Source organism: Spartinivicinus ruber (assembly GCF_011009015.1).
Taxonomy (GTDB): domain Bacteria; phylum Pseudomonadota; class Gammaproteobacteria; order Pseudomonadales; family Zooshikellaceae; genus Spartinivicinus; species Spartinivicinus ruber.
In genome coordinates this window covers 5,962,695-6,020,365 of sequence record NZ_CP048878.1, presented here as the reverse complement: position 1 = coordinate 6,020,365, position 57,671 = coordinate 5,962,695, and the positions used below count along the sequence as shown (strand labels likewise).

Genomic DNA, 57,671 nt, shown 5'->3' with positions numbered 1-57,671 from the left:
TGTTGTCTGTGTTATTAATAATTAGCCCTAAATTGATTATTAATATTTATTATGCCTCACGTTTTGAGATAGCTCGATGAAGATAAGAAGATAACACGACAACTACGTTGACAAACACCGAGAAGGCTTAATCAAGATGTTGCATGGCTTGGACTCATCATCGTCAGATGCTCAAAAATTAACGGCATCATTGCAACTGCAGCCTGCTAAGTCAGCAGAAAACGAAAGCTTCGTGCGTTCATGGAATAGTAGCCGATTTACTGATCCGAAAAGCATCCATCAAGAAATGGGAGTTCGCGGTCACCAGTCAAAAACGGATTTTCAATTCATTGTGCACACAGCTCCGCTTAACCATTTGATCGAAGGGAAGGGCATATTCAGTAGAGATGCTGAAAGTGCAATGGCATCTTGGGATGTTGCTTGTACTAGTATTGTTAATCAGAAAAAAACCTATACCTATGGCTCTGTTGGTGTGATATTAAAAGTTCCACAACAAAATGTTCTTGCGGCCAGCCCAGAAGATTTAATGTCTGAAACAAATGTTGGCTTAATTGATAGAGCCAATAAACTTGTGAATGAATTCGACAGAAGTGATGTTAAATCTCGTTACGAACGGATGCCAGATTATCAACGCAATGGTCTGCTGAAAAAGGAGATAGCGAGCCATCAGAGGCATACCAATACCCCAGAGCAAGTACTTGAAAACACATACAGGGCGAGAAATGAAATTCTTATTTGTACTGCTGAAGGTGTCAATATTCATCAGGGCGAAAAAACAACAGGCAAAGTAGAAATTGCGGGAATATTCCTCAATGATAGCGCCCCAAATTTTAACCATAAACATATTGCAGATTGGAAAGGTGAAACTTTGCTCTCCCAAGATGACAGGTATGAATTATTCCAACAATACGCCGAGCCACTAGCTCAAGAGCTAGGTTTGCCTATCATTTACTTAAATGGTTCAGTGGATATTGCAGAAATGGAGTCTGACGTATTCAGCTTTGAAGAAACGAAGTCTGGCATATAACCAGCAAGCGTTATCGTCAGTTACTGGCTGGCTTTGGTATTCGATCTAGCATGGGTGATGTAGGCGCGTGCTGGGACAATGCGGTTGTTGAACGGTTCTTTGGTAGCCTCAAACACGATTGGCTGCTGAGAGTACCACAACTGACGTGTGAGTGTATTAAAAATGATGTCATTGCTTATATGCGATATTACAACGTAGACAGGCTGCATACTGCTAATAATGATATGTCACCAGTCGAATATGAAAATTCCTTTATAAAAGTGTCCGGTTTTAGTTGAGCAGAACACTATCATGTGGGGTAAAAGTTTGCAACAGAACCCACCGGGGCACAATACACTAAACTATATATGGTTAAGAATAACCTACATATTACGTAGGTTATTCTTATTTCTTAGAAAAGTAAGCTTTGAAGTTTTTTTACTCAGATCTAAGCTGTTTAGAAATAGCTAGTGCATCCTCGAATCTTAAGTTTGCTATCTGATCAGCTTCAGGTGATGCAACACCATACCCATTACTGAACTGTGCAGCAAAGTGTATCTGCAAGCCCCACCATGATACTGGTTCTTCCTCAAAATCCTTAGCATAATATTGAAGGTAGTTTATAGCCTCCTCAACTGTGTTTACCTCACTAAGAGGTTTACGTTGATACTGCTCTTCTTCTTGAGGGTTAATTGTTAAAGCAGCTGTTTCAACAGTATGCCATGTGTAGATATCTACTCCACCTGTATTTTGTTGGATATTTCCTGGTACTTTTACTTCTGTCGAGCCAGAAAAGTGAGTATCAATAGCTGCAAGTTGGGCATTAGGTTGAGAAGCGAACCCTTTACTTAATACAAAGCTGACATATTTTTTTAACTCAATCAAACTGCCTTTAAAGGCTTTAACATTAGCATAATCTTTTGGAGTCACGATGTCTTTGATTAAATCTTTTGAAATCCATACATCCCCCAAAAGGTCAGAAACTTCTTGGGTTATTTTGATTTCAGCAAAATGAGTTTTATTGGCTAAAAAACCTCGTCTAGGGGCTGTTTCATCTATAGTCAAAAGAAAGAAGTTGAACTGAGTGTTGCCCATAAGCGCAACATCTTTCGCATTTGTATTAGTGTTTCCTCTTTCTATAAAATCATCTCGAGAAAAAATCTCACCTTGGGCTTTATTTCTAAACTTTAGTTCAAAGCTTGTTGCTAACTCAGAAAAGGGCTCCTGACCCTCTGGTACTGTGGTGTAATGACGAAGAGAAATAGTATTGATAGCTTCATTATATTTATTTCTTGCTAATCCTTTTAATTTAGCTATTTTTTCGTCTAATTTGAGGCTCTCTGATGTTTCAAAGTTAAGTTGGTTAACGTTGTTTCTATCTGTTGTGACTTTGTTTAGCATTTCATAAGGACGTTCTCTATCGTACTTGTCAAACCCTTCTTTAAATTCATTGTATAAATCTGCTGCTTTTTCAGGATATAAGCCATCACGGTTACCACCAGCACCAACAGGATATTCGGGTTCAATACTAGTAATACTGCCTGTTTCAGGGTCAATTCTGACTTCATAGGTAATACCACCTTCTTCCCAGGCATCAGTAATTTTAGCATCATATATTATATATGTGATTTCTCCACTATCTACATATGTATTTTCATAGGCGGCGAAGCTGTTACCATCTTGCACGATGATATGGGTTGGTCCATTACTTCCACCATTATATTGGTAAACTCCATCAGGTAGTTCACCAATTGAAGCAATTTCATCTTCTGCAAGTTCTTGCTCCAATAGTGGGTTATTTTCGATTAAATTAATATTAGGTTCGAACTTTACCGACTCAGGAATTTTTGAGAGTGGTGTAAATTGTGAATCAGGAGAGTTGGCTACTGTAACAATTGTTTCAGCTACCTCATCTGCTAAACCAGCTAATGCTTTGTCTTGAACCCTAGTAGGCTTTTGATTTGTTGTAAAAGACGTGGTTTGCTCTGGTAAAAGAGGCTCTTGGTCTTCTCTAGGGGGGGTAATTGGGCGTGGTTTTGTACTAGGCTTCGGCTGAAGTACTGTGCCAACGGGTTTAGGATTTCGAACAGTAGTGAGTATTTTGTTACCAATATTACTTGGTTTAAATGAACTGATAGAAGGAATCGATGGTTTTATCACTGGGCTTCTTAGAAATAGTGCTTGAAAAATCATACCCAACCAATCAACTTTGTCTCCTGGAATCGAAAATAGTGCGTCGGTATCACTAGGGCCACCTAAATTGAATGTATATCTTGGTCGACTTTCTAGTTGAATAGGGTAAATTTGATCTGATAGAAGAGGGTCAATTGAAACGCCAGTATCAATAAATGTTTGGTCATAAGCCTCTAAGTATCGTTTGGTATTGTCTTTTACTATTTGCTCAATATTATTGCCGTCTTGGTCTAGAGGAGTGATAACATGGTAAGCTTCGTGGGTAAGTATTTGTAATAATGAGCGAGAATCTATTTTAAACAATCTCTTATTAATAGTCACAATATTATTAGTACTATCATATTCAGCCTTTGTTAGTTGATCGGGACTATCGGCAATATCTCCAACAGTAAATTTAAGCGCTTTAATCCTATGAACCACTTCGTCCGCTTTTTCTGAAGAGTTATTAACTTCACTCTCATCAAAATTACTAATTACATAGTCTGTAGCTTGGCTAAGTTGAGTGTTAATAGACTCTATTGAGCGTGTGGCTTGATTAACAAAATTGCCATTTATAGTAATTGTATTGGTTTGAACATCATAAATGGCAAGGGAACCTTCGTAGGAAGGTAAATTAATTGTACCTACATGAAACTTTACATTAAAGAGTTGGGTGAAAAGTTGTGGCTTGCTTGGAGTGTTTTTTTCTTTGATAAAAGCTTGATTTAATGCTTGTGCGACAAGTTTTGCTTCTTTGGAAAACCCTTTATCACTGGATATTGAAATGCCATTATTTCTAAGGTCAATACTTAATAATGCGGCTTGATGGTAACTGAGTAATACTTCATTAATAGTTGACAGTGGCGAGGTTCCGTTATTATATGTTGGGTTGTTACTTTCTTTTGCATATATTAGGGCGGCCTGTATAACTAATGGATTATTCGTGCTTAAACTTACTCCTTCAAAGCTGTGCCCATATCCGATAGCAAATAACTCATGTGCGGATAGTTGTGTGGGATCAACTTGTTTAGATATTATATAGTTAGAGAAAGCTTTTATTGTAGCACTTATTGTAGGTGGTTTTGGAAATATAATACTATCTTGGCACATAAGTGCGGAAGTAATTGTGGGATTATTCAAAATTGTTTGTATTGCATTATTTGGGTCAACTGCTTGTGAAGGTTGTATTTTAACGCGATTAAGCCACTCATTCCAGTATGATAAAGCTAAATATTCAAATGTTTGAATATCTGCAATTTTTTGTATTTTTGAGTTTGGAATCGTTTTACCTGATAGTTTGGTCTTTCTGTTGATTACTCCATCTATTGAGTTGCTTTTGACATAGTTTTGTATTCTTTCTAAGTTTATTAAAGATGGCTGAATGAATTTCCCATTACTCAATAATGTACCTAAAATTGGATTGACAACTAAAGGGTATGGCGAGGTTTCTCCACTAGAGGGTGTAGCCTTTTTATTTGCCACAAGAAATTCTTCTAATAGAATTTTGTTGTCACTACTTAAGCTTGCTGAGAGGCTGGTTTCTTTGCCATAGTATGTGCCTTGATTGGAGCAACTTGTATTAGCGTAGGTGAGAGATGTATTTGCTGAAATTGCAAGTATAAGAGGAATGAATTTAAATTTGTTCATGGTTTAAGTTCAGTATACTAAAATCAGTTTAAGTTAAATAAAATAATTATGGCTGTTGTCAAACAGTCTAAAACCATAATTCAAATGCTTGTTTTAATAAAGTCTTCTTATTTAATTTTTTTTAATTTAGTTGTTTTTAATAGTTGTTTACATAAATCCACTAAGGGCAAACGAACAAATAAGTTAATATTTCATAAAGCCAGCATATGGGTTTTGTCGCATAAATTTTTCAGTTTCTAATATGCCTGCTCCCTGGACACAATTATCCTGCTAATGCACAGAACTGTTCAAATATTGTCTTGTTATTAGCTGTTGAATCAGCATGCTGACCCTTTCTAAGCATATGCACCAACTCAATACCAGTTAGTGTAGATCGGGCACTATTGAATGATTTAAAGCCTAACATGGGTCGAGTGATGCGCTTAATAAACCGATGATCCTGCTCAACCCTGTTATTGAGGTACTTCACTTGCCTTATAACTTCTCTGGCACGCCATTCGCACGAATGGCCTTCTTGAAAAAACGTTTGGCAGCCTTAGTGTCCCGGTGTTTGGTAAATAAAAAGTCAATGGTCCGTCCTTGTTTGTCGATGGCCCGATACAGATTGTACCAGTCTGTCTTTACCTGGATATAGGTTTCATCCATGTGCCAGCTGCGGCCGACAGGTGACTTCTTTTTTCGGAACGATTTTTCGAGCTTGGCTGAGTAGGCTACTACCCATCGTTGAATACTGGAGTGATCGACAGGCACATTCCGATCTTGCATGAGTTCTTCTATATCGCGGTAACTCAATGCAAACCGAAGGTAATAATACACGGCTTGTAGTACAACGCATTTGGGAAAGTGACAACCTTTAAAGCGTTCATCTGCACTCATAGCGACTACCAAACAACCATAGGGCTAGCAGGAACGGGAAAAGGCTATCATGTGGGGTAAAAGTTTGCGACAGAACCGTATTAAGTAGAATGGTAACTTATGAAACTATTCATTTAATTTTCACTAACCAAAAAAGTTCTAATAAATAAACGTTTCTTTCAAATCATATAGTACTTATTTTTTGTTTTATTCTATCCAGTCGTTGATATAAGTTGTCATACCAGACTTTTTTAAGTGTTGATACTTAAGAATGATTTTTTATTTGAAAGCTTTATTTTTTTATAATATATAAGAATCGCGAATATATAATACGTCTTCTTTATTTGTTTTTTATTTTTTTATTTGAAAATAGTGTATAAATGTTTTATTTTATAAGTTAACCAATTCATAAAATACTACTCCTGTTTATTGTTTTAACTTATAAGTTTGTAGTCTATGAGGTTTATTTGCATGAGAAAAACAGTTTTAGCCATTGCCATTGTTAGTACTTTTACTTCTCCAGTTTTCGCCGAGAAAAGTGGTTATTACCTTGGTTTTAGCGCTGGTCAGGCTGATTATGATGATGCTTATGATAAGCATGGAAATTTTGGGCTCTTCGCGTCTTTGCGTGGATCGTCTGATTTATGTACAATGACGACCAGTCCACAGAATCGATGATTTTACTGCACGACATATGTTCACAAAACGTTCAAACTCGCTCAACATTACACCCGAATTATTAGGTTTATCTGACGTTGAAGTGGTCAAGGTACGCTCTAATTTATCAGCACGGGAAATTACCATCGAGGTAAAAAGTACACGAGAGAGCGTGCCTTGCAGAGTCTGTAATAAGCCTACAAAAGGGCATGGTTTGGGGCGGATGTTACGGCTACGGCATTTGCCCATGTTTGGCAAAAACACCTTCATTGAAATAACCCCTCGCCGCGGCCTGTGTGCGAATTGTGATGGTGACCCTACCACGACAGAAACACTCGATTGGTATGAGGTCAATGCTAAAATGACTAAACCCTTTGAACATCACCTGTTGTTTGAGTTAGTCAATTCCACTGTTGCTGATGTGAGTCGTAAAGAGTCAGTCGACTACCACGTAGTTGAAGCATTAATTGATCGCTACGTAGAATCAGAAATTAATTATTCTATTATTCAAGATTTGGGTATTTTAGGGATTGATGAAATTAGTCTGAAAAAAGGCTACCGTGATTTTGTGACCCTGATTACCTATCGAGTGCATGATCAGGTGCACCTGTTGGGAGTAGTAGAGGGGCGAGAAAAAAGGGATATCATCAGGTTTTTGCGTACAATACCTCGCCGTTTACGGAAGACGATTCGAGCGATTTGTTGTGATTTATATGAGGGTTACATGAATGCTTGTAAAGCAGTATTCAAAGATAAAGTACCCATCGTGGCGGATCGTTTCCATGTTAGAAAACTATATCGTAAAAGCCTCATTAATTTGCGAAAATCCGAGTTAAGTCGACTAAAGAAGCTACTAACACCGACAGAGTATACTGCCTTAAAACCAGCCATTGCTTTACTACGAAAACAAAAAGATCATTTTACGGAAGCGGAAAAGCCAATTGTTGAAAAGCTGTTTAAGCGGTCACCTAAACTGAAGCTAGCCTATCAATTTAGCCGTGAATTAAGTGCTATTTTCGATAGCCATATAACGCCAGAAATAGCCAGAGATAAAATAACCGAGTGGATTGCTGAGGTCACTGATTCTGACCTAACCTGCTTTGATCATTTCATTAAAACCTTAGTGAAATACCAGCAGCCAATCACGAATTATTTTATTGGTCGTCACAACAGTGGGTTTGTAGAAGGTTTTAATAATAAGGTGAAAGTATTAAAGCGTCGGTGCTATGGGTTGTCCAGTCCCAAAAAGCTCTTTCAGCGGTTAATCATTGATACGATGGGGTTAGATCGGTTTGCTCCAGGCATGCTGGCTTTTTGATCATTCCACGCAAAGACGCGAAGAGCCGAGTTCTTCTATATCGCGGTAGCTCATTGCAAACCGAAGGTAATAATACACGGCTTGTAGTACAACGCATTTGGGAAAGTGACAACCTTTAAAACGTTCATCTGCACTCATAGCGACTACCAAACAACCATAGGGCTAGCAGGAACGGGAAAGGCTATCATGTGGGGTAAAAGTTTGCGACAGAACCGTATTTTATACTTGCGTGTCGTTTGTTTTTATATCTCTATTTCTTACGTTAGGTTTAAAATCACAATAAGCTAAATCTATTGTTGTGATAGTTAGTATTTTATACACAGTTGAAGAGTCGTTCTATTAGAATGCAGAGGCATTATTTATAGCCGAGGACTTAGTGCTTTATAGATAAGCAGCTGGTCTAGTAATTAATTTAAATTATTTATCTTGTTATCAAATTATCACTCTGTGTAGACCCTAGAGCTGCTATAGAAGCAGTGAAGCGATCCTAGGCCAAAAATCTATACAACGTTAGGGTAGGGTTAATACTATGAAACTTGAATCTGCATTAGCTGAACTTGGACAACGTTGGAGCATTCCTTTGTCACTTGAGCAGGGTGCGATTAAAATTACTGATAAACAAGATAGAGAATGGCTATTAGAGTGTCCTGAAAATAGTGAAGTTTTTACTATTCATACATCACTTGATGCTAGATTGAATTCAGTTAGTGACTATGAATATTGGCTTAATCTAAATGCTGATCGAGCAAAATTGAGTTGTGCTTGGATTGGCCTATATGAAGGAGAGTTATCACTTGGTGTTTCCTTTCCTACAGATTTACTAAATAGTACTCAGTTAGAAAATTTGTTTGAAAATATGTATCAGTTAAAACAAAGTTTAACCAAGTATGAACCGAAAGAATTAAATAATAACTCTATGGTGATTGGTGGCATATTTGTATAGCTAATATATCTAGCTCAGCAAAACCTGGACCATATTAAGTAACAAATAATTAGAGGCATTATGATGCAAACAACACCAATATCTGCTAAAAATGCTATAAATCAACAGCATATACAGTTTACTCAACCGCAACAATCTACTAGTTTTCGAAATGCTCAAGTAGAAAAGACAAAACAAGAGGCGAGTCCATCACCTTTTAATCCTTTAACTTTAGATGGTGGAGCATTTAAGAAGAAATTAGAAGCAGTAATAGGGCCTACTAGAGTCGGGGCTAATACAGTACAATTAGATCACTTGAGGACTACTAATAAACTGCCAGTCACTTCTTTTTGCTCAACACTGGAGAATAGTTTTGTTGAAAATATATCATCTTATTTTTCAAATAATAAGAAGGGTGTAGTAATTGATCATAAAGCTCAAGTTTTTAGTAGAGCTATTTTAAGTGAAAATGAACAGGCTAATGCTTCTCGCAGTATTATAAATACAGCTAATCGATTATCACTTATCACAACCTATGCTATTAATATTATTCCTAAAGGAAATCTGTCTCCGACCCTAAAAGCAATGCTTGATGGAATTTCAGCAAGACAGGAAGATGATAATTTTACATTTGTTCTTGCTTATAATAAAAGCAAAGGAGTACAAAATTGGTTTTTAGGTAAAAAAAGAACTGAAGCTACACAAAAAGTTGATAAAGATAACCCTGGAAACAACCCCTGGTTGAAAGCTATAAGTATATATAACAAATTAGATGGAGTTACTCCAATTAGTAATCTAAAAGCAAATGTAATTTTAGTTGGTTTGAATCCATCTGGGCCAGCAGGGTCTCATCATAGTAAAGTCCTAGTGAACGATAATGGTGTACTTGGTGTAACTGGAGCAAGTCTTGCTCACTTAAGTAAAGAGAATCAAATTGACAGTGGTGTTTTGTTATCTAGCCAGCACCTTGCTGCTCAAGAACTGGATTATTTTGCAAATGAAACCTTAAAGTATGCTTCAGCTATTTCTAAAGTTCGTGTTCAGAATGAAGATATTGGACTAGAAAAACTAAATATATCCTCCTTCCAAAAAGAGTTTAATGAGAGCAGGGCTGTTAGTGAATCTCTGAATCATAGAAGTTTAGAGTTGAGCCAAGCTATTGAAGAAGAGTTTGGTGTACATAGGAATAAGGTACCAGTTGTATTATTACATAACAAACCATCGGCTAATTTGGCTGCTCACTTGACAAATAAGATGACTGATAAGCCTATTGGTGTCGCACTTAGCCAGTTATTTAATACAGCGGAAAAAGGTGATGTTATGAAAATTCGAAACCAGTTTCTAGGTGGTGATGCTAGAAAACTCATAATTTCTGCTTTAGCTAAAGGGGTTGATGTTAAAATTTTAGCGGTTTATCAACGTGAGCAGAAGAAAAATCAAGAAGCTCTTTTTAAGGAAATTGAGCAAGCTAATCTTGGAACTGAAGCTGGAAAAATAAGTTTTATTTCACCTAATCCTCATGAAGCATTTGAAAGTGAACATAACTTGAGTATGAAGGTTAAGTATGATCATGCTAAAACATATATACTGGAAAAAGGAGATAAAAATATTATTTTATCGGGGACATACAATTTAGATGATCAGTCTATATATCGGTCTAGTGAAAGTGCTATCCTTATAGAAACTAATGATAATGCTCTAAAAAATTCTCTTTTTGATGAGCTGTGGGAAGCAAGTACGGCCTCAATTCTAAGCCGGGACACCCTGTAAAATCAGGGCGTTGTTGAATAAATCGAAAAATCAGGCGTGCTGAGGCATTCAGTCCATTATTTATCTAATTTTCACAGAAATAGGCATGCCAAGATTTGTCATTCTATTTAACACGCGCACTGATACCTCAGCCTCGGTTTTTTGTTGCGGTAATTGACGTGCTTTGAGCTTGGGACCCATGATGGTTTTATATCTCAACATTGCCAATTCAGTATGAGCCCTCAAACCATCATTAGTCACTTCTTGCCATGCCATTCGCCCATATTGATTGATGAAGGCGGTATGTACGTTACGCTGCATGAACTGACTTGCGCCTTCTGCAGCATTCTTTGGAGGAGGCACAACAACAGTGGCATCCGGGTTTTTATCCAATATGACTTGATACACTGGGTCACCGTCATAGGCCCCATCGCCCATAAAGGTATCAAACTCATCTAGCTGATCAAGTAAACCCTCAACGGCTGTCGTATCACCCACTGACTTATCTGTTAAATCACAAGCGACTATTTGATGATGTTCATCAATGCAAAGATGCAGCTTGCGCCATGTTCGCTTAGAAGGTGTTTTAAAATAAAAGCTTAAGCGATTCTCCTGACTAAAATATGTAACATGGTAATCTGTATCATTGCTTCACTATTTTTTGTTAGAACCTCATAGTCTTTAGCATGTCGTCTATAGTTAATTAGCCAAGAAAAAGTACGCTCAACCACCCAGCGCTGTTTAATAACATTGAATCCTTTACCTGCCCTTTCAACCACCTCTAGAATAATTTCTCGAGTAGCTTGATGAAAGTCTTTAACCCAATCAATAATAGGCGTGCCAGAATAACCGCTATCCAGCCAAATTTTGAGTAAACTCGTCATGCCTTTTGCAACATAGCCCTTAAGTAGCTGTTTTAATCCCTCTCGCTCACCAACGGCAGCTGAAGTCACTACAACACAGATAATAATACCAAGCGTATCAACTAAAATATGACGTTTGCGACCTTTTACTTTTTTACCACCATCAAAACCAACATGAATACCTTGCGTATGAGTTTTAATACTTTGACTATCAATACAACCTGCACTGGGATCGGCTTTTCTTCCTACTTTTTCACGATAGCATTTCCTGAAGGTATCCATAATGGTTTCCCAAACCCCCTGCTGGCTCCAGGAATTAAAATAACCGTATACTGTCTGCCAACAGCCAAAGTCTTTAGGCACCATTCGCCACTGACAGCCAGTTGTTAGGACATAAAGCAAGCCATTCATGATTAGGCGTCTATTAACGGGTGGTCTGCCTCTATTGCCAGGTTGCCATTTGGATGCAGGTAATACAGGGCTCAGTATTTCCCATTGTGTATCAGTTAAATCTGTTGGATAATCCATTTAGGCTCTTTTTATTGTTTATCTTTGATTTTCGGTGTTTGTCAACGTAGTTGTCGTGTTATCTTCTTATCTTCATCGAGCTATCTCAAAACGTGAGGCATAATAAATATTAATAATCAATTTAGGGCTAATTATTAATAACACAGACAACACCCATTGCTCCTTCTGGTGGACGCCTTGCGATGCAAAGCATCCATCCTCAGCAGCTTCAATTAAAGAGGGGAGTTGCACAGTTTTAAATGGATATTAACGAGTTTGATTTCTCTCAGGGTTTAAGTGGACTTCATCTGCCAACTCCCAGTTTCGTATATTCCCACTCCATCGGTTAGGGGAAGCTGCTTTAGCTTGCTCATAAACCTGTTTCCGCCGGCTTAAAATAACTAGGTCTTCACCTGTATGGCGTTGTACCGGTGTTACAAACTTTAATCCACTATGCTGATGCTCATGGTTATACCAATGAACAAATTGATCAACCCACCGTTGAGCGCTTTCTAATGAGGTAAACCCTTGGTGAGGGAAATCTGGTCGGTATTTAGTGGTCTTAAATATGGACTCTGCATAAGCATTGTCATTGCTAACTCGCGGTCGACTATAAGAAGGCTCAATACCAAGTTCAGCGAGTTTGACTTGTAAAGCGCTTCCCTTCATTGGACTCCCATTATCTGAATGTAATATCAGGGGCTGCTGGTGAATTTTATGGAGATTTTCCCGCCAGAAGGCTTTCTGTATTAAGTCTGCCGCTAGGCTACTACGCTCACAATCGTGCACCTCCCAGCCAACCACCTTGCGGCTGAAAACATCAAGGATCAAATACAGGTAAAAAAAGATGCCGGTGACGGGACCTGGCAACCAAGTGATATCCCAGCACCAAAGTTGATTAGGGCCTGTCGCCGTGTGGGTGGTTTTCGGTTTGGGTTGACGAGATTGGGTCTTCCCTCGATGGGTTGATAACCCTTCTGCCCGCATGAGCCGATAAAAGCTGGCTTCACTGGCAATATACTCACCTTGATCTGCTAATTTAGGCACAATCTGAGAAGGTGGGAGGTCAGCAAACTCCGGTGAATTCAGCGTTTCTCGCATCTGTTGATGAACATTGGGAGGCAGCTTATTAGGCGGCAATGGACGCTGTGCAGTGGTGCGGCCATCCGGTTGTAGCTCACCGCCTTGCTGCCACCGTTGATAAGTGCGCGGGGTTAACCCTAATACTTCACAGGCCTTAAATTGCCGAGCCCCTGCAGTTGTGGCTTCCCCAATTAACTGAACTGTTTGTTGCCTATCCGCATACGACGTTAGGCTTCCTCGTCCGGTCCCCAGATTGACTGAGCTTTTTTTTGAAGGACTAACAGGGCCGCGGCTTCGGCCAGTGCTTTTTCTTTTCGCTTTAGCTCTTTTTCAAGTTGTTGGCACCGCTGCTTTTCCACTTGCAAGCTTTTCTTTAGCTCCTGGGAGGGTTGCTCTGGCTGAATAAATGCCTGTTTCCACTGCTCAACTTGCTCAACATACAACCCTTTTTTTCGGCAATAGGCTGCTAGCTCTGCTTGAGATAAGGCCGCTGTCTCAATGATCACATTAAGCCTTTGTTCTGATGACCAGCTTTGATTTGATGTTTCTTTCGGCATGTTGGCAGATTGACTTCGCACTTTGGTTTTCCAAGTATGCAGGGTTGACTGAGGAATGCCAGTCATTTTGTGTACCACTGGGACTGATTTATTTTCGGGTGGGAGCAATAGCTTTAAGATATTTTCTTTTTGCTGTTTGGTATATTTAGCCATCAGTTATCTGTCGTCATCTCAGTGAATAAAAACGACAACTAGCCTGACAGAGAGGGTTTTTGCGAAACCAATAATAAACAGTAAGGGAGCCTATTCCTATATGCCCGCGGTACGAGTAACCCCTTGGTAGTTATCTCTTACAATACAACTTTGTATGCATTCACTCTTTTTAAAACACCTTCTTAGGCTTTACATGATGCTTTTTCTGATGCCATTCATCTTTGCCATAGACCTTCAGCCTGGTGCTATCAACAAGGACGTGCGAGCCTGGATCAATACTATCAATGAGTCTCTGTAGTTTGAGTGACGCGCTTCGTTTCGATAGACAACTATAATCGGGTGCTTTTATGTCAAGCCCCATTAACTGGATTAATGAGCGTGTAAACCCTTCTGTTTGCCGTAGCGGTAAGTGATACACCTGACGTAACAGTAGACAACACTCGATGGCTACATCCGAGTACTTTAGAGGCCTACCACGTAAGCCTGGGATGCCACTCATCAATGGCTTCAACGCTAAACCAAATGGTAAAGTCGCCACGACGACGCAATGCTTCCGTATATTCCGCCCAATTGATCACCTTATATTTGGCTTTTTTATGTTGCCGGTGACTGGATTGGTTATGTTTATACGGCATGTGATGGCTTCTGATGGGTTAGTGTTCACGTCAGGGTACCACCAATCAGCCAAAAACACACAACAAGAGCGGGGTAAGCTATTTATTCAACAACGCCATTAAATTAACTTTATGTAATGTGGTACAAGTTTACTTGACCACAACAGATCTTATCACCTATAAAGAGATACGTATTGATGAATTTAACTATCAAAGTGTTAAAGATCGCGTTTCCTTTTTGCAAGGAGATGCTTGTAACCTAAACACCAAGTTTACGAACTATGACCTCGTTTTTGCTGGAAACCTAATAGATAGGTTATATGAGCCTGCTAAGTTTTTAAAGCTCATTAAAGATCGTATTTGCCTAGGTGGGCTGCTGGTCATCACATCACCATATACTTGGCTTAGTGAATTTACAAAGCGTGAATATTGGCTAGGTGGTTTCAAGGCTAGCACGGGAGAATCATACACAACATTAGATAGCTTACAGGATTATTTAACACCTGACTTTTACCTACTAAAAAAACCTATTGATATTCCTTTTGTTATTCGTGAGACAAAACATAAATATCAACACTCTTTATCCGAAATATCTGTATGGAAAAAAAGAACTAAAAACTATGTATGCTATTACCTCCTCATTGCAACTGGTAACACCTGGTGTACTTACTGTAGGAACAATTGAACAAGTTAAACCCATGACTTATCGGGATCGTGATGGAAATTGGAAAGGCCTAGAATTAAATATTCTTCAACACATTGCAAAACATTTGAAACTTGCAATACATTTTATAACTTTTCCTTTTGATCATATTTGGTTACGCCCTAAACAGAAAGAATGTGATATAGTCTCAGCTGTTCTTACTATACTCCCCGAGCGTTCAGCTGAAGGAGCAGTTTTTCCACATCCTATTTTTGAATTTGGCTAATCACTGCTCATTCGTGCAAATGATTCATACTATATTCATTCATTACAGGATTTGTTAAATAAAAAAATTGGTGCAGTAAAAAATACGATGGGTGAAACCTACTTACGAAAGCATGCCCCTAAACATGCGGAAATTATATGTTATCAATGTACTGATGATGTTCTAAATGCTCTTCAAAATAATGAAATTGATGCTTTTGCTCGTGGAGAACCGTGCAATGGATATATTGCACAGCAACAGCCTGAGTTTAATATAATAGATATTCAACCGAGCCTTGAAAAAGTCGGCTTTGCAATAGCTAAAGAGAATGATATGTTATTGAATATTGTTAATAGTGAATTAAAAAACATGAGTGAAAACGGCACCTTGTCAAAACTAAGGAAATTTTGGAAAGCATATAATATACACTTACTTTCATAAAAAGTAGGAATATAAAAACTTTATAAGTTAAGGAGAAAAGATATGCTTGTTGCATCACAACATGCACTTAAACATTTTTTTTATCCTATCTGTCCTATTAGCAAGCTAAAACAAGGTCCTGTCGAATTCACCTTATTAAACCAGTCAATTGTACTTTGGTTAGATAAAAATAATCAACCTGCGGCTGCAGAAAATCGATGTTGTCATCGCTGGGCAAAGTTAACCAATGGAAAAGTTATTGATGGAGCAATCCAGTGCCCCTATCATGGATGGACTTTTGCTAGTACGGGAGAATGTATAAAAATTCCTCAGCATCCTGAAAGAACTATACCCGCAAATTACTGTTTAAAAATGTTTAAATGCCAGCAACAATATGACTATGCCTGGGTTGCACTTGAAGATCCTATAATGCCTATTCCAAAAGTACCCGAGTTTGCATCAGATGAGTACAGGGTAATTCATTTAGAAAACCGTACGTGGCAGTGTAGTGCACTGACTGCCTTAGAGAATATTTTTGATACTTCACATCATCATTTTGTTCACCAGCATCTAGGTGATAAGTTAAACCCTACCCCTATTGCTCCAGAGTTAATAGAAAATACGTCTTATGGTATGTTCTTTAAGTCAGATATGCATAATTATGGTAATAACTTACAATATAAAGCATGGAATATCAATGATAGTGAGATGATATTGAAACGTGATTTTCACTGGTATATGCCTTTCCTAGTAAAAATGATTTTATATTTACCTAATAATCTTAAAAATGTAACACTATTATCTTTTACTCCTATAACTGACTCAAGCTTACAGTGGATTAATTTAATCATGCGTAATGACTCAGAAGAAGATATTAAAGCCAGTGATGTGATTCAACTTGGAATGACAATTAGTTATGAAGATCAAGAAATCTTGGAAACTGTCCCATCTGATGTTCCATTGGATATTCACGAACAATGCCACATGGAGTCAGATCGTCCCTCGATATTAATAAGAAATCGCTTTTCTGCTTTGCTCTCTGATTTAGAAGAAAATGAGCAAAGAACTGTTCAACAAAAAAACTAGGCTAATACTATAAATAAATTTAATTTTTGTTTAAAAACAGTCACTTGAATAACTAAAAAGAAGCTTAATCAATCTAGCCAGCTTTTACACATAAGTTGGCTAGTTCATCCACCATAAATCAGTTGCTTAGCCTACCTATTTTTAGGTAGGTTAAAATAGTCGAGAACCTTTTTATTTAGCCTCAAAACTGACTAACTTTTGTATAAAAGTTAGTCAGTTTAGCCCTTGCAAATCAATCACTTAGGGGGCTGCTACACATAACCTTTTAAGGTATGCATTAAGCAAACTCAAAAACAGGGGGGAAGATCAGAATTTACTTTATTAATGCAGCAGCGATTAATAAAAAAATATGAGGATTATTTGAATATTTATTCTTCTCTCCTTTCATATTATACCTTTATATAAAGGGGATAAGAAATGAGTCTATCAATTAACCAGACACCAAGTACTACAAGAGAGCCTTTAGAAAGCCATAAGCCTACAAAGTTTACGGCTAATTTTAATGGTAAATTATTGAGTATTTTTAAATGCCAAACTGCTATAAATTTATTTAAAAAGCTGCAATTTAAACATAATTTTGCTAATAGTGACTACCACAATTCAGTTAGAATAGATATTTCCCCTGTAACAGGAAGAGATAAAAACAGTGTATCTAACTATGAATATATAAAAAGAAGACTAAATACATCTCTACTGAGTTTGAAATCTACAAAGGTGTGTAGAGGTAGAGAAGAAATAAAAAAAGCAGCTGAGTTCAAATCATTTACTGAAGATGAGTCCTACAATTTAAGGCTCTTCGCGTCTTTGCGTGGATCGTCTGATTTATGTGCAATGACGACCAGTCCACAGAATCGATGATTTTACTGCACGACATATGTTCACAAAACGTTCAAACTCGCTCAACATTACACCCGAATTATTAGGTTTATCTGACGTTGAAGTGGTCAAGGTACGCTCTAATTTATCAGCACGGGAAATTACCATCGAGGTAAAAAGTACACGAGAGAGCGTGCCTTGCAGAGTCTGTAATAAGCCTACAAAAGGGCATGGTTTGGGGCGGATGTTACGGCTACGGCATTTGCCCATGTTTGGCAAAAACACCTTCATTGAAATAACCCCTCGCCGCGGCCTGTGTGCGAATTGTGATGGTGACCCTACCACGACAGAAACACTCGATTGGTATGAGGTCAATGCTAAAATGACTAAACCCTTTGAACATCACCTGTTGTTTGAGTTAGTCAATTCCACTGTTGCTGATGTGAGTCGTAAAGAGTCAGTCGACTACCACGTAGTTGAAGCATTAATTGATCGCTACGTAGAATCAGAAATTAATTATTCTATTATTCAAGATTTGGGTATTTTAGGGATTGATGAAATTAGTCTGAAAAAAGGCTACCGTGATTTTGTGACCCTGATTACCTATCGAGTGCATGATCAGGTGCACCTGTTGGGAGTAGTAGAGGGGCGAGAAAAAAGGGATATCATCAGGTTTTTGCGTACAATACCTCGCCGTTTACGGAAGACGATTCGAGCGATTTGTTGTGATTTATATGAGGGTTACATGAATGCTTGTAAAGCAGTATTCAAAGATAAAGTACCCATCGTGGCGGATCGTTTCCATGTTAGAAAACTATATCGTAAAAGCCTCATTAATTTGCGAAAATCCGAGTTAAGTCGACTAAAGAAGCTACTAACACCGACAGAGTATACTGCCTTAAAACCAGCCATTGCTTTACTACGAAAACAAAAAGATCATTTTACGGAAGCGGAAAAGCCAATTGTTGAAAAGCTGTTTAAGCGGTCACCTAAACTGAAGCTAGCCTATCAATTTAGCCGTGAATTAAGTGCTATTTTCGATAGCCATATAACGCCAGAAATAGCCAGAGATAAAATAACCGAGTGGATTGCTGAGGTCACTGATTCTGACCTAACCTGCTTTGATCATTTCATTAAAACCTTAGTGAAATACCAGCAGCCAATCACGAATTATTTTATTGGTCGTCACAACAGTGGGTTTGTAGAAGGTTTTAATAATAAGGTGAAAGTATTAAAGCGTCGGTGCTATGGGTTGTCCAGTCCCAAAAAGCTCTTTCAGCGGTTAATCATTGATACGATGGGGTTAGATCGGTTTGCTCCAGGCATGCTGGCTTTTTGATCATTCCACGCAAAGACGCGAAGAGCCGATGTTTTTGAGTTGCACTTGTTAGTTGAATCCACGGTTTCATTACTATATATTAATATTCTTTATTCCATACTTTATAAAAATTTTCTTAGCAACTCCTTGTTCTCGAAAACGAATTAATTCTTGATTAATTTTAACCAACAATTGTAAGGACCTTGGAGACTGCTTCGAAATAATTCCATAGTAAGTTTTGTAAAATTTATCAAATACAATATAGCCTATACTTGGCGGAAGAAAATTATTTTCAATTAAACTTCTACCCATTATTGGCTCGATTTCACTCGGAAAAAAATCACATCTCCCTTTGTCTAACATATTAAGAACTTGCTTGGCCTTATAAACTCTTCTTATTTTAAGTACATTAAAATTAGCATAATTATACCCTAAAATACCACAAATAGAATATTTATTTAAATCAGCAATTTTTATATGAGGTATTCTTTCGTATGTATTTCTCGAGAAGAAAATGCCTTGGTTTAGTCGGTATAAAGGAACTGTGTAATAACTATATTTAGCTCTTTCATCTTTATAACTTGCATCCCAGGTCATTTCACAAACATTATTTTTACCAAACCTTGATATTTGATAGTGAACTCTACTCCATGCTAAATATTTAATTTCATAACTAAAACCACTTTTTTTTAATGAACTCAATATTAATTCTGTAGCTATCCCAATTGTTACTTTTTTATTGACTTCCCCATTAACCCTTTCATAGTATGTAAATGGAGGCCATTCATTACCATCACCCAAACATATTTTTACCGGGTTGCAGTGTGCTAATGGTATAAAAATAAAGATAAAAAATTTAAAGAACGCTTTTTTTAAAAACAAAATATAAATCTCTCTAATACATCTATAAAAAACAAAATTAATGATAATTTTTACTAAAAAGGCGATAATGACAGTCAGTTTAAACTTAAATATCTCTTTTTGATAGATTCAACCAATTCTTCATTGGATAATACTTTTTCTAAAGCTTTTTGATGTTCTAGTATAATACTGTCACTAACCGACTTATTAAAGGCTATGTGGTTTCCTTTGCTATTAGGCCGTGGAATATCTACTATTGACTTTATAGTATCTGGGTTTATATTATTCTTTTTCATTAAAGCACTTGCAGTAATAAAATTATATGGAATAGCATCAACTTGATTATTTTGTAGTTTTTTTATCATCGATAGAAACTTAGTTGAATAACTTAAATTTTTCTTTGGTACATTTCTTGCTAATAATAGGCTTTCTGCTGAGTCATCTCTGATAACAGCATATTTATATTTAAGAAAATCAGCATCTGAGCTAATGCTTACATTATTTGGGTTACTTTTTAATACTATCAAACTTGTCGTACCTCCAACTAAAGGACCAACCCATTTAAATAATTCTTCTCGTTTAGTAGTTCTAGATGTAGTAAATAGAGCTGTTTTCTCAGTAGTATCTTTAGTTGTTCTATAAGCTCTTACCCAAGGTTGTAGTTTTATATCTTTTCTACTCTTTGAGCTACCAAGCAGTTTAAACATTTCAACTAAAATGTCTACATTAATTCCAACAACATTACCTTCTTCATCCTTAAAGTTATATGGAGGGTACTCTTCAGTTAGATATGTAATTCCTTCGGTAGAGTCAGCAAATGAGTTTAAACAGATTGTTATCGTGAAAATAAATAAAAATGATTTCATAACTTAACCTCTCATTTAAAAATCATTTTACACTAGGTAGTTGATACTGCTTACTATAATGGTTCATAATTAAATCATACGTACCATTTTCTTTTATTTTTTCAATTCCATTATTTATTTTCTTTAAAGTTGTTTCAGATGTGGAAGCCTTGCTAAGCATGAGATGAACATCTCCTGTTTTTACTATAGAGTTAGGAAGAATTTTTATTTTATCTTCTAGTTTATTTTTCTTGATCTTAATTAATTCTGTTGGAATATAGGATATATATCCATCAATTAACTTGGCTTGCAAGGCTTTTCTATTTTTAACTACCGTCTTATTTCTCTTGATTTTGCTCCCCATTCTCTCTATAACACCATCAACTTTTGGTCCGTAAATATTACTCAAACCTACTCCAAGTAAAAAATCATATTTACTTAAATCTTCAATTTTTGATATTTTGAATTTTTCATATTTAAGATCCTCGCTTCTTATAAAAATAGCAATATATTCACTTCGATATGGAGAACTAAAGTTTGCATACTTTTCTCTTTCTTTACTGAAAGAGGCTTGAAGAGTAAGATCAATTTTACCAATACTCAACAATGATAAATTTCGTTTCCACGATAATGTATTTAAATCTTCAATGACTGCTTCACAGTCTACAATTTTTAATGCTGAGTTTAAAATTTCTATATCAATACCCGAAGGTGCTTTAGCACTTCCCAATATAAATGGCTCACTTAAACCTGTCCAAGCATATGTCAATTTCCTATCACAGCCAGCTTCATTACTTACAATAGATATATTTTTTTTATCGTAATATATCCAAACTATAGTAACAACAGCTATTAAGAATAAAGTTATTATATATTTTAAGTACTTCATATATAAATTTTAAACTCTTATGAATGAAACTATACTGGTAACTTATTAGTTAACATAATTATATAAGTCAATTTTTTTCATGTTTAAAGTGACTAACAGGCAAAGGGAAACTATCGGCTCTTCGCGTCTTTGCGTGGAATGATCAAAAAGCCAGCATGCCTGGAGCAAACCGATCTAACCCCATCGTATCAATGATTAACCGCTGAAAGAGCTTTTTGGGACTGGACAACCCATAGCACCGACGCTTTAATACTTTGGCTCTTCGCGTCTTTGCGTGGATCGTCTGATTTATGTACAATGACGACCAGTCCACAGAATCGATGATTTTACTGCACGACATATGTTCACAAAACGTTCAAACTCGCTCAACATTACACCCGAATTATTAGGTTTATCTGACGTTGAAGTGGTCAAGGTACGCTCTAATTTATCAGCACGGGAAATTACCATCGAGGTAAAAAGTACACGAGAGAGCGTGCCTTGCAGAGTCTGTAATAAGCCTACAAAAGGGCATGGTTTGGGGCGGATGTTACGGCTACGGCATTTGCCCATGTTTGGCAAAAACACCTTCATTGAAATAACCCCTCGCCGCGGCCTGTGTGCGAATTGTGATGGTGACCCTACCACGACAGAAACACTCGATTGGTATGAGGTCAATGCTAAAATGACTAAACCCTTTGAACATCACCTGTTGTTTGAGTTAGTCAATTCCACTGTTGCTGATGTGAGTCGTAAAGAGTCAGTCGACTACCACGTAGTTGAAGCATTAATTGATCGCTACGTAGAATCAGAAATTAATTATTCTATTATTCAAGATTTGGGTATTTTAGGGATTGATGAAATTAGTCTGAAAAAAGGCTACCGTGATTTTGTGACCCTGATTACCTATCGAGTGCATGATCAGGTGCACCTGTTGGGAGTAGTAGAGGGGCGAGAAAAAAGGGATATCATCAGGTTTTTGCGTACAATACCTCGCCGTTTACGGAAGACGATTCGAGCGATTTGTTGTGATTTATATGAGGGTTACATGAATGCTTGTAAAGCAGTATTCAAAGATAAAGTACCCATCGTGGCGGATCGTTTCCATGTTAGAAAACTATATCGTAAAAGCCTCATTAATTTGCGAAAATCCGAGTTAAGTCGACTAAAGAAGCTACTAACACCGACAGAGTATACTGCCTTAAAACCAGCCATTGCTTTACTACGAAAACAAAAAGATCATTTTACGGAAGCGGAAAAGCCAATTGTTGAAAAGCTGTTTAAGCGGTCACCTAAACTGAAGCTAGCCTATCAATTTAGCCGTGAATTAAGTGCTATTTTCGATAGCCATATAACGCCAGAAATAGCCAGAGATAAAATAACCGAGTGGATTGCTGAGGTCACTGATTCTGACCTAACCTGCTTTGATCATTTCATTAAAACCTTAGTGAAATACCAGCAGCCAATCACGAATTATTTTATTGGTCGTCACAACAGTGGGTTTGTAGAAGGTTTTAATAATAAGGTGAAAGTATTAAAGCGTCGGTGCTATGGGTTGTCCAGTCCCAAAAAGCTCTTTCAGCGGTTAATCATTGATACGATGGGGTTAGATCGGTTTGCTCCAGGCATGCTGGCTTTTTGATCATTCCACGCAAAGACGCGAAGAGCCAATTAATTATTCTATTATTCAAGATTTGGGTATTTTAGGGATTGATGAAATTAGTCTGAAAAAAGGCTACCGTGATTTTGTGACCCTGATTACCTATCGAGTGCATGATCAGGTGCACCTGTTGGGAGTAGTAGAGGGGCGAGAAAAAAGGGATATCATCAGGTTTTTGCGTACAATACCTCGCCGTTTACGGAAGACGATTCGAGCGATTTGTTGTGATTTATATGAGGGTTACATGAATGCTTGTAAAGCAGTATTCAAAGATAAAGTACCCATCGTGGCGGATCGTTTCCATGTTAGAAAACTATATCGTAAAAGCCTCATTAATTTGCGAAAATCCGAGTTAAGTCGACTAAAGAAGCTACTAACACCGACAGAGTATACTGCCTTAAAACCAGCCATTGCTTTACTACGAAAACAAAAAGATCATTTTACGGAAGCGGAAAAGCCAATTGTTGAAAAGCTGTTTAAGCGGTCACCTAAACTGAAGCTAGCCTATCAATTTAGCCGTGAATTAAGTGCTATTTTCGATAGCCATATAACGCCAGAAATAGCCAGAGATAAAATAACCGAGTGGATTGCTGAGGTCACTGATTCTGACCTAACCTGCTTTGATCATTTCATTAAAACCTTAGTGAAATACCAGCAGCCAATCACGAATTATTTTATTGGTCGTCACAACAGTGGGTTTGTAGAAGGTTTTAATAATAAGGTGAAAGTATTAAAGCGTCGGTGCTATGGGTTGTCCAGTCCCAAAAAGCTCTTTCAGCGGTTAATCATTGATACGATGGGGTTAGATCGGTTTGCTCCAGGCATGCTGGCTTTTTGATCATTCCACGCAAAGACGCGAAGAGCCAAATTACCGCCATGCTCTTTTATAATGCCATAACTAATTGATAGCCCTAAGCCAGTGCCTTTTCCAACTTCTTTAGTTGTAAAAAATGGGTCAAAAATTTTCTCTAAGTTCTTTTTAGAAATACCTTCGCCAGTGTCTTCTACTTCTATTTTTACATGACCATTATGTTGCAATGACCTTACAATAATTTGTTTTAATGTTACTGAATGTAGAGCATCCTTTGCGTTCACTAAAAGATTAGTTAAAACTTGTTCTAGCTGGATAGGGTTGCAATGAACTGGTTTTAAATTATTTGATAATTCTGTTATCAGATTTATATTATTTAATCTAAATTGTTCATTAAACAAAATAAATGAACTTTCAATTATTTTATTTATGTCATTTAAGGACTGGGATACTATACTAGATTATCGACCAAATGTTCTTATGTGATTAATAATGTTAGTTGCACGTTCAACTTATTTGCTAATTAACTCGTAAGTGGCTTCAGTTTTTTCATGCTGACCTTTACGTACCTCTTTAAGACGTAAATCTGTGTACATTGAAATAATACCGAGCGGTTGGTTAAGTTCATGAGCAATTCCTGTTGCCATTTCACCTACCGATGCCAGTTTTGCTGATTGTACTAATTGAGATTGAAGTTGTAGTAACTCTTTATTTTTTGAATTTAGTTTTTTATTTGCAGAACGTAGTTCTTGCTCTTTTTGCTTTATTTCTGAAAGATCTTTAGCTACACATACAATACCTTCTACATGACCTGCTGCATTTTTTACTAAAGATGCAGAAAATAACATAGGTATTTTATTTTTATTTTTAGAAATATAGTATATCTCATTTTTTATACTATTGCTGGTATTGCTTTCTTTAATATTATATAAAGCTGTTAGATGGTTAGAAATGTTGAAATTAAGCTTTGTTATTGATTGTTCTATTAGCTCATGCTCTTCATAGTCAAGGATAGCTGTCGAAGCTGGATTAATTATTTTGATTCTTGATTGCTTATTAATTACAATTACAGAGTCTCTCATTGAGTTAATAATATTGCTTAGATAATTTTTGGAGACAGTTGAATTTTCTAACTTAATTACCATATTGTTGACAGCAACTGCTAGTGATTGCATTTCACCATTTGGTATATCTGTTACTCTAGTGTCTAGTTTCCCTTCTCCCAGGTCTATTGCTGCTTTTTTTAACATTATGATGGGGTTTAATATAGAGCGGGATAGTAAAGTGGTAATTATAACTGATAATATGATAATTGCTGATAAAACGGCTATATATATAAAGAAAGCAGCCTTTTTCTTGCTATTAAGTTGCTGCTTAGTATTGTGCTGGATTTTGTCAGCAAATTCGCTGTTATTTTTTAATATATTGGATAATTTTAAGATATTTTCTTTTTTTCTTTAGTGTATTCTTTTAGTTCTATGGAGATAAAACCCATATTCTTTGCTGTATTATAATATTCATTAAGCTTTGTTATTATCTTTGTGTTGTCTGTATTTATTTTATTTTTTAGATTATCTATTGAGTCTAGCCACTTGTTAAGATGACTCTCATCTTTATATTGGTATAGCATTTCCTTACTATAGTACTGTATTTTTCCTACTTTGATATTTATTTCTGGGTTGTTTAATTTGTATAAATCGTCACTAATTTGGTACCTTAACTCCTTCTCTTTTGGATAATTATTTTTGAATAAAAAAATAGAGTTTAGATATTGTTTGTGTGTTTTTATTATATTTATGCATATTTTATAAAAATCGTCATAGAAATTTGGTGTGTTTAAAGTATTTTTTCTAAAGCTATTGTCTAGAGTTTCTGATTCTTTTTTTAATTCTATTATTTTATTTTCAAGTTCTTTGACCTCTTCTTTATCTGTAGTGTTGAGCAAGTTATTTATGTAATTTTTTGCTTTATTTTCAATGGAGATGTTTCTGTATAATTCAATAGTTGAGTCATAATTTTTTTCTATAGCTGTTATAGATAATATCCCAGCAACTCCTATAATGATAATTGCAGTTAAAAAAACAATATAGCTTAATCCTAACTTAGCTTTAAATGATAACTCCATTATCACTTTCCTTTTATGGCGCTGTTGGTTATTATAGCTTGAAAATTCAAACTTATCTTTTGTGAATTGCTGGGTAAATATTATATTTTTATTAATATTTGGTTTCTTTTGTTTTAATGTAATTTATGGTTTTGTTGAAGTTTTATTATTTGTTGTTATGGGGTTCTTTGGGGTTGTAAGAAATATTTTGTAATTAAATATGAAAATTTTTATTCTAATTGTGATAGAAAAAATGAAATATGGTTTTTTAATTTTAAAAATAGAAGATTTATATGGTAGCTAGAAGAACTCTTCTCACTTCACTTGGTTGTACAGTACTTGTTCCAACTTTGATCAAACAAGGTTTTGCCAGCATGGCAGGTAAACTTATATCATCACAACAGCCAATATGGTTAATGCCAGATGAGGCGGCAGCCCATAGTAAAACCTGGATATCCTTTGTTGCTAAGCCAAAGGTGTGGGGTAAACCACATGCGGTTGCTTTACAGGATACGCTTGGTCAGTTAGCAAAAACAATTTCACAACATGAGCCTGTGACTGTAATTGTTAACAAAGAAGATCTAGCATTAGCAAAACAAAAATGTGGCAGTTTAGTGGACTTTATAGTGGCTCCATTAGATGATTTTTGGATTCGTGATCATGGGGCTGTATTTGTAAAAAATACTAAAACTAATAAGTTAGGGGCTGTAGATTTTAATTTTAATGGCTGGGGAAATAAACAATACCATAGAAATGATAAGAAAATTGCCCGTAAAATGGCTACTAACCAAAATATTGAATTAATCTATACACCACTGGTTTTGGAAGGAGGGGCATTAGAAGTGGATGGAGAAGGCACAGCTATAATCACAGAAAGCTGTGTGCTTAATAAAAATCGCAATCCTGGTATGACCAAAGTGCAGTGCGAAACCCACTTAAAAACAACACTTGGTATTGAAAAAGTCATTTGGTTGCCAGGTATAAAAGGCAAGGATATAACCGATGGTCATACTGACTTTTACGTTCGCTTCACTTATCCTGGTAGAGTCGTGATTCATATGGCGCATGACCCTAATTCATATGAGTATGAATTAACTCGAGAGCACCAACGGATTTTAAAACAAGCCTCAGATGCAAAAGGTCGCCATTTAAAATTAATTGTAATGGATGAGCCAGAAAAACTACGAGATGATTTTTTAAATGATGACTTTGCAGCAGGCTATGTCAATTTTTACGTAGCCAATAAAGTAGTCATTGCACCTGAGTTTGGTGATAAACAAGCAGATGAAAAAGCCTATAAAATTTTACAGGCAGAATACCCAAAGCACACCATTGAAATGCTTAACATAGATCCTATTGCAGCTGGAGGAGGAGGGATTCATTGTGCTACCATGCAGCAGCCAGCAGTGTAGTTATTATCAATTACACTGCTGGAATTGGCAATGCACTAAATTAATTTAAATTTTCAGAAAAATTGTTGTTATGAAATTAGCAAAAACTGTTGTACTAATAGTTTATTAGGTATTCTACCTTGATGTTATTAGATAGGAAGGCAAGCTATAAGTCTTATAATTAGCAGAAAAAATAGTATAAATATAAGTAAATCTTCTATGTGGTGTATTCAATATTTATCCTAAGAACTATATACAATTTTATCTGTATAATTAGCTATCTTTGTCGTATAAATAATAATCCAAAATGAAACTGAACTAAGTTAACATATTAATAAAGTATACATCAAGTATTTCTATATTGAGGATTCTATCACTAAAAATGCAGAATTGTTCGGTACAATTTTGAAGTTAATTGTCTTTATAATTTATTCATTGCTCATATTCTTGAATAGCAAACTCTCTTTTAACTTGATTCAATATTATTAAAATTTTTATGAAGAAGAAGCTTCTCTATATAGGCGTTCCTATATTGACCGCCAGTGCTATACTTATTGTACAAAACTTTATTGGTGAAGATAACACTGTTAAAAAGAAACCAGTCACGAATGATGTTGTAAGTGTAGAAGATATCAATAAAATTAAAAAAGATCAATCAATAAAAAAGCGAAATATTACAGCTATAAAAACAAATACAGAAGTAATTGATCAAGACTCAACTGTATTACCTGAAGCTGAAGTGAATGCAATCAAAGCAGCAATAAGTGATTTGCCTTCACAGGTAGAAAAACCAGCTAACTTAGAACTCTGGTCAAGTGTTGATAGTGAGATGAATACTAATGAAGAAGGTATTCGTTCACAATCATTTAATGTGAATCCTGCGGCTCTTGAGCAACTTTCGGTTGGACAAAGTTTAACCATTGAATTGCCAAATCAACATCAGCTAACAGCAACGATTAATAACACCACGAATGGTGCTTATTCAGAAAGCTGGAACGCCAAGGTGGATAATAATTCACCCGTAGGCTCAGTATCCATTACTAAAGGTAAAGAGCAATCGATTGTTTATATCAATAGCGAGCAGGGGGAGTATGAAGCTTATATTGATAATAAAACGGGGAAAGCTTCGCTTGTTTATTTGGCTGATGTAAGAGCTAAAGCTAATTTCAAAAATGACACTGTTGAGTATCAACCTCAAAACTTAAGATAAGCTTGGTGCAAAATGTTAAAAAAACTATTTTCTATTTCAGGTTTGGCGCTGACTGTTTCATCTGCATATGCGGTTGAAACTATTGATGTTGCTATTTTATATACTAAAGAAGCAAGAGATAATCTTAAGAATAGTGATACAAAGAAACAATCTGGTGATATTAACCTTTATATTGATCATATGGTAAGCCAAGGCAACCTTGCTTTAAAAAATAGTAAAACTAATACACAAGTAAGAAGGCTGCCAGTAGAAAATGCTTTAGTCTTAGAAAAAGAAAGTTATATATTAAATTATCAAAAATGCTATAACTATTATGGACGTAGAGAATGCAGAACTGATTCATTAGGCTGGATACAAGATAATTCAAAACAAGTTCGTGAAAAATATGGAGCGGATTTAGTTGTACTAGTTATTGATGGTAGAACAAAATACGGCTGTGGTTTAGGTCATATGGCTCCCAATAGTGGAGTAAATAAAGGTGCTGCATTTAGTTGGATTAGTACAGAATGTGGTGCCGAAGGGTTGATACATGAAATTGGTCATAATCTTGGTTTAGGGCACGGTCATCGTCAAGATAAGGCACATAGCTTGAATGGGGGTTATGGCTCTATTGATTCGAATGCACGAGGCTATTATGAAATGGGTAGGTTTCATACAATTATGGCTTATAATTTTGTCGTAGATCGAAATGGTCAAACCAGGATACATCAATCTATTCCATATTTTTCGAATCCTAATATAAAAGCAGAATATATTGCTAGAGACTCTTGGGGAAGGGCTGTAAATAGAGAAACAGTTACACCTAGTGATGGAGCAAGAAATGCTGCCAATGGTATAAGGAAAGTAGCCAGCAGTGTCGCTAAATTTATGCCTACCGTTGTCACTGTTGGAGAACCAACACCATCTGAGCCGAAACCAGAGCAACCAACTCAGCCTGAAACACCAAAACCGAATCCACCAACTAAACCGGTGACCCCGATCCCAGAAAAACCTAATCCTAAACCTGAGGCTCCTACTTCAGAAAAACCTAGCCCTAAACCGCCAGTAAAACCTCAACCACCAAAGCCTGTTCCTCCAGTAACTAGCCCAGAACAACCGGCTAAACCAACTAATTGTACGGTTAAAATTCGCTTGCCGTTTAGTGCTGATAGATGGTTGCCTGCGATAGGGTTTGGTCAGTTTGGAAATAGCAGTATGTCTCCGATAAGTGTTGAAGGTCAAAACTGCCAGTCTATTTTAACCAGCCTTAATTCTATTTGGGGATTATTCAAAAGCTTAATTTATAAAATATCAGGGAATAGCTGGTATAAAGGTATAAGTCAGGATATCACTCAACAGCTCCGCCCAAATGAAAATATAAGGTTTTGTGCGCAAATGGCTTTAAGCAGTCAACAGTCAATGCGCCGGTGGGGAGTGACATTACTGAGAATGGATTATAATAATGGAAAACCGACCACGTATCGTCGTGTAGCACAGCGAAGTTTAACCTCTGGTTATTTTTCAAAAGTATGTGGTAATGCACGAATTAATGATGAAGAAGCTATAGGTTTAAACAGTGCGAAACTTGTGTATATGGTACCTAATCATAATAATGGCTTTTATTTCCGTCAGGGGAGAATACGTAACCTATAAAGCATAGAAGTATGGGGCAAGTTTGTTGGCCCATACTTCTATTTATTAGCCCATGATATAATTTGGTTAACTGTTTACTCTCTACTATATAAGCTAACTCTACACTTAATATTAGTCATCCAGTTGCAGGTATTGAAAGATATTGTGATAGGCTTATTGTGTACACTTTTACCTATTCTAACTTCCCTTTAAAAAAGATTTATATGGCTTCACTATAATGAGTAGTATTTATTAATTTTTTGAAAATAGTTTTATACATTTCAATAATTAATTCTTCGCCATTAAATTCAATGAAGTGGCTAAATTTTGGCCCTGAATTCAACTCAACTAAAAAAAGATCACCTGATATATCTCTGATTATATCAACACCTACCATCGCTGCTGGAATATGTTGAAAAATTGGCTCAACAAAATTCTTTAGTTCTTCTAATAGACAACTATCAGTTATATATTTTGAACACCCTCCAGGTAAGTTCCAATAGTTAGCCTTAAAGCCTTGTTGGTCTGTATATCGTTCGTAAGCTAAAATTAATTCATTTTTGAAGAACACTACCCTGTATTCTTGTTTTGTATTTATAAAATATTGTGCTAAAGCTACATAGTCATAATCAAGTGATTTTCTATTATAAATAGCATTTAAAGCATCAATTAGTTCTTTCTTAAACTGACAAAGAAAAACATTCTTAGATAAGGCTCCTCTATTTCGTTTAACTACCAAGGGGTATGAAAACTTAGCTTCAATTTCTTCAATTATTTTATCTAAACTGTCAAAGTACGTATATTGAGGGTACTCAGAAGCTTGTTGATAATCAAGAAAGCCAATTGTTTTAGGCATGTTGATAACGTTTTTCAGTATATGGTAAGTATGCTCTTTATCTAAACAAATTTGTGCTACAGACTCGGAGTTAAAAGGAGTTCGGCTTCTTTGAAATAAATAGCTTTTACTATGCAATTCAACTCTAATTAAATTACCTTCTGGGTCTAATAGAGAGTATGGGATGTGTAAATTTTGTAGGGCTTTAGTAAGACAAACTAATTGGGGTAACATCAATTTTATCCTTATTGCTATTGGAGGTGTCCTTTAATAGCTCTGCTTCAAAAAAGAATACTTGCTTACCAAAAGCTGGGACTAACTCATCCAGCCAGCATGCGTTTTCATCGAATTTTGCGTAGAAAATCTTATTACACCATTCTGGTTTGCGACTTTGAAGAAACTTAAGTTGAATCACTTTTTCACCGGCAATTTCTTCTACACCTTCCACTGTAATTTTTCCTGGTGCAGCCGACATAGACGGGCCTCTTACTGTTCGAGCAAGTCCAGATACCTTTTGGTAAGCTTGCCTATAAATTTCATATGCTTGTACTAATGGTATTTCATAATAAGCTTTAGGCCCAGTATCGCGCTCGATAAACATATAGTAAGGGATCATTCCAAGTTGCACTTGGGTTTGCCACATTTGTTGCCAAACATTTGGGTTATCATTAATTTTTCGAAGTAAGGGAGATTGGCAACGAATACTGGTGCCTGTTGCTAAAATTCGTTTTACTGCTTTCTCAGTAGCAAGAGTATCTAGTTCTCGCCAATGATTAAAATGAGCCATAAAGGCGAGATGTTTACCAGAATTGTTTACTTTATCGAAGAGACGTAAATAATGATCTGCATCTTGATCAGTGATGAAACGATAGGGCCAAAATGATAGAACTTTACTACCAATACGTATATTTTGAATATGTTTGTATTCACTACTAAGCAGAGGGGTAATCAGTTTATCGAGATGGCGTGCTGACATTGTCATGGGATCACCGCCGGTAATAAGTACATCCGTTATCTCTTTGTGATTTTTTAAGTACTGAAAAAATAATTGATGCTGATCTGTAGCAAATTTAAGTTGCTTATCCCCAATGAATTGGGGCCAACGAAAGCAGAAAGTACAATATGTAAAACAGGTTTGCCCAGCTGCAGGAAAAATCAACGCGGTTTCTTGGTATTTATGTTGAAGACCTGGGACAGGCGTACCTGCTAAAACAGGTACATTATGGGCTAATTGTCCTGCTGGGTGAGGGTTTAGTTGAGTTCTTATTTTATTAATAATGTATTTCAAGTCATCAGGTTTGTCTTTTTGGCTAAGAGCATTAGCAACTTGATTAAACTGCTCTTTAGAGAGGAAATCATGTTGCATGAAGGTTAACTGGAACATAGGGTCATTAGGAATATTGTTCCAGTCAATAAGCTCATCAAGTACATAATTATTGGTACGAAATGGTAGAATATTGCCTACTACACGAATAGCATGCTTTTGCTCATCATTAAACCTTTGTAGTTGAGGAATACTCTCAAAATTTTTAAGGTTATAGTATTTAAGTTGATAATTTCTCTTTATCATTACTTGTAATATTGCCTATCAACTAATACCACGGTTATGGGAAAATGTGGTTGTTTTATATTCAAATTCTAAGTTAGATTGCAAGGCAAGCAATATACCGTGTCTAGAATAATAAGTATAGATTTGCAAATACTTACTTGTATTTAACAAAATATTCAACATTTTTCATTTTCTTATGTGTGACTAATGTGTACTTTCCTGTTCCTAATACCTAATAAATCGAAGCAAGTAAGTATTAATTAATTAATTTTGTAATAACTTTTATTAGCATATCAAGCAATAATATGTACACAATTAGTTGTTATTCTAAATAACTCATTTGAAGGCCATATTATTTTATATATCTATAAAATAGCTTTGTATTTTAAGAAAAAATAAATAAGGAGTGTAAAGTGTTTCATAGGAAAATAAGTGCTGCTAGTATAATTGTCGTATTGCTTCTAATGGCAATGAAGGTCTCAGCTGAGAATAAAGTATTATTAATTGGTATTGATGGTGTTCAATATGAACGTATATTGGCGCTTAATACACCGTCATTTGATAGACTTAATCTAATTAAAGCTTATACCGGCGGTGTTCAGTGGCATAAGTCAGAGCAAAGAACTGTGAGCGGGCCTGGTTGGGCAACTATTATGACAGGTGTCTGGAAAAACAAACATAATATCTCCAGCAATGATGATGGTGCTGCTAACAATTATTGGCCGAGTATTTATCGATATATTTATAACGCAAATAATCAAGCGAAAATATATGGGTTTTCAACATGGGGACCAATCCATACTAAATTTTTTATAGGTGATATGGATATTTTAACAAGGCATGCTGAAGGTGGTAGTGATGATGATAATCTAAATAGAACTTTACAGGTGCTTAAGCATGAATCTCCTGACTTTATTTTTTTACATTTAGATGAGCCTGATGCCGCAGGCCATAGCCATGGCCATGGCCAAGCTTATGATGACTCGATATTAAGATCTGACCGACGGCTTGGACTGTTATTGGATGAAGTTGAAAATAGGGAGTTGCAACTCGGAGAAAACTGGCTGGTTCTTGTAACCACAGATCATGGGCGGGATGCATGGGGGAAAGGGCACGGTAGTCAAACACAAAAAGAGAAGACAATCTTTATTGCTAGTAACAAACCATTAAATAGTAATTATAAACAAGTGGCTGCTGTTCCAAATAATAGTTTTGGTGGACTTTATAATGAACCTGCGCAGACGTATATTGTTCCTACTATTCTTAGTTTTCTTAATATTATGAATGACGAGCACTGGGGATTAGATGGATTACCACTAATAGGCAGTATTACAGCAACTAAAGTTTATGTTGATATTGGTGGGAAAAAATGTGGCTTAGAATGGGATACTAATGCAGGGACTCCTATTACGTTAACCAAAAATGAACATGTTGCTAAATTTGACTGTGATGGTAATGCGGATCCCTTGTTTATCCGAGGTAATAAAATATATACCAATATTCATGGCTCTGGTTGTAGTTTGCAGTGGGATGTTGATAAGGGAACACCATTAACTCTTGAAGAAAATGAGCATGTAGCTAAGTTTGATTGCGCTGGTCACGCAGATTTAATGCAAATCAATAGTTATGGAATGACTACAACAATTAATGATACTAGCTGTGGCTTTCAATGGGATGCTGATGCAGGAACTCCGGTCACCCTAGGAAGGAATGAGCATGTAGCTAAGTTTGACTGTATTGGTAGTCCTGATGCTATGGAGTTATCTGAGCTAAAAGTGGAGTAATACATGGTAGAGCCTTTGTTTAAAGTCAGAGGCTCTACTTATGATATATTACAGGTGATATTTTTGTGCCAATTATCTGTAAACAGCCAAATGACTTGCTTTTCGTGTATAATGGTTGCTCAACTTAAGCAGGAGCACCCATGGCACGCAAGAAACTACAAGATGAACTATCAAGTGAGACCCGCCAGAAAAATATTGATGCACAAGTTGCTGCATTCCTTGAATCAGGTGGAAAAATCCAAGAAATCCCTAAAGGGCAAAGCGGTATGGAAGGCAATAAGCCGCGAGTTGGCATCGTGCTTGGTAACCCTCCCAACAAAGAAAAATAGTTAGCGTTTAGTAACATTTGTTTGGAAGAGAAAGCGCCAATATTAATAAAGTTTATATGCTATAATTTGAAATACTCAGGCAAAGAGGCCGTGAGTGACTAGCAGCCTGCAGGAGGGATGTTCTGCGGGCTGCTGGGTTTTTCTTTTTTTACAAAAAAATATATTTGGTAGTATTTTTTAACAATACAATTTTCTCATACTAAATATAGCTTTATTATTTCCTGCTTATCTTCTTGTATCAAGCTTGATCTATTTTTAAGCATAAAAAATGATAGAGCTGCCTATGGTGAAGGCTTTATTAGCTGCTATGATAATTATTTCCTATCTATTAGTGCTTTGCTGCATCTCTAAAAATATAAAATGCAAATAATTTCAGGTAACAGAAAGGCACCAAAAAGCAGCGCTTTAAATAAACTACTTTTTAACATGTTATATTTGGACTTAGCTGACTGTGTAATTGTAGCTAAGAAACATGGCCTTGCAAATTTTTGTTCTGTTTATTGCTCTAACCGTGTTGAAAATTGTTTATTACGTGAAAATATATTTTCATTGCCTTGGGTTGGATTGTTTGGCACGAATTGAGCGGTTAATAAAGATAAGCAGGCAATCAATGCGCCAATATAAAAAACTAATGAGGGGTTTACTAACCAAATCAATCCAAAAATTGCTGGTATAACTACTGCTGCAATGTGGTTTATAGTAAAGCTAACACCTGCACTGGAAGCAATATCAGCTGGATCTGCAATTTTCTGAAAATAAGTTTTGATCGCAATGGCCATTGCAAAAAACAGGTGGTCAACGATATAAAGTACAGCTGCTGCTGTTGCAGATTCGACAATTCCATAGCCTGTAAATACAATGATTAAACCAACATACTCAATGGTTAATGTTTTTTTCTCACCTAGCTTTTGAATAAGCCTACCGAAAAGAGGAGCTAGATAAAGGTTGGCAGCATGATTGATAATAAAAAGAATGCTTATTTCTGCTACTGTATAACCAAATTTTTCAACCATCATGAACGCAGCGAACACAATAAAAATTTGTCTTCTTGCTCCACTTAAAAAAGTAAGTGAATAATATAACCAATAACGTTTTCTTAAGATTAATTTTTTATGCTGTGCTACTTTTTCTGGAAATAAAGGGAATCCCAGTAATAAAATTGCTACGATGATCAGCCCAAGGCTACCGCCTAATAAATAAGTATTGGTAAAGCTTATGTTAATTAAGCTTAACAACCAGACTAATCCATAAGCTACTAAAGAGCTTAATGAGCCGACTGCTAATAGTTTTCCCATAAATATTGGGGCGGTATTTTTATCCAGCCACTGTAAAGCTAGAGACTGTTTGATAGTTTCCAGGTAGTGAAAGCCAGTGCTCATTAATACTGTTGTTGCATACAGGCCATACTCAGTTGGAAAGAATCCTGTAATAGCAACGCCAATGCTGAGTATTGCCAGAGAAATAACAGCAAATCGTTGCTCTTTTATAACTAATAAGATAAAAACAGCAGTAAAGGCAAGAAAGCCAGGTACTTCTCGAAGGTTTTGTAGGATACCTATTTCTTTTCCAGTAAACCCTGCTTCTTGAATACTAAAGTTATTAAGCAACACTTGCCAGATGGAGAAGCAAAGCGGCATTGCAATAGACAATAAAATTAAAAATATTTTTGGCGTACCGTATTTATTCATTAACTTCATTAGTATTCAATTCTTTTATAAAGACTAATTACCCATAATTAGGGTTAACAGCCCCTAGCATAAAGGATAATTACCTGTCATAATATATTAATATTGCCAGATAGTTTATTGATATGGACAAATTTGCCAAATAGTTGAGATTTGTGAGTGGATACTCTTGTTGTGGGTGGTATGTCGGATGTTCCTAAAACATTACGATGGATTGTAGAACCAAGAGCTGTAGATATGCCACCTAAGTACTTTGTTGCTGCTCATCAACATCCTTGGGGGCAGCTTTTATTTGCTGTAGAAGGGCTCATTTGTGTAAAGACTGAAGCTGGTACTTTTTTGGTGCCACCCCAACAAGCTGTATGGGTGCCGCCTTATACAGATCATGAAGTATCTACACTATCCGGAGCTAAATTTCGTAGCTTGTATATTGATAAGTATTGGTCTGAAAAGCTTAGTCGACCAACGGGTGTTATTCATGTTGCAGCTTTATTAAGAGAAATAATTTTAGCTATCATTAACATTCCAGTTAAAGGTAAGCCAAGCAGCATCATTAAGCACTTATGGCTAGTGTTGTTTGACAGTTTGAAATCTGCTGAAACTGTTCCGTTGAATTTGCCTGTGCCACAAGACACTCGTTTGACTAAATTGGTAAACTCCCTTTTACAACAACCAACTGATAATCAGTCCTTAGAAGCCTGGGGCATTCAACTTGGAGCTTCTGCTAGAACGATCAGACGAATTTTCGTTAAACAAACTCAAATGAGTTTTAGTGAGTGGAAGCAACGTTTAAAAGTGCTCAAAGCAATTGAGTTACTGATTAGTGGGATGACAGTTACTGAAGTTGCCTTTGAGCTGCAATATGAGTCAAGTGCGGCCTTTATTAATATGTTTAAGCGGCAGATGGGAGTAAGCCCAAAAAATTACCTACTCAGTTTAAAGTAAAAATGGCATTTATAATAATTATTCGTGAATGAACTAAATATAAATAGCATCTGGTCGATACACTATTTAGAAGATTTTTTTGTTCGGTTGAGCGTAGCTGGCAGGGATATTCAATGAAAATTTCAGCTGCTATTGTGGGCATGGAATATAGCCACTCTCGTGTCATTGAAGCCTTGACTGTAAATGATAGGCGGTCACGGAATTTTCAATTTGGTACTGATAAAGTAAGCATATCATTAGATGCACGGCAGAAATATCTATATCATTTGCAGCAGGATTTCAATTCAGCAAGCCAGGTAAGGAATTATATAAATCACAATCAATCTGTATATAAAAATCAGCAAGTTACTGGAAATTTAGATAATCATACTACAGAATCTACCAAACAGTTTATTAAAGCAGTTAGCAACTCTATATTAAGTAGATTTCAAGTGGGAGTAAGTTCGTTAACAACCGCAAACAACTTAGCTGCTGCTAATCAGTTTCAGCAATTACCAGAAACAAGTATAGTACAAATTAATCAGTACCAATTTTTTCATATTAATGAGCAAAGTCAATTTTCGGCAACAGGTAGTGTAGTCACAGCTGATGGCAAAAAAATAGAATTTTCAATTGGTTTTCAAGTACAACAAACCCAATTGTTTGAGTCGTCCAGTGAGTCAATTGTTGTGCAGCAAGTAGTAGACCCCCTTGTCATTAACTTTGGCGCCGAAACAGTTAACTTGACTGATACATTTTTTAACTTTGACTTAAATGGCGATGGAGAAACTGAACAAGTATCTCAGCTTGGCTCTGGTAGTGGTTATTTCGCTTTAGATCAAAATAATAATGGTATTGTTGATAGTGGGCTAGAGCTTTTTGGACCCCAAACAGGACAAGGATTTGCTGAGCTTGCTCTGTATGATAGTGATAATAATTTATGGATTGATGAGAATGACCCGATTTTTCAAGAATTAAAACTGTGGGTTCAAGATGGCAGTGAGGGCGGAGTATTGAAATCTTTGGCTGAAGTTGGTGTTGGTGCAATTTACTTAGGTCATACTCAAGATGATTTTAACCTGGTCTCAAAGCAGGGCGTTCTTTTAGGTAATATTAAAGGAAATGGCATTGTGTTGATGGAAAATGGTGATGTAAAAACCATTCAGGAAGTTGACTTGGCCATACAGACAAATTCGAATCAATTAAACGAAACTGGTGCTGCAGCATTTAATACAACATTTTTTGACAGACTTCTCAATAATTTTCACGAAAGAGTTCAGGGTCTTGTAGATATTAATCAGATGCCAAATAACAATGACTTAGCTGGTTTGCAGAGTACTGGACAAGTCAACAATATTATTGAAAAACTACAACGGTTAAGGGATGAGCAAAGAGCATATGGTAATACCATTGTCAAACAAGCTGAAGAAAGTAAGTCAATAGTTGAGCAGTTACTTGATAAACTGGCTGAGCAAAATGAAAAGCTCAAGAAAAACAGTGTGAACAGGCCCTAGATTGAGTATTGTTGCTATATATCTTTCGATTTGTACGGGATAGGGATAATTGAAAAATAGCCGACATTTATCTACCAGATAATCTAAACGAAGGGTTTTTTATGATACTCATGCCTTATTTGTGCTAAATATTCACTACTTAATGACTTTCCCTAATTAGTAGTTTGTACTGATCCTAATGTAACAAGTGTTTGAATGTAGTCGCAGAGATTTGTAAAAAATTTGCCCTAGCAATAATAATTCGCTATTGTCGGTTAGCTTGGCTTTTCGGATTTGCTGAAAAGTTTTTTAAACTTGTGTTATTTACTGCCTGATATTCCGGGTATAAATTTATTGATGAGTGAAGGAAGATTAAATGAAACAACTCTTTCTCGTATTCAGTGTCGCTGCTTTGTTAGCCGGATGTTCTTCTCCGCAGGTTATTAAAATGAAGGATGGTTCAACTATCAATACGCCTGACGAAGTCTATTTCAATGAGGACACAGGTTTTTACGAATATGAAGATACAACTGGTCGCCTGAGAACGGTGAATAAAGATGAGATCGTCACTATTGATGACATGTAATATTTTATAGGTATTTTCACCTAGCTTTTTGACTAACAGCTCAGTTAAGTTTTTGTTAAAACTTAAGGGTTAATAAGAATATAACTGAGCCATTTTTTCTAGCTTCTTTCGTTAATCTAACTATTTTATACTCTCCTCCTATCTTTCAGGCGTATTAACTTAATCTTTTAAATTAATATGTATTCAGACTTAATAATAGTTAATTAAAATAAAAATTATTTTTCATGGTATAGACTTTTAAATTTATAAATTTAGTTAGACTAATAATTTTTAGTCTTCTATTTTTAACGACACTAACTGTTATTTCTTTAAACAATAAAGTAGCTATTGTTGCACTTGCAATACTCCTCTATTACTATTTGTAACCAGATTAACTTATTGAGCTGAAGAGGAATGCCTAATGGCCTCAGTAAACAGTTTTTGGGTAGCTGTGCTTGTTGCGCTAGCGGTTGTAGGTTGTAGTAAGACTGAAGCGCCAATTAAAAAGGCCTCCATAAGACCAGTTAAGCTGACCACGGTGCAAGATAGTAACAGTGGTTTAGTCAGAAGCTTCCCTGGCAAGGTTATGGCGTCTCAGGCAGCTGAGTTATCATTTCGGGTTAATGGCGAGCTGATTGAGCTGAATGTAAAAGAAGGTCAACAGGTTACTAAAGGTTCTTTGCTGGCTAAGTTAGATGATGCTGATATGCAAAATCAGTTATCGGATAGGCAAGCAAGCTATGATCTAGCTCTGGCAGATCATCAGCGTAAGTTTCAATTATATAAAAAAGGCACCGTATCAAGATCTGTATATGATCAAGCTAAAGCAAAATTAGCATCAACTAAAGCAGCACTAGAACTAGCCAGAGATAATGTTCAATATACAGTTTTAAAAGCACCCTTTGATGGTACAGTTGCAAAAACATTAGTTGATAATCACCAGACTGTGCAAGCCAAGCAGCCAATATTGTTATTAGAAAACCATGACAATATTGATATTAGTTTACAAATTCCTGATCAATTTATTGCTAATATTCGCAAAGATGCAAGACAAGTAAATTATAAACCGACAGCTTACTTTGCCTCCCAGCAAGATACTCAATATGAGGTGCAATACAAAGAGCACTCGACTCAGGTAACCCCTGGTACTCAAACTTATGAGGTGCTTTTTACTATGCCTGCGCCTAAAGGAATGAATATTTTGCCTGGTATGAGTGCAACAATAACTATTGATTTTGCAAAGATTAGTCGTCCTTCCAGTGAAAATGCAGTAATCGTCCCCGTTGCTGCGGTTGATAACCCTGACCAGGATAATAAGGCAGTTGTATGGCGATATAACTCAGAGCTGCAAACCGTTGAGCCGGTTGAGGTTACTCTGGGCCAATTACTTGATGAGGGCGTACAAGTGCTAACTGGTATAAAGCCTGGTGATAAAATTGTGGTAGCGGGTATTCAGCACCTGAAAGCTGGCTTGAAAGTTAAGCCATGGGTTAAAGAGCGGGGGCTGTAATGAATATTGCAGAGTACTCTATTCGCAATAAAGTTATTAGTTGGATGTTTGCTTTAATTTTATTGCTGGGGGGGATTTCGTCTTTTTTTAAGTTGGGGCAATTAGAGTTCCCTGAGTTTACTATTAAAGATGCTTTGGTGGTTACCAGTTACCCTGGCGCAACGCCTCAACAAGTTGAAGAAGAAGTATCAGTCCAGCTAGAAGATGCTATCCAGCAATTAGCGTATATTGATCATGTTACCTCTATTAACAGTACTGGGTTATCTCAAATTAAGGTAGAAATAAAAGATACCTACAATAAAGATACCTTGCCACAGGTCTGGGATGAACTGAGAAGAAAGGTATATGATGCCCAAGCTTCACTTCCTCCAGGGGTAAGGCCTTCATTAGTGGTAGATGATTTTGGCGATGTGTTTGGTATTTTATTAAATATTACTGGTGCTGGTTACTCCTACCACGATCTTGAAGATTATGCAGATCTATTACGACGAGAGCTGGTGCTAGTACCGGGTGTAAAAAAAGTTTCTATTGATGGATCTTTACCAGAGCGAGTGTATGTAGAAATCTCGCGAGAGAAAATGACTGCATTAGGAATTAGTATGCAGCGCATTTTTGATTTATTGAAAAATCAGAATGTGGTTTCTAATGCTGGAGATATTTTTGTTGGTGATGAGTCAATAAGAATTCACCCAACTGGGGAGTTTAATGATGTAAAAGAAATGGAACGCCTACTTATTAGTGCTTCTGGTAGTGAACAACTAGTGTATTTAGGGGATATTGCTACCATTCAGCGAGCTTTTACAGATCAGCCCAATAAGCTTTATCACTTGAATAGTGAGCCTGCCTTGTCACTAGGTGTGTCATTTATGGCCGGGGTAAATGTCGTTGATGTCGGTCGTGCAGTGATGGCTCGTATTGATGAGTTAGAAGGTGACCGTCCACTAGGGATGGAAATTACAAATGTTTACAATCAGGCAGAGGTAGTAGATCAGTCAGTATCTGCTTTCTTAATCAACTTATTAGAAGCAGTTGCTATTGTGATTGTAGTGTTATTGGTCTTTATGGGGGCTCGTAGCGGCATCCTGATGGGATTGATTTTGCTGCTAACCATTTTGGGTACTTTTATTGTAATGCAAGTGATGGCTATCGACTTGCAGATTATTTCCTTAGGTGCATTAGTAATTGCATTGGGAATGTTAGTTGATAATGCCATTGTTATTACTGAAGGGATGTTGATTGGTTTACAGAAAGGGCTGACTAAACTGGAAGCAGCGAAAGCGGTTGTTGACCAAACTAAGTGGCCATTATTAGGAGCAACGGTGATTGCCATTATGGCATTTGCACCAATTGGGCTTTCGGCAGACTCTACCGGTGAGTTTGTTGGCTCCCTATTTTGGGTGTTATTAGTCGCGCTGTTTTTAAGTTGGATAACGGCGATTACGTTAACGCCTTTCTTTTTTGATTTGTTTTATAAAGAACTTAATGCTACAGAAACAACTGGAGAGCTTTATCAAGGTGCCTTTTTTGAGGTATATAAAGTATTGCTCAGCTGGTGTTTAAAACATCGTATTATAACCATAGTGGTTGTAGTTGCTATGCTAGCCTCTGCAATTTTTGGTTTTACCAAAGTAAAAAATGTATTTTTCCCTGCATCGACAACACCTATTTTTTTTGTTGACTACTGGTTACCAGAAGGAACAGATATTCGAGCGACTAATAAAGCCATTGCTAAACTTGAAAAAGAAGTAAAAGTAGTGCCTGGTGTAATGAATGTAACTGCAGTTATTGGTGGTGGTTCGCAACGGTTCGTTTTACCTTATGCACCTGAAGACAGTTACAGTAGCTATGGACAATTAATCGTCAATATGGAAGATCTTGAGTTGCTTGAAAAAGCGCTGGTACAGGTGACTGAGTTATTAAGAACCGACCACCCTAAAGCGGATTTTAGGGTTAAAAAATTGGAAAATGGTCCTGCTCCCGCTGCAAAGATAGAGGCGCGGTTTTATGGAGAAAGCCCAGAAATATTGCGTCAATTAGCAGCTCAAGCGATTGACGTGTTTAATGCTGATCCTTGGACGGATAATATACGTCATAGTTGGCGTAACCGAGTAAAGGTAATTAGGCCTGAGTTGTTGGAAGAACAAGCACGGCGGGCAGGTATTACAAAAAATACTTTAGATGAAGCGTTACTGGTGAACTTTAGCGGTAAGGTTATGGGTACTTATCGGGATGGTACAGACCTGATTCCTATTGTTGTTCGTGCGCCAGATAAAGAGCGGCTTAGTGCTTCCAGTTTGACTGAGTTACAAGTATGGAGCCCGGAATATTCAACCTATTTGCCTATATCACAAATTACTTCAGGCATTCATATTGACTGGGAAAACCCATTAATCAAACGGCGTGATCGTAAGAGAATGCTGGCGGTTTATGCAGACCCTGTATTGCTAAGTGATGAAACGGCAGATAGTGTATTTAAGCGTATAAAAAAAGAAATAGAGTCAATCCCTTTGCCTGATGGTTATGAGCTGGAGTGGGGGGGCGAATATGAAACAGCTACGAAAGCGCAAGCCAGCTTATTTGGCTCGTTGCCAGTAGGTTTACTGTTTATGTTTTTAATTACAGTGCTGCTGTTTAATACAACCAGGCAGCCTATTGTCATTTGGTTAACTGTGCCATTGTCACTAATAGGCGTTGTTGGTGGTTTGTTGTTATTAAATAAGCCTTTTAGTTTTATGGCGCTATTAGGTTTATTGAGTTTAATTGGTATGTTGTTGAAAAATGGAATTGTATTAGTTGAACAAATTAAACTAGAAGCAGACTCTGGTAAAAACTGTTATGACGCAATATTCCATGCATCGGTTAGTCGGGTTCGTCCGGTTTGTATGGCAGCCATTACCACTATGTTAGGAATGATTCCGTTAGTGGTTGATGCTTTTTTTGAAAGTATGGCGGTTACTATTATTTTTGGTTTGGGCTGCGCGACGTTGCTGACTCTAATTGTATTGCCTGTGTTGTATGCAGTGTTTTATAGAGTAAAGATATAATTTTAATTTTTTATTAAAAGTATAGTTTTAATTATTTTGATTAAAACTATACAGCTTAAAATAAAAAAATTAATATTTTTTGATTGATTTGAAAGGTGAGCGGGATTGGTAAAGGTTAATAAGTTCTTTATTAGTGAGAGGTGGATAGAATAAAAATCCTTGTATGTAATCACAGTTTAAACTTCTAAGATACTTTGATTGTCTTTCTGTTTCTACACCTTCAGCAACTACTTTAATATGTAATTGGTGTGCCATCTTAATAACTGACTCAACAATAGTGCAACTATGACAATTTAAAGGAATTTCATTAATAAAACTACGATCAATTTTAATAATATCAATAGGAAGTTTTTTTAGATAGTTTAATGAAGAATATCCAGTTCCAAAATCATCGAGAGCAAGGGTAATACCTATTTTTTTTAAGGATTTTAATTGTTTAATAACATTGTCTAAGTCATCAAGAAATATACTTTCTGTCACTTCTAGTTCTAGTTGAAAAGGATCAATTTTATGATTTTGTAAAGATCTATTAACTTCTTGTATTAGATTAGAAAATTTGAATTGGTTAGGAGAAATGTTGATTGAAATTTTTATTGGAATATAAAATTTATTGAGATTTTTAATTTCTAAACAAGCCGTATTTAATATCCATCGACCAATTTCAATAATGGTACCTGATTCTTCTGCTATAGATATAAACTCAGAAGGAGTAATCATTCCATGCTTAGGATGGTACCAACGAATTAAGGCTTCTACTCTATAATCTTCTTTGTTATTTAAGCTGATTTGAGGCTGATAAAGTAAAGTAAATTCATTGTTTGCTAACGCAATTTTTAACCCTTGATCAATATGAATTTTTCGTTTGATATGGCGTGTGCTATAGGGACTAGAAAACTGAAATTGGTTTCTTCCCATTTCCTTTGCATGGTACATAGCATAGTCAGCATTTTTTACTAGAAGGTGAGGTTTAACTCCATGTTGCGGATAGATTGCGATTCCGATGCTAGTGCTTACGTTGAGTATAAAATCATCAAAAGAAATATCTCGATAAATATTATTTTTTATTCGTTGAGCAATTTTTGATAAATTATGTTGGTCTTCTATACCATCTATAACTATAGCAAACTCATCGCCACCAAGATGAGCAATAAAATCTTGCTTTTTCAAAGATTGCTTTAATCGATTAGCTACAGCGCTTAGTAAAAAGTCAGCTTGTTCGGGGCCAAGATCATCATTCACTCGCTTGAAATGATCCAGATCAAGATAAAATAAAGCTAGACTTTTTTTTTCCTGACTGTTTTTATCTATTTTTTCATATAGATAGCTCCAAAAATTACGGCGATTAGGTAATTGAGTAACAGGATCAATTTGTGTTAATAGTTCTATTTCTTTAGAGGAAAGCTTGATGTTGCTAATATCATTAGCAATACAAATATAGTGTTCTAAGGTATTAGACTGATCAAAAATTGGGGCTATCATTAAATGAACCCATTTTTTATTATTGTCATTGTCTAAAGTTTCAAATTCTCCTTCCCAGTGATGTCCACTTTCTAATACTCTATGTATTTCCGGATACTGACGCTCTGCCTCTTTACTCCATTTTTTGAGTAAAGATTTCTCATATAATTCTTTTTTTCCTGGGAGTGAGTATATATCAATGAGGGCTTTATTATAAACCTCTACACTGCCATCATAACGACAAATTAAAACTGCTGTTGATTCATCTTGTATATCTTTATTAATATTTTCAAATGATTTTTTTTGTGTATAATTTTTTTCAAGACGAAATTGTAATTTTCTCTGGTGCAGATGAATTGCAGACTCTAAACGCTCGTTTTTTAATGCCAAGTTTCTTGCGTTTTGATATACTTTTTGTTTAGATTTAAAATTTCTGGTTTCATTTACAATTAGTATTAGTGGTTTTTTTTGAGATGTTAAAGCAATTGCTTCCAAATTTAACTCATGGATATCATCAAGTGATTCGGACCAGATTCCAGATCGAAGAGGCTTTGTTATATCTTTATTCCATGTATTTTTAGCATCATGTAAAAAATTTTCTATAAATGGAAAGCTCTCTATCAAAAAATATTTGTTTGTTGATATAAGTTGTTGTTTAGACTTTATTTTATAAAGATTGATAAACCAGGAAGGTAACTGGTATATTGGAGTAAAATATTCATGGTTATAATAAAAAGCAGCGATGTCCAGTTGAGTTAGGATATCAGAAAGTATATATGAATTGTTATTATCGGTTAGAGGTGTATTCATGTTGATCTGCTTGATAACAAGTGATTGGTGCAATGAGTTCAGCGATATGCTGAAATGCTTGTTCTACTCGTTGACCAGTTTTTGCACTGGTTATAAAAATATCTTCTTCTTTAATCATAAGTTCTGATAATTGACTATCATTGATTAGCCATTTATTTTTCAAATCTGATTTGTTGATGAGAAGGATTAGTTTTCTTTCATTTAAGTTGAGCTGTAATTGGCCCATGATTTCTCGGGCTGTTTCTAGGGTTTGGGGGCGAGTTCCATCAATCACCAATATATACCCACTGGCACCTCTCAAATAAGAAGGGTTTAGCTCAGTGAAAATATCAACACCTTCTATATCCCATAGAATTAACTGTATAGGTTGATCATTAATACTAACTAGGCGTTTATCAATTTTTACGCCAATAGTAGTATGATATTTTTCATTAAAAATACTGTGTACGTATTGCTTTACTAAACTCGTTTTTCCTACTGCAAAGGCACCTAACATACATATTTTCTTTGAAAGCATGTGTTCACTCCACTTTTTGATGGAATAGTACGCGAATGTTTACACGTCTTTGTTGTTCTAAGGGTACGTTTGGTAGATCTATAGCCCCCAACCCCCAGGCGACGATAATGTTCTCATTAATACCATTCGCCTTTAATTGAGAAGCTATCAATTGGGCTCGTTTTTTACTTATTGACAGGTTTGCACTATTCCTGCCCTCTCTATCTGCCAATCCTAATACAGTTATTTGTGTAATTGAGTAGCTAGACTCCAAGGAAATTTTTTGTAATATATTTAGTTGGTTGATTAATGTAGACAGCGTGTTATGGCTTTCATTAATAATAACTGATAAACGATGTTCAAAATAAATATTGATGTTGTTTATATCTTCAACTAGAGCCAAGAATTCAGTATCCAATTCAGCAAGCCGATTTCTAGGTAATTGTATTTTTACTTGAGAGGTATCAAATTCTGAAAAAAGATTTTTTACCATTGGATCGATAGCCAGGGCTTTTAATTGATCTTCGGGTAAGGTTCCTTCTGCAATTAGCTTGATACCATTATCTGTTGATATTGATTGAAATTTGATTAAATATTTATGCTCTAAAACAGGTAAGAATAGTTGTGGGTCATAGATAGAAGCATTCATGTCTGTAATATTTATTTTTAGTTTTGGTGTTTTGTTTTTAGATATTACTTGATTAATTGGTCTTGAAGTTGGTGATTTGAGTAAATTAATGTTAAGTTCATTGTTATTATATTGATGACTAATTATTTGATAACCTTTTTCTAACTGAATTTTTTTAATTATTTCTCCAATTAGATGCTCCATATTTTTGTTGTTAGTGTAAGTGATGTATATAGAGTAACTTGTTATTATACCTATGAGCATCAGGACAACTATTGCTAGCCATGGATAGGATTTTTCTACAGGTTTTTGTTTTTCAATTAATGCATCCTCAAGTAAAGGATAGCAACCTTCTAGAAAAGTATTATCGCCTGAATATAATTTCAGTTGTGAGCTAAACTCGGAGTGAATTGCTTCACAAATTTCCTGTAAGCGGTCTTTAATATCTTTGTGGACATTGCCTCTTATGGCTAGAGCAATAGTGGCATAGGGGCCTGTTTCAATAAGTAGATTCCACTCACCAAATTGTATAGAGTTTAGAGTGTCTGTATTTTGTGTATTTTGGACCTGATTGAAAGAATCTTTAATAAAGTCTGTAATAGCTGTTAGCATTGCTGATATAAGATCTGGATCTTGTGAAGAAATATCTTTTGCTGAACAGGATTCAATCAATAGTCCTGTTTCTCGGTGAATCAAAAATACTTGTTCTACCCTGAACTGTAAGTTTTGCAGTATCACAAACTGGCTATAGGGAATTCCTGAGAACCATGCTTTAAAACGCCATATAATCGCTCGCGCAGACAAACTCTTTTTTAATAACTGATTCAAAGAATAAATCATGTCAGATAATGCATTAGCAACAGCTTTTCTAACCGCAGGACCAATGACTGGATAAATAACATCTGCAAAACTTAAACGATTTTGTTTAATTGAGCTTTCAATCGACTTTGATAGAATAGGGGATAGTTCTTCTGTTAGAGATGAATCCATTTTATTGCGAATTGTAAATGCCTCAGTTAATATTTCCGCAGTGTGTTGTATTTCATCCTGTTTAACCTTTTTGTTTAAGAAAGTCTCGAGTTCTTCTCCTAATACTAGAGATCTCAAACGTTGATGATCTTCCTCATGAGTATGTTCAAGGTTATGGCTATTTTTTATGGCGTGGCCACTGCTCATAATTACTCCTGTTTCTGTCCTTGGATCAAGTTTACGGCCATAGTTTCAAGTAAGGTGGCAAGTGTTTTTCGGTCTGTTTTATTAGCGCTAAGCTCTTGAGAAGTTTGCTCAATTTTTTTCGATAGTAACCTCACCTCTTTTTCCAAGGATTTATAAATTTTGGTAGCAGAGGTTTCTAGTTCACTATGTGCCTCTGATAAATCGTGTTCGGTGTGTGTTTTAAACTCTTTAAATCGAGAGCTAAAATCTATCAACTTTTGCTCGAGTTTATCTTCTTGTTGAAGATGCTTGTTATTATTTACACTGATGGATTGATTAAGCTCTGACATAGCTGATTGTATATTTTTTTCAATCTTATCGTTGCTAGTTTTGATTAAAGTTTCTAAGCTTATAAACTTTTCTGAAAATAGCTTATAGTGATCAGCAATGGTGGCATCTAGCCTGGCAATTTCTTCACCGAATAAAAGTTGGCGAATAGAAGTTAGCTTGTCTGGGTTATCTTCTTTCGGTATTGATGAGTTAACGCTATGAACCACATTATGAGATTTCTTAGTCATAATGGTACCTTTTTTCATTACGATAAATACCTTTCCCTTTCTCTGAGAACAGGAGAGGGTAAATATAAGTGTTACATGTTTATAATAGAATAAATTTTAATAAGTTGACTAACCATTTGATAGGTGTTTTTTTTTTGGTGGAAAATCATGTTTTAAATCAGAATTCTTATAGTGTTATTTATATATAAGGTTTTATTTTAATTTAGAAAACTACTATGCTTTTTTATAGGTATTAATAATAATCTATATATTAAACAATGTTTAAGTTTGTTTTGGCTTGTTAGGGAGAGTAGTTTCAGTGCCGTTTAAAGAATTTGATATTTAATAAGAGTTGTAAATAATTTAAGGGCGCTATGAAACATTATAAAAACTTATTTTATTTTAAATAAATTTGAGATATGTCTGAGTGCAGTAAGTGTTGTTTCTAAATCCGTTGCCGTTATATCTGCTGAACACTGATTTGCCCAGGGTATTTGTTTTTGCTCAAGCTGGTAGTAAATCTCTTCTCCTTTTTTGGTAAGTGATACTAATTTAGCGCGTTTGTGGTTTGGGTTGTCTATAAAAGCCAGTAAGTCTTCTTTCTGCATATCATCTGTTAATCGTTGCACTGCTTGGCGGGTTTGCCCCATAAGGCGTGCTATTTGAGAAACAGTGATTGGATTGTTTGACCTGATAAGCGCACCAAGAATTTTCCAGCGTGCACTGGTTAGCCCAAATTCAGCTGTTAGCTTATCGCCTTCAGTTACGAGTAAGCCGCTGAGCTTGAACACTTCTAGTACTATTTCTGTAAATGCTTGACCTTGACGAGTGTGCTTCATATCAATGCTCGTTCGTTTAAAATAAGTTGACAACATATTGTCAGTTTGACAGTATATTGTCAAATAAATAGTAGGAGTAATGCTATGATATATACCATACACCGCCTTGCAGCAATCCTGGCTGCTTTATGTATGGCAACCTTTTCTGTGTCTACTTTGTTGGTTGAGCTATTTGGCTCTGAAGAGTCTATTGCTATGGTGAAAAGCTTAATTGTGATGCCTGGCTTATTTATTCTGGTTCCTGCTATGGCATTAACTGGGGCTACGGGTGCCAAAATTGCAAAAGTTCGAAAGGGATGCTTAGTTGAAGCCAAAAAGAAACGCATGCCAATAGTTGCGGCAAATGGAATACTTATTTTGATACCTGCAGCGTTATTTCTCAATCATTGGGCATCAATTGGATCATTCGATACCAAGTTTTATATTGTGCAATGTATAGAGTTATTAGCAGGTGCAGTCAATTTAACGCTGATGGGAATGAATATTCGTGATGGTTTAAAAATGGCAGGCAGGCTTCGTCCTAAGCAATTACAACAAACGTCTTGACTGAGTTTTGAAACCCCGTGAGGGGTTATATTTTTCTAAATTTATTGAGTGGTCTAAATAAACTACATTTATCTTCCCATCCTTCCTGGCTTTTAACATAAACAGTGATTTCATCAGCATAGGAAGGGAAACGAAAGCTGGCGTGACCTTTATTGTTCAACTTTTTTGAAGTACTATCCTACTAGCATCATCATAAACAGTAATTTCTGCTTTTTTAGCCGGTTTTCCTTTAGGTAAATAGGCTCGTACTATTACATCACTACTATTTTTTGAGCAATAAAAGTTAAATGAGTTACTTGTTTTACTGTTAAGGCTGCACCCGCAAATTGAAAGTATAACCAAATTAAGATAAATTTTTTTCATTTGTGCCATATTATAAATATCTACTTCAATTAAAAGGTGCTTAAGTATAGTAATGAATTCTTTTAGTTTACCATAGTGAACGGTATTTTCGATGGCAACTATTACAGCTGTTTTTTGCTATTTTATAGTTTTCAGTTAGTAGTTGCCATTTTTTTTCTAAGGAAGCTTGTTGCATATTATTAAAAGCGTTATTTAGCTCAGCAAGTCGATGGTTAAAGTCTTGTTTGCTATCCCATATTTTTTCTTTACTTTTACTGTCTTCACTGCTACCTGGTGGAAATAGTTCTGGCAATTGATGAGTTAATTTTGCTAATTCAGATATTTTTTTATTTATTATTTCCCATTCAATGTTGCTAATAGGTTTCTCGAAATCATCGATAAATGCTTCAATTGCTTTGAAAGTCTGTTGTCGTTGCTTAATTGTATTAGAAAAGTCTTCAGCTAGGCTTGATTGGGTAGTAGTGCATGCAGCGAGCGTGCAAATAGTGAAGTACAACTTGTTCACATTTATCTCCTCTATTATAGCAATAGTAAAAATCGCTTTTATTATATTTGTGTTAGCAAGTATTGCAAATGCAATTTTATTTAGGCAAACTACGCCTTACTTAAATGAGTGTGAGCTGTAAATAGAGAAGTAATGTGTACAAAAAACCAGCCTAGAGCAAACTATCAGCAGGCACATTTACCTGCTGATAGCGGTGTTGAGCTTAATTCTTCAGTTAAAATTTGGGATCTTGCGACTCGTATTAACCATTGGTTATTAGCCGTTTTGGTTTGTACATTACTTATTTCTGGATTTGTGGGGTTGGGGGATCGTCCTCCTCATATGGTTGCAGGGCTACTGCTAACTTGGGCAGTTGTTTGGCGCTGGTTATGGGGGGTATGGGGTAGTCATACCGCTCGGTTCAGTCAGTTTGTGAAAGGGCCTATCGCTGTTTTTCATTACTTTCGTGGAAGCTTTAAAGAAAATAAGAATCAGTTGGCTATTGGGCATAATCCGGCAGGAGGTTGGATGGTGATGACCATGTTGGTGCTGCTGACTTGTCAGGTTGGCACGGGAATGCATCTTGGTGGCATTATCGATTTAACTACTATAACGGGAAATGCTGTTGACGAATTCGCTGGTGTAGCCCATGGGGTGCTGGCCTGTTTGTTAGTGTTTTGTATAGCAGTTCATTTAATCGCCGTTATTGTTTACCTGTTAAAAGGCCAGCGACTGGTGAGAGCAATGGTGACAGGTAAGCTGGATAGCACTGAGATGTTGGACAATAGGGAGCTTGCTTTTGCCGGCGGCATAAAATTAATCATCACACTGGTAGTGGCGCTTGGGTTAGTGGGGTTATTAATTGTGACTATCAATTAAAGTAAGGGGGCTAAGAGAGGATTAGCTTTTCATTTTATTAGTAGTAAATACTACTACTCACTCCTGGTAACAATACCCTAAATACGCGATACTTATTTGTTGCGTATTAACTCATGGGTATTGTTTATCGTGTCATCCAAAAAACTGAAACGAGAGGATAGCTTTGGCTGGCTGATCGCTGTAGTTTCACAGCAGATGGGGTATAGTCTGGATGCTCGACTCAAGAAGTATGGCTTGAATTTAGCCTTATGGCCGACACTATTTTTACTCTGGCAGCAAGAAGGCTGTACCCAAACTGAACTGGCGAAAGCCTGTCAGACCCGCAATTACACTACGACGCGAGTTTTAGATAAGCTTGAAGAGTTGGGGTTGGTTGAAAGACGACCAGACCCGGATAGCCGTCGTGCGTTCAGAATTTTTTTGACCGAAAAAGGACGAGAGCTAGAGCCAGAGTTAATTGCCGAGGCTAAAGCTGTCAATAAACAGTATTTGAGTAAACTGGATAAAAACCAAAGAGCACAACTTATGTCGTTAATGCAGTTGTTAGTCAGTTAATAGCTTTTTTAACTACTCCCCCAAAGGTAACAACTGCTGTTCATATCTTATACGTTAACTACCTTACATCTCAGCTTCTAAAATTAAAACAAGTAGTACTAACTTAGAAGCTGGTGTCTTGCTTTGCATAACCGTACACTAAGTGTATAGCGGTTCATCAATAATCAATTTACTGAGTATATGATACGTTTTGATGGTGTAAGTAAGCGTTATCCTAATGGACATCAGGGCTTAGAGTGTATTGATTTACACATACCTCGAAGCCAAATGGCATTTTTAACGGGGCACTCCGGTGCTGGTAAAAGTACCCTGTTGAAATTGATTATTGCCATGGAAAAACCGACAGCCGGCCAAGTTTCAATTGGTGGACAAAACCTGCAAAGTTTGTGGCGTAATCATATTCCTATTTTGCGACGTAATATTGGTGTGGTATTTCAGGATCATCAGTTACTGTTTGATCGAACAGTGTTTGATAATGTGGCGCTACCCTTACAAATTGCAGGCTATAGTTATCGTGATATTCCGCGGAGAGTAAGAGCATCACTTGATAAAGTAGGCCTATTAAATAAAGAAAAACAGAATCCTTTAGCACTTTCTGGTGGTGAACAACAGCGCGTGGGAATTGCTCGGGCTGTAGTCAATAAACCCCCCTTACTATTGGCCGATGAGCCAACGGGGAATTTAGACCCTGAATTGTCAGCTGAAATTATGCGCTTATTCGCCGAGTTTAATCAGGTAGGGGTAACCGTGTTGGTAGCTAGCCATGATTTGAGCTTAATTGCCAGCATGAAACACCGGGTGATTACCTTGCAAGAAGGACGACTGTTAAGAGATGTAACACTCAATGAATAGTATTAATGACATACCTCGCCATCGAGCGGATGCCGTTAAAGCCAGCCAAGATCCAGCCCGACCGACCAATAAAGCGGCTAAAGTCGCTCATCCTGTTGTTCAATATTGTCAACACCATCAGTTTTCTATGTGGGATGCTTTCAAAAGGCTGATGAAGGCACCGATATCAACGGTGTTTACCTGGTTAATGATAGCCCTGGCATTAGCATTACCTGCGGCGATGTATATTGGTTTAGCCAATGTAAAAACATTGGGAGAGCGCTGGGACGGTGCTCCACAGCTGTCGGTGTTTCTTAAAAAAAATGTTAAGCAAACACAGGCTGATGCCTTAGCCAATAAAATCAAGGAAGCCAGTGTTGTAGAGCAGGTGATCACGATAACCCCTGAACAGGCTTTAAGCCAATTGGAGAGCACTGGAGGGTTTGATGGGGTTGCTCGATTTCTGCCCAACAATCCATTACCTACGGTATTGGTTGTTAAGTTTGGTGGTCAGTTCAACTCATCTGATATTCAATTGCTTGTTGCTGAGTGGCGGTTATTAGCAGGGATTGATGTGATTCAATATGATCTAGCCTGGGTGGATAAGCTGAACAAAATGACGGCTATCGCTTCCCAATTTAGTGTGATTATTGGTGCAGGCTTAGCACTAGCAGTGATGCTGGTAATCGGGAATACTGTCAAGCTTTCAATAGAAAGCAGACGCGCTGAGATTATGGTGATCAAGCTAATCGGGGCTACCAATGGTTATGTTCGCAGGCCATTCCTTTATCTGGGCTTTTGGTTTGGTATAGGTGGCGGAGTATTAGCACTGATTTTATTACAAGGCTTGATAGGCTCATTAGCAGACCCAGTAGCTGAGTTATCAGCACTATATGATAGTAACTTCAAAATAACTGGGCTAAGTTTTTCTGATAGTTTGGTCCTGTTGGGGGTGAGTGCTGGTTTAGGCTGTAGTGGTGCTTGGTTGACTAGCTGGCACTACCTAAGAGAGATTGAACCTCGCTAGAGGACCTTATCTAAAAGACTCTGATTTTGGTTAATGAATTATGAGCTGGTTGTTTAGTGAGTAGCTGTAATGGTTTACACAAGTTGTGTATTTTATATTCTAAGCTGCTTGATATTCCTTGGGATCAAGTTACTATCTTTTAACAGTTGGGCAGTGTCGACTTATTTCATTTTGTTAGACGTGTTTCGACTTACAGGAACTTTCTGAGAAGATCGCACTCTTAAAAAAACAGTGTTAGACTTTCAATCTCTTTGTTGTTACGCATAGTTTTATATTAATGTAGTTGTAGTTCATAGTTTGCAGTGCATAGATTGTTATTACGGAGACTTGCTGTTACGGAGACTATATGGGCACCAGTTTACAGACAATAGAAGCGCTAACTCCAGGTCAGAACCTGGAAGCTTATGTTCAAGCAGTTAACGGTATTGCGGTATTAACAGCTGAGCAAGAAAAAGAGCTGGCTGAGCGACTCTATTATGAAAATGACCTAGAGGCCGCACGTCAGATGGTGTTGGCTCACCTTCGGTTTGTTGTCCATATTGCCAGAAGCTACACTGGGTACGGGTTATCTCAAGCTGATCTGATCCAAGAAGGTAATGTCGGCCTGATGAAAGCGGTAAAGCGCTTTAACCCAGAAATGGGTGTACGTTTGGTCTCATTTGCTGTGCATTGGGTAAAAGCAGAAATGCATGAGTTTATCCTACGTAACTGGCGTATAGTTAAGGTTGCTACAACCAAGTCGCAGCGCAAACTGTTCTTTAACCTAAGAAGTTGTAAAAAACGCTTAGCATGGTTCACTAATGATGAAGTGAATGCTGTAGCGAAAGACTTAGGTGTAGAGCCAAAAACTGTTCGTGAAATGGAAAGCCGTATGGCTAGCCAAGATACTGCATTTGATGCGGGGGTTGATGAAGACGACGACCAGGCTTACCAAGCGCCAGCTTACTACCTCGAAGATAAGCGGTATGATCCAGCTCTTCAGTTAGAAGAGTCTGACTGGAAAGGCGCTGCAACGCAGAATCTACAGCAGGCAATGGAAAAACTGGATGACCGTAGTCGAGATATTTTGCAGCATCGTTGGTTGAATGAAAATAAATCTACGTTGCATGAGTTAGCGGCTAAATACAGCGTATCTGCTGAGCGTATTCGGCAATTAGAAAAAAATGCGTTGAAGAAGCTGAAAGGAACAATGCTGGCGTAAAGCTAAATGAAATAACGATATAGATAAAATTTTAATGAAAACCTGCTTATATGGCAGGTTTTTTATTTCTAAAAATAATGTTTTCTTGATCAAGTAATTTTCTGCTAAAAAGCTCTTCAAAAAAGTCAGTGACAATGAAAAAATAGCTGACATACCCTAATGGCTTTTCTATTAGAATGGGTTTAACACACCCTAGTAAAACTAGCGATTTTCAACTCTGGTATGGAAAAAAATGAGCCTAATTAAGCTTAGAATATTGTCATAAAAAAATAATAGTACTGATAAATAAATCACTTAGAGTGTGAATAAATTTTATACGATGATTCAAAGAGCTAGTGTGATAGAATTGTCTAAAATTTGGACATTTAGCTCACTTTCGGAAAAGGATTAAAGCACTGAACCAGCCGTTTCAAGGAGTCAGACAGGCCAACTAAGGAGGATCATAGGATAAAAGCTACATATTGTGAATAAAAATAAAGCTTAATAAAGCGAATGTCGCATAAAATACAATCTTTTATCTGGCATAAAACATGCTCTAGAAGCTGTACTCAAAAAACAGTGGTAATAAATAAGTAGCTGTACCCAATTAAACCATTCGAACAAAAAATAAGAAGCCATTATCAGAATGAAAAAAAGCTGGAAGAGTTGTGAGTAAGTGATTGTCCTTAGCCAGAACTTTTCTTTAAAAAGAAGTCTATTGTTGTGTAGCTGAACGAACAAGATAAATATAAGGTTGGTACTGTTATGTCGCATGTATTAAGTGTATCGCTTCACCATTTTACTGAAGCAGATTGTCAACCCATTCCTGATGGCGGATGGATTTTAGTTGCTGATATACCTGGAGGCACTGTTGAAATTTCTGGTAATAACCGTGCCCGCTTAGCCGAAATGGCGAACGAGCTGGCAGAGGCAAGGTGTATTGCTAGAACAGTTGCTCAAGAAGAAAGCCAGCAGCCTAACTAAGCTGGCTTATAGTTAATGAAGGTTGTATTCAGACTCTATGGCTAAACTTATCAATCTGGCTGGCTTTCTTATCTGGAAGTACTTTAAGAGTAGAGGTTATAAACAATTTCAGTACCTTGGTACAACCATTAAGCTGTTGACTTATTGGGCTGTAGGGCGTAACAAAAACTAAATAAACAGAAATATTGTGTTAGGTTTAAACGCCCTACTATTATTCCTTCGGACCAAAAACGTTCCTTTTCTAACTCTTGCCTAAAACTCTGAATTGGCAGTTATCCCATTACTGTCAGTATTGTTAATCCATTATACTCATTTGCTTAAATCTAAATAACCTACTCTGATGGTGAAATTATGGCCAAGCTCATGTTGCTACTTACAGGAGTCAGTGGTGTATTGGCAGTTGTATTGGGGGCATTTGGTGCTCATGGGTTGAAGCTGCGGTTGACAGAAAACCTATTGGCGGTTTATCAAACTGGGGTCCAATATCACTTTTACCATACCATGGCGCTAGGGTTTATTGCTTTGGCTTTATATCGCTGGCCAGGTAGTACCCCGCTTATAGCTGCCGGTTGGAGCTTTATTACAGGGATATTGATATTCAGTGGTAGTCTTTATTTGTTGGCTATAACGGATACTAAATGGCTTGGAGCAATAACACCTATCGGTGGCGTGGCGTTTATTATTGGATGGGTTTGTGTTTGCTGGTTTGCAGTCAAATCACCTAGTTAAACATTCAATTCTTGCTTGTTGTTTGAAATATAAACACTATAGAATAGCCCGCTTTGTTTGCATTTCACTTAGACGTTACCTATGAATCAAGATAAGCAATCAACAAAACATCTCCGGCAGGTCAAAAGCTATGTACTTAGAGCAGGGAGAATGACTGTAGGCCAGCAACGTGGCTGGGATGAAGTATGGCCTGAGATGGGACTTACCATTGATGATGGCCTTAAAAATATAGATGAGCTGTTTTCTCGATCTGCTCCACTGGTATTAGAAATTGGCTTTGGAATGGGCCATTCACTATTGCAAATGGCTGAGCAGGAGCCTGAGAAAAACTTCATTGGTATTGAAGTCCATCGCCCTGGTGTAGGTAGCCTATTAAATGAAGCACAAAAAGCTGAACTCACCAACCTTCGTGTGTACTGT

At 36.6% G+C, this 57,671-nt stretch carries 52 protein-coding genes and 5 pseudogenes (1 of these 57 only partly in view); 33 read left to right on the top strand and 24 right to left on the bottom strand.

Annotation, left to right across the window (positions count from 1 at the left end):
- Positions 1-136: 136 nt before the first annotated feature.
- Entirely contained in the window at positions 137-1,027 is an 891-nt protein-coding gene (locus G4Y78_RS27150; RefSeq protein WP_163836082.1) for a hypothetical protein, read from the top strand.
- Positions 1,027-1,305, top strand: a pseudogene (locus tag G4Y78_RS27145) (integrase core domain-containing protein); the annotation flags it as partial. The gene G4Y78_RS27150 and the pseudogene G4Y78_RS27145, both read left to right, overlap by 1 nt.
- A gap of 139 nt (positions 1,306-1,444) precedes the next feature.
- On the opposite strand, the gene G4Y78_RS27140 reads toward G4Y78_RS27145, so the two are convergent.
- Complete coding sequence (locus tag G4Y78_RS27140) at positions 1,445-4,825, bottom strand: hypothetical protein (protein ID WP_163836080.1); 3,381 nt, start codon at positions 4,823-4,825, stop codon at positions 1,445-1,447.
- 262 nt (positions 4,826-5,087) lie between these two features.
- Positions 5,088-5,701 (bottom strand): annotated as a pseudogene (locus G4Y78_RS27135) (IS6 family transposase).
- A 450-nt stretch (positions 5,702-6,151) separates the two neighbouring features.
- Between G4Y78_RS27135 and G4Y78_RS27130 the strand changes: the two are divergent.
- Positions 6,152-6,358 carry a hypothetical protein gene (locus G4Y78_RS27130; protein ID WP_163836079.1) on the top strand — a complete coding sequence of 69 codons (207 nt, stop codon included), beginning with the start codon at positions 6,152-6,154 and terminating at the stop codon, positions 6,356-6,358.
- 16 nt (positions 6,359-6,374) lie between these two features.
- The gene (locus G4Y78_RS27125; RefSeq protein WP_163836066.1) at positions 6,375-7,655 is read left to right on the top strand and encodes an ISL3 family transposase; all 1,281 of its coding nucleotides are present in this window, start codon (positions 6,375-6,377) and stop codon (positions 7,653-7,655) included.
- Positions 7,656-7,682: 27 nt separating this feature from the next.
- Here G4Y78_RS27125 and G4Y78_RS31205 read toward each other — a convergent pair.
- Positions 7,683-7,793, bottom strand: a pseudogene (locus G4Y78_RS31205) (IS6 family transposase); the annotation flags it as partial.
- Between the two features lie 391 nt (positions 7,794-8,184).
- Here G4Y78_RS31205 and G4Y78_RS27120 point away from each other — a divergent pair.
- Entirely contained in the window at positions 8,185-8,598 is a 414-nt protein-coding gene (locus G4Y78_RS27120) for a type III secretion system chaperone (RefSeq protein WP_163836078.1), read from the top strand.
- A 60-nt stretch (positions 8,599-8,658) separates the two neighbouring features.
- A complete protein-coding gene (locus G4Y78_RS27115; RefSeq protein ID WP_163836077.1) occupies positions 8,659-10,347 on the top strand; it encodes a phospholipase D-like domain-containing protein in 1,689 nt (562 codons plus the stop codon).
- A 60-nt stretch (positions 10,348-10,407) separates the two neighbouring features.
- Here G4Y78_RS27115 and G4Y78_RS27110 read toward each other — a convergent pair.
- The 5 genes and pseudogenes from G4Y78_RS27110 to G4Y78_RS27090 all read right to left on the bottom strand — a co-directional run.
- A pseudogene (locus tag G4Y78_RS27110) lies at positions 10,408-10,899 on the bottom strand (transposase); the annotation flags it as partial.
- 26 nt (positions 10,900-10,925) lie between these two features.
- Positions 10,926-11,717, bottom strand: a complete 792-nt coding sequence (locus tag G4Y78_RS27105; RefSeq protein WP_163836076.1) for an IS5 family transposase — start codon at positions 11,715-11,717, stop codon at positions 10,926-10,928.
- Positions 11,718-11,963: 246 nt separating this feature from the next.
- Positions 11,964-13,489, bottom strand: a pseudogene (locus tag G4Y78_RS27100) (IS3 family transposase).
- Between the two features lie 169 nt (positions 13,490-13,658).
- Positions 13,659-13,988, bottom strand: coding sequence for a transposase (locus tag G4Y78_RS27095; protein WP_163836075.1), 330 nt, complete (start codon positions 13,986-13,988; stop codon positions 13,659-13,661).
- Positions 13,960-14,124: a hypothetical protein gene (locus G4Y78_RS27090; protein ID WP_163836074.1), complete on the bottom strand. Its 165-nt coding sequence runs from the start codon at positions 14,122-14,124 to the stop codon at positions 13,960-13,962. The genes G4Y78_RS27095 and G4Y78_RS27090 overlap by 29 nt, the downstream gene beginning before the upstream one ends.
- A gap of 133 nt (positions 14,125-14,257) precedes the next feature.
- Between G4Y78_RS27090 and G4Y78_RS27085 the strand changes: the two genes are divergently transcribed.
- The 6 genes from G4Y78_RS27085 (at position 14,258) to G4Y78_RS27060 (ending at position 18,672) form a co-directional block, all read left to right on the top strand.
- Entirely contained in the window at positions 14,258-14,788 is a 531-nt protein-coding gene (locus G4Y78_RS27085) for a putative 4-mercaptohistidine N1-methyltransferase (RefSeq protein ID WP_230425657.1), read from the top strand.
- A 13-nt stretch (positions 14,789-14,801) separates the two neighbouring features.
- Positions 14,802-15,032 carry a substrate-binding periplasmic protein gene (locus tag G4Y78_RS31815; RefSeq protein WP_163836073.1) on the top strand — a complete coding sequence of 77 codons (231 nt, stop codon included), beginning with the start codon at positions 14,802-14,804 and terminating at the stop codon, positions 15,030-15,032.
- 87 nt (positions 15,033-15,119) lie between these two features.
- Positions 15,120-15,452: a type 2 periplasmic-binding domain-containing protein gene (locus tag G4Y78_RS31810; protein ID WP_408022080.1), complete on the top strand. Its 333-nt coding sequence runs from the start codon at positions 15,120-15,122 to the stop codon at positions 15,450-15,452.
- A gap of 42 nt (positions 15,453-15,494) precedes the next feature.
- The gene (locus G4Y78_RS27070) at positions 15,495-16,517 is read left to right on the top strand and encodes a Rieske 2Fe-2S domain-containing protein (protein ID WP_163836072.1); all 1,023 of its coding nucleotides are present in this window, start codon (positions 15,495-15,497) and stop codon (positions 16,515-16,517) included.
- A 417-nt stretch (positions 16,518-16,934) separates the two neighbouring features.
- Positions 16,935-17,375 (top strand): hypothetical protein, encoded by a 441-nt coding sequence (locus G4Y78_RS27065; protein WP_163836071.1) that lies wholly within the window; start codon positions 16,935-16,937, stop codon positions 17,373-17,375.
- A gap of 16 nt (positions 17,376-17,391) precedes the next feature.
- Positions 17,392-18,672 (top strand): ISL3 family transposase, encoded by a 1,281-nt coding sequence (locus G4Y78_RS27060; protein WP_163836066.1) that lies wholly within the window; start codon positions 17,392-17,394, stop codon positions 18,670-18,672.
- Positions 18,673-18,744: 72 nt separating this feature from the next.
- On the opposite strand, the gene G4Y78_RS27055 is transcribed toward G4Y78_RS27060, so the two are convergent.
- From G4Y78_RS27055 to G4Y78_RS27040, 4 genes are all read right to left on the bottom strand, one after another.
- Positions 18,745-19,452, bottom strand: a complete 708-nt coding sequence (locus tag G4Y78_RS27055; RefSeq protein ID WP_163836070.1) for a substrate-binding periplasmic protein — start codon at positions 19,450-19,452, stop codon at positions 18,745-18,747.
- A gap of 155 nt (positions 19,453-19,607) precedes the next feature.
- Positions 19,608-20,378, bottom strand: a complete 771-nt coding sequence (locus G4Y78_RS27050; protein WP_163836069.1) for a substrate-binding periplasmic protein — start codon at positions 20,376-20,378, stop codon at positions 19,608-19,610.
- A 22-nt stretch (positions 20,379-20,400) separates the two neighbouring features.
- Positions 20,401-21,246: a substrate-binding periplasmic protein gene (locus G4Y78_RS27045; RefSeq protein WP_163836068.1), complete on the bottom strand. Its 846-nt coding sequence runs from the start codon at positions 21,244-21,246 to the stop codon at positions 20,401-20,403.
- A gap of 142 nt (positions 21,247-21,388) precedes the next feature.
- A complete protein-coding gene (locus tag G4Y78_RS27040; protein ID WP_163836067.1) occupies positions 21,389-21,586 on the bottom strand; it encodes a hypothetical protein in 198 nt (65 codons plus the stop codon).
- On the opposite strand from G4Y78_RS27040, the gene G4Y78_RS27035 reads away from it, so the two are divergent.
- A complete protein-coding gene (locus tag G4Y78_RS27035) occupies positions 21,587-22,867 on the top strand; it encodes an ISL3 family transposase (protein WP_163836066.1) in 1,281 nt (426 codons plus the stop codon).
- The gene (locus G4Y78_RS27030; protein ID WP_163836065.1) at positions 22,842-23,723 is read left to right on the top strand and encodes a transposase; all 882 of its coding nucleotides are present in this window, start codon (positions 22,842-22,844) and stop codon (positions 23,721-23,723) included. Before G4Y78_RS27035 ends, G4Y78_RS27030 begins: the two co-directional genes overlap by 26 nt.
- Here G4Y78_RS27030 and G4Y78_RS27025 read toward each other — a convergent pair.
- From G4Y78_RS27025 to G4Y78_RS27015, 3 genes are all read right to left on the bottom strand, one after another.
- A complete protein-coding gene (locus G4Y78_RS27025; RefSeq protein WP_163836064.1) occupies positions 23,660-24,097 on the bottom strand; it encodes a sensor histidine kinase in 438 nt (145 codons plus the stop codon). The genes G4Y78_RS27030 and G4Y78_RS27025 overlap by 64 nt on opposite strands.
- Positions 24,098-24,208: 111 nt before the next feature.
- Positions 24,209-24,988, bottom strand: a complete 780-nt coding sequence (locus tag G4Y78_RS27020) for a PAS domain-containing protein (protein WP_268935111.1) — start codon at positions 24,986-24,988, stop codon at positions 24,209-24,211.
- Positions 24,989-25,131: 143 nt separating this feature from the next.
- A complete protein-coding gene (locus G4Y78_RS27015) occupies positions 25,132-25,821 on the bottom strand; it encodes a hypothetical protein (RefSeq protein ID WP_163836062.1) in 690 nt (229 codons plus the stop codon).
- A gap of 353 nt (positions 25,822-26,174) precedes the next feature.
- Here G4Y78_RS27015 and G4Y78_RS27010 point away from each other — a divergent pair, with 353 nt between their 5' ends.
- From G4Y78_RS27010 to G4Y78_RS31460, 3 genes are all read left to right on the top strand, one after another.
- On the top strand, positions 26,175-27,212 hold the full coding sequence (locus G4Y78_RS27010; RefSeq protein ID WP_230425656.1) for an agmatine deiminase family protein: 1,038 nt from the start codon (positions 26,175-26,177) through the stop codon (positions 27,210-27,212).
- Between the two features lie 475 nt (positions 27,213-27,687).
- Complete coding sequence (locus tag G4Y78_RS27005) at positions 27,688-28,401, top strand: hypothetical protein (RefSeq protein WP_163836060.1); 714 nt, start codon at positions 27,688-27,690, stop codon at positions 28,399-28,401.
- A 12-nt stretch (positions 28,402-28,413) separates the two neighbouring features.
- The gene (locus G4Y78_RS31460) at positions 28,414-30,033 is read left to right on the top strand and encodes a M12 family metallo-peptidase (RefSeq protein WP_163836059.1); all 1,620 of its coding nucleotides are present in this window, start codon (positions 28,414-28,416) and stop codon (positions 30,031-30,033) included.
- A gap of 199 nt (positions 30,034-30,232) precedes the next feature.
- On the opposite strand, the gene G4Y78_RS26995 is transcribed toward G4Y78_RS31460, so the two are convergent.
- Both G4Y78_RS26995 and G4Y78_RS26990 read right to left on the bottom strand, forming a co-directional pair.
- The gene (locus G4Y78_RS26995) at positions 30,233-31,081 is read right to left on the bottom strand and encodes an ATP-grasp domain-containing protein (protein ID WP_163836058.1); all 849 of its coding nucleotides are present in this window, start codon (positions 31,079-31,081) and stop codon (positions 30,233-30,235) included.
- On the bottom strand, positions 31,053-32,417 hold the full coding sequence (locus G4Y78_RS26990; protein WP_222937597.1) for a KamA family radical SAM protein: 1,365 nt from the start codon (positions 32,415-32,417) through the stop codon (positions 31,053-31,055). Before G4Y78_RS26990 ends, G4Y78_RS26995 begins: the two co-directional genes overlap by 29 nt.
- Positions 32,418-32,809: 392 nt before the next feature.
- Between G4Y78_RS26990 and G4Y78_RS26985 the strand changes: the two genes are divergently transcribed.
- Together G4Y78_RS26985 and G4Y78_RS26980 are read left to right on the top strand one after the other, a co-directional pair.
- Positions 32,810-34,180 (top strand): alkaline phosphatase family protein, encoded by a 1,371-nt coding sequence (locus G4Y78_RS26985; protein WP_222937596.1) that lies wholly within the window; start codon positions 32,810-32,812, stop codon positions 34,178-34,180.
- Positions 34,181-34,320: 140 nt separating this feature from the next.
- Complete coding sequence (locus G4Y78_RS26980; protein ID WP_163836057.1) at positions 34,321-34,509, top strand: hypothetical protein; 189 nt, start codon at positions 34,321-34,323, stop codon at positions 34,507-34,509.
- 497 nt (positions 34,510-35,006) lie between these two features.
- Here the strand turns inward: G4Y78_RS26980 and G4Y78_RS26975 are convergent, their stop codons facing one another.
- Positions 35,007-36,206: an MFS transporter gene (locus tag G4Y78_RS26975; protein ID WP_163836056.1), complete on the bottom strand. Its 1,200-nt coding sequence runs from the start codon at positions 36,204-36,206 to the stop codon at positions 35,007-35,009.
- A gap of 147 nt (positions 36,207-36,353) precedes the next feature.
- On the opposite strand from G4Y78_RS26975, the gene G4Y78_RS26970 reads away from it, so the two are divergent.
- The 5 genes from G4Y78_RS26970 to G4Y78_RS26950 all read left to right on the top strand — a co-directional run bounded on the left by G4Y78_RS26970 (position 36,354) and on the right by G4Y78_RS26950 (position 43,730).
- The gene (locus tag G4Y78_RS26970; RefSeq protein WP_163836055.1) at positions 36,354-37,139 is read left to right on the top strand and encodes an AraC family transcriptional regulator; all 786 of its coding nucleotides are present in this window, start codon (positions 36,354-36,356) and stop codon (positions 37,137-37,139) included.
- Positions 37,140-37,252: 113 nt separating this feature from the next.
- Entirely contained in the window at positions 37,253-38,632 is a 1,380-nt protein-coding gene (locus tag G4Y78_RS26965; protein WP_163836054.1) for a hypothetical protein, read from the top strand.
- Positions 38,633-38,987: 355 nt separating this feature from the next.
- Complete coding sequence (locus G4Y78_RS26960) at positions 38,988-39,197, top strand: YgdI/YgdR family lipoprotein (RefSeq protein ID WP_163836053.1); 210 nt, start codon at positions 38,988-38,990, stop codon at positions 39,195-39,197.
- A gap of 400 nt (positions 39,198-39,597) precedes the next feature.
- A complete protein-coding gene (locus G4Y78_RS26955) occupies positions 39,598-40,686 on the top strand; it encodes an efflux RND transporter periplasmic adaptor subunit (protein ID WP_163836052.1) in 1,089 nt (362 codons plus the stop codon).
- A complete protein-coding gene (locus tag G4Y78_RS26950; protein ID WP_163836051.1) occupies positions 40,686-43,730 on the top strand; it encodes an efflux RND transporter permease subunit in 3,045 nt (1,014 codons plus the stop codon). The genes G4Y78_RS26955 and G4Y78_RS26950 overlap by 1 nt, the downstream gene beginning before the upstream one ends.
- A 69-nt stretch (positions 43,731-43,799) precedes the next feature.
- On the opposite strand, the gene G4Y78_RS26945 is transcribed toward G4Y78_RS26950, so the two are convergent.
- The 5 genes from G4Y78_RS26945 to G4Y78_RS26925 all read right to left on the bottom strand — a co-directional run bounded on the left by G4Y78_RS26945 (position 43,800) and on the right by G4Y78_RS26925 (position 49,673).
- Positions 43,800-45,998: an EAL domain-containing protein gene (locus tag G4Y78_RS26945; protein WP_163836050.1), complete on the bottom strand. Its 2,199-nt coding sequence runs from the start codon at positions 45,996-45,998 to the stop codon at positions 43,800-43,802.
- Complete coding sequence (locus G4Y78_RS26940; protein ID WP_163836049.1) at positions 45,976-46,515, bottom strand: Rab family GTPase; 540 nt, start codon at positions 46,513-46,515, stop codon at positions 45,976-45,978. Before G4Y78_RS26940 ends, G4Y78_RS26945 begins: the two co-directional genes overlap by 23 nt.
- Before the next feature lie 4 nt (positions 46,516-46,519).
- Positions 46,520-48,298 carry an OmpA family protein gene (locus G4Y78_RS26935; RefSeq protein ID WP_163836048.1) on the bottom strand — a complete coding sequence of 593 codons (1,779 nt, stop codon included), beginning with the start codon at positions 48,296-48,298 and terminating at the stop codon, positions 46,520-46,522.
- A 2-nt stretch (positions 48,299-48,300) separates the two neighbouring features.
- Positions 48,301-48,873, bottom strand: coding sequence for a hypothetical protein (locus G4Y78_RS26930; RefSeq protein WP_163836047.1), 573 nt, complete (start codon positions 48,871-48,873; stop codon positions 48,301-48,303).
- A 353-nt stretch (positions 48,874-49,226) separates the two neighbouring features.
- Positions 49,227-49,673 carry a MarR family winged helix-turn-helix transcriptional regulator gene (locus G4Y78_RS26925; protein WP_163836046.1) on the bottom strand — a complete coding sequence of 149 codons (447 nt, stop codon included), beginning with the start codon at positions 49,671-49,673 and terminating at the stop codon, positions 49,227-49,229.
- An 84-nt stretch (positions 49,674-49,757) separates the two neighbouring features.
- On the opposite strand from G4Y78_RS26925, the gene G4Y78_RS26920 reads away from it, so the two are divergent.
- Positions 49,758-50,219, top strand: coding sequence for a hypothetical protein (locus tag G4Y78_RS26920; RefSeq protein WP_163836045.1), 462 nt, complete (start codon positions 49,758-49,760; stop codon positions 50,217-50,219).
- Positions 50,220-50,649: 430 nt separating this feature from the next.
- Here G4Y78_RS26920 and G4Y78_RS26915 read toward each other — a convergent pair whose 3' ends face one another.
- On the bottom strand, positions 50,650-51,087 hold the full coding sequence (locus G4Y78_RS26915; protein ID WP_163836044.1) for a cytochrome c: 438 nt from the start codon (positions 51,085-51,087) through the stop codon (positions 50,650-50,652).
- A gap of 132 nt (positions 51,088-51,219) precedes the next feature.
- Here G4Y78_RS26915 and G4Y78_RS26910 point away from each other — a divergent pair, with 132 nt between their 5' ends.
- From G4Y78_RS26910 to trmB, 8 genes are all read left to right on the top strand, one after another.
- Complete coding sequence (locus G4Y78_RS26910; protein WP_163836043.1) at positions 51,220-51,945, top strand: cytochrome b/b6 domain-containing protein; 726 nt, start codon at positions 51,220-51,222, stop codon at positions 51,943-51,945.
- A 129-nt stretch (positions 51,946-52,074) separates the two neighbouring features.
- On the top strand, positions 52,075-52,500 hold the full coding sequence (locus G4Y78_RS26905) for a MarR family winged helix-turn-helix transcriptional regulator (protein WP_230425655.1): 426 nt from the start codon (positions 52,075-52,077) through the stop codon (positions 52,498-52,500).
- Between the two features lie 180 nt (positions 52,501-52,680).
- Positions 52,681-53,352 carry a cell division ATP-binding protein FtsE gene (gene ftsE, locus G4Y78_RS26900; protein WP_163836042.1) on the top strand — a complete coding sequence of 224 codons (672 nt, stop codon included), beginning with the start codon at positions 52,681-52,683 and terminating at the stop codon, positions 53,350-53,352.
- Positions 53,345-54,358, top strand: a complete 1,014-nt coding sequence (ftsX, locus tag G4Y78_RS26895; protein ID WP_163836041.1) for a permease-like cell division protein FtsX — start codon at positions 53,345-53,347, stop codon at positions 54,356-54,358. The genes ftsE and ftsX overlap by 8 nt, the downstream gene beginning before the upstream one ends.
- 346 nt (positions 54,359-54,704) lie before the next feature.
- Positions 54,705-55,559, top strand: a complete 855-nt coding sequence (gene rpoH / locus G4Y78_RS26890; protein WP_163836040.1) for an RNA polymerase sigma factor RpoH — start codon at positions 54,705-54,707, stop codon at positions 55,557-55,559.
- Between the two features lie 744 nt (positions 55,560-56,303).
- Entirely contained in the window at positions 56,304-56,522 is a 219-nt protein-coding gene (locus G4Y78_RS26885) for a hypothetical protein (RefSeq protein WP_163836039.1), read from the top strand.
- 351 nt (positions 56,523-56,873) lie between these two features.
- On the top strand, positions 56,874-57,251 hold the full coding sequence (locus G4Y78_RS26880) for a DUF423 domain-containing protein (RefSeq protein WP_163836038.1): 378 nt from the start codon (positions 56,874-56,876) through the stop codon (positions 57,249-57,251).
- Between the two features lie 81 nt (positions 57,252-57,332).
- Positions 57,333-57,671, top strand: the 5' end (the start) of a protein-coding gene (trmB, locus tag G4Y78_RS26875) for a tRNA (guanosine(46)-N7)-methyltransferase TrmB (protein WP_163836037.1). Its footprint extends 363 nt past the window's final position; 339 of the gene's 702 nt are visible here — the first part of the coding sequence; the start codon lies at positions 57,333-57,335; its stop codon lies off the right edge, out of view.

Excerpts from the sequence above, each read along its gene's own strand:
- G4Y78_RS27150 (WP_163836082.1), top strand. The coding sequence starts at position 137 with ATGTTGCATGGCTTGGACTCATCATCGTCAGATGCTCAAAAATTAACG.
- G4Y78_RS27140 (WP_163836080.1), bottom strand. The coding sequence starts at position 4,825 with ATGAACAAATTTAAATTCATTCCTCTTATACTTGCAATTTCAGCAAAT.
- G4Y78_RS27130 (WP_163836079.1), top strand. The coding sequence starts at position 6,152 with ATGAGAAAAACAGTTTTAGCCATTGCCATTGTTAGTACTTTTACTTCT.
- G4Y78_RS27125 (WP_163836066.1), top strand. The coding sequence starts at position 6,375 with ATGTTCACAAAACGTTCAAACTCGCTCAACATTACACCCGAATTATTA.
- G4Y78_RS27120 (WP_163836078.1), top strand. The coding sequence starts at position 8,185 with ATGAAACTTGAATCTGCATTAGCTGAACTTGGACAACGTTGGAGCATT.
- G4Y78_RS27115 (WP_163836077.1), top strand. The coding sequence starts at position 8,659 with ATGATGCAAACAACACCAATATCTGCTAAAAATGCTATAAATCAACAG.
- G4Y78_RS27105 (WP_163836076.1), bottom strand. The coding sequence starts at position 11,717 with ATGGATTATCCAACAGATTTAACTGATACACAATGGGAAATACTGAGC.
- G4Y78_RS27095 (WP_163836075.1), bottom strand. The coding sequence starts at position 13,988 with ATGAGTGGCATCCCAGGCTTACGTGGTAGGCCTCTAAAGTACTCGGAT.
- G4Y78_RS27090 (WP_163836074.1), bottom strand. The coding sequence starts at position 14,124 with ATGCCGTATAAACATAACCAATCCAGTCACCGGCAACATAAAAAAGCC.
- G4Y78_RS31815 (WP_163836073.1), top strand. The coding sequence starts at position 14,802 with ATGACTTATCGGGATCGTGATGGAAATTGGAAAGGCCTAGAATTAAAT.
- G4Y78_RS31810 (WP_408022080.1), top strand. The coding sequence starts at position 15,120 with ATGGGTGAAACCTACTTACGAAAGCATGCCCCTAAACATGCGGAAATT.
- G4Y78_RS27070 (WP_163836072.1), top strand. The coding sequence starts at position 15,495 with ATGCTTGTTGCATCACAACATGCACTTAAACATTTTTTTTATCCTATC.
- G4Y78_RS27065 (WP_163836071.1), top strand. The coding sequence starts at position 16,935 with ATGAGTCTATCAATTAACCAGACACCAAGTACTACAAGAGAGCCTTTA.
- G4Y78_RS27060 (WP_163836066.1), top strand. The coding sequence starts at position 17,392 with ATGTTCACAAAACGTTCAAACTCGCTCAACATTACACCCGAATTATTA.
- G4Y78_RS27050 (WP_163836069.1), bottom strand. The coding sequence starts at position 20,378 with ATGAAATCATTTTTATTTATTTTCACGATAACAATCTGTTTAAACTCA.
- G4Y78_RS27045 (WP_163836068.1), bottom strand. The coding sequence starts at position 21,246 with ATGAAGTACTTAAAATATATAATAACTTTATTCTTAATAGCTGTTGTT.
- G4Y78_RS27040 (WP_163836067.1), bottom strand. The coding sequence starts at position 21,586 with ATGTCGTGCAGTAAAATCATCGATTCTGTGGACTGGTCGTCATTGTAC.
- G4Y78_RS27035 (WP_163836066.1), top strand. The coding sequence starts at position 21,587 with ATGTTCACAAAACGTTCAAACTCGCTCAACATTACACCCGAATTATTA.
- G4Y78_RS27015 (WP_163836062.1), bottom strand. The coding sequence starts at position 25,821 with ATGGAGTTATCATTTAAAGCTAAGTTAGGATTAAGCTATATTGTTTTT.
- G4Y78_RS27010 (WP_230425656.1), top strand. The coding sequence starts at position 26,175 with ATGGCAGGTAAACTTATATCATCACAACAGCCAATATGGTTAATGCCA.
- G4Y78_RS27005 (WP_163836060.1), top strand. The coding sequence starts at position 27,688 with ATGAAGAAGAAGCTTCTCTATATAGGCGTTCCTATATTGACCGCCAGT.
- G4Y78_RS31460 (WP_163836059.1), top strand. The coding sequence starts at position 28,414 with ATGTTAAAAAAACTATTTTCTATTTCAGGTTTGGCGCTGACTGTTTCA.
- G4Y78_RS26995 (WP_163836058.1), bottom strand. The coding sequence starts at position 31,081 with ATGTTACCCCAATTAGTTTGTCTTACTAAAGCCCTACAAAATTTACAC.
- G4Y78_RS26990 (WP_222937597.1), bottom strand. The coding sequence starts at position 32,417 with ATGATAAAGAGAAATTATCAACTTAAATACTATAACCTTAAAAATTTT.
- G4Y78_RS26980 (WP_163836057.1), top strand. The coding sequence starts at position 34,321 with ATGGCACGCAAGAAACTACAAGATGAACTATCAAGTGAGACCCGCCAG.
- G4Y78_RS26975 (WP_163836056.1), bottom strand. The coding sequence starts at position 36,206 with ATGAAGTTAATGAATAAATACGGTACGCCAAAAATATTTTTAATTTTA.
- G4Y78_RS26965 (WP_163836054.1), top strand. The coding sequence starts at position 37,253 with ATGAAAATTTCAGCTGCTATTGTGGGCATGGAATATAGCCACTCTCGT.
- G4Y78_RS26960 (WP_163836053.1), top strand. The coding sequence starts at position 38,988 with ATGAAACAACTCTTTCTCGTATTCAGTGTCGCTGCTTTGTTAGCCGGA.
- G4Y78_RS26955 (WP_163836052.1), top strand. The coding sequence starts at position 39,598 with ATGGCCTCAGTAAACAGTTTTTGGGTAGCTGTGCTTGTTGCGCTAGCG.
- G4Y78_RS26950 (WP_163836051.1), top strand. The coding sequence starts at position 40,686 with ATGAATATTGCAGAGTACTCTATTCGCAATAAAGTTATTAGTTGGATG.
- G4Y78_RS26945 (WP_163836050.1), bottom strand. The coding sequence starts at position 45,998 with ATGAATACACCTCTAACCGATAATAACAATTCATATATACTTTCTGAT.
- G4Y78_RS26940 (WP_163836049.1), bottom strand. The coding sequence starts at position 46,515 with ATGCTTTCAAAGAAAATATGTATGTTAGGTGCCTTTGCAGTAGGAAAA.
- G4Y78_RS26935 (WP_163836048.1), bottom strand. The coding sequence starts at position 48,298 with ATGAGCAGTGGCCACGCCATAAAAAATAGCCATAACCTTGAACATACT.
- G4Y78_RS26930 (WP_163836047.1), bottom strand. The coding sequence starts at position 48,873 with ATGAAAAAAGGTACCATTATGACTAAGAAATCTCATAATGTGGTTCAT.
- G4Y78_RS26925 (WP_163836046.1), bottom strand. The coding sequence starts at position 49,673 with ATGAAGCACACTCGTCAAGGTCAAGCATTTACAGAAATAGTACTAGAA.
- G4Y78_RS26920 (WP_163836045.1), top strand. The coding sequence starts at position 49,758 with ATGATATATACCATACACCGCCTTGCAGCAATCCTGGCTGCTTTATGT.
- G4Y78_RS26910 (WP_163836043.1), top strand. The coding sequence starts at position 51,220 with ATGTGTACAAAAAACCAGCCTAGAGCAAACTATCAGCAGGCACATTTA.
- ftsE (WP_163836042.1), top strand. The coding sequence starts at position 52,681 with ATGATACGTTTTGATGGTGTAAGTAAGCGTTATCCTAATGGACATCAG.
- ftsX (WP_163836041.1), top strand. The coding sequence starts at position 53,345 with ATGAATAGTATTAATGACATACCTCGCCATCGAGCGGATGCCGTTAAA.
- rpoH (WP_163836040.1), top strand. The coding sequence starts at position 54,705 with ATGGGCACCAGTTTACAGACAATAGAAGCGCTAACTCCAGGTCAGAAC.
- G4Y78_RS26885 (WP_163836039.1), top strand. The coding sequence starts at position 56,304 with ATGTCGCATGTATTAAGTGTATCGCTTCACCATTTTACTGAAGCAGAT.
- G4Y78_RS26880 (WP_163836038.1), top strand. The coding sequence starts at position 56,874 with ATGGCCAAGCTCATGTTGCTACTTACAGGAGTCAGTGGTGTATTGGCA.